Here is a 57,671-nt window from a genome sequence, read left to right on the forward strand (position 1 = left end):
AATCAATGGAAAATTCAGTAAAAAAACGCTGAATCCTGCGAAGATTTGTACACGTTTCTCGGTTGTTAAGGGTTACCGCATTTTTACTGTAACTAATGTTTCTGTTACGAATTAGAGAAACAATAAATAAATTAAGAAACTTTAAACGGGCTTTATGCCACGGTAAATAGTTTTGTAATTGTAAATCAATGGTTGTATTTTTATCCTCCATGAGCCAGTGCAATCTGTTTTATGTGTCTTGGTAAACCCATATTACAAATTGCTTGGCTCTTTTCAAAGTTTTGACATATACTCAGTAGATTAATTACAGATAATTGATGTAAGAAATCTAATTTTAAAACAAAAACATGAAACAACACAGAGCAATTTTCCAACAAAATAATTGGAGAGAATTTCAGCGTAAAAGAAACGTAAGACCGTTATCAACTCGAAAAGAAAAAGAAAGTATCAATCCAGAATTTGACCGAGCGTCTTTCGATTGGATAAACTAAAAAAGCCATCTCAAGCATATTGAAGATGGCTTTTTTGATTTTATCAGAACTATGTAAATATCAATTTGGCAGAAGCAATGACTAAACCAATTGCCAATAAATAACGAAGCGTTGGTAAATTGAATTTTTGGCTACCAAAATATGAACCCAATAAACCACCAATGATTGTTGCAAAAATCGCCCATTGTAGATTTTCGGGAATTTGAAAACCGCCTTTCATTATTTGCCCATATAACCCAGATAGAGAATTTACAAAGATAAAAAGTGCCGAAACCGCAGCCGTTTCTTTGAGTTTTGCCCACTTCATCAAAAGCATCAGCGGACTTAAAATAATACCTCCACCAATACCAATCATACCTGATAATAAGCCAATTACGCCACCAGCTGTCAGCCCAGCCCACACAGGAACGTCTTTATTACGGCTTTCTTCTTGTTTGAATTGATAAAGCAAACGAGCAATGGAGATAAGAATACAAACCGCCAATATTTTTTTATAGATAGAATCAGAAAGCGTCATCGTTCCACCGATGTATGCCAGTGGAATACTTGCAGCCGCAAATGGCCAGAAAAGTTTCCATTTAAAGAATCCTGCTCGATAAAATCCCAAAAAAGAAAATAATGAAACTGCAAGATTCATAATTAATGCAGAGGATTTCATGAGAGGAGGAGCGATGCCCACAATTGCCATAACCGCTAAATATCCACTTGCTCCGCCATGTCCAACCGACGAATACAAAAATGCAACAATTGCTAAAATTGGGAGTAACAGAAAAAGATTTGAGTCCATTAAATTCGTTGTGTTTTTGCAAATATAACGAATAGTAAAACAGGTTTGTAACCTGTTTGTCAAATTTGTAATCTATTTTTTGTGTATTGACAGATTTGAAACCTGTCCTACTTGAAACATTGATTTTCTTGTAAAAGAAATGCTTTGAAGCGAGCTTGGAGGGCTTTATAATCTGTAATGGCTTGAAGACCTTCTTCTGTTACAATTGTTCCGCCGCCACTTTTTCCTCCTGTTTGGGTGATAACGAAAGGTTTTTGTGCTTGTGAGTTCATGGAGTTGACTAAGTCCCAAGCTCTTTTATACGACATTTCCATGGCTTTGGCGGCTTTGGAAATAGAACCATGTTCGATGATGAGTTCTAATAATTGAATTCTGCCTTTTCCCAAAAAGCGTTCTGAGCCATCTTGGCGTTCAATCCAGATAGCACCTGTAATAACTACGTCAGAAGATGATGGGAGTAGGTTTTTCATGAAATGATAAAATTGTGTAACACAGACTTCAGTCTGTAAATAATGATTACTTACAGACTGAAGTCTGTGCTATTTAATAAACAAATTCTCCAAATTCAGATTTGATGGTCACTTGCTTACTTTCCGAACCTTCAACACGACCAATAATTTGAGCATTGATACCAAATGACTGAGCAATATCAATAACCGTTTGAGCATATTGAGGATTAAGATAAACCTCCAAACGATGTCCCATGTTGAAAACTTTATACATTTCTTTATAATCTGTACCGCTTTCCGCTTGAATCATTTTGAAAAGAGGAGGCAATGCAAACATATTATCTTTAATGATATGAACATTATCGACAAAATGTAAAACCTTCGTTTGAGCTCCACCTGAGCAGTGAACCATTCCGTGAATAACTGGGCGAAGTTCATTTAAAAGTGCTTTTACCACAGGAGCATACGTGCGAGTAGGAGAGAGGATTAATTGTCCTACGTTTAAAGGAGTTCCTTCAACGCTATCCGTTAAACTTTTTGAACCGCTATAAACCAAACTTTCAGGAACAGCAGGGTCAAAACTTTCGGAATATTTGGTAGCTAAATAATGTCCTAAAACATCATGACGAGCCGAAGTTAGTCCATTTGAACCCATTCCACCGTTATATTTAGTTTCGTAATTTGCTTGTCCGTCAGACGCTAAACCAACAATTACATCACCTGCTTGAATGGTATGATTTGAGATAACATCAGCACGTTTCATTCTCGCAATGACCGTTGAATCCACGATGATAGTACGAACTAAATCTCCAACATCAGCAGTTTCTCCACCTGTACTCCAAATACCAATTCCATTATCACGGAGCATTTCTAAAACCTCTTCCGTTCCGTTGATAATTTCAGCGATAACTTCTCCGGGAATGAGGTTTTTATTACGCCCAATCGTGCTTGAAAGGAGCATATTATCAGTTGCACCTACACAAATTAAATCGTCGGTATTCATCACAACGGCATCTTGAGCGATTCCACGCCAAACTGAAATATCGCCTGTTTCCTTCCAATAAAGGTAAGCTAATGATGATTTTGTACCTGCACCATCGGCGTGCATAATATTGCAGAAAGCATCATCACCGCCCAACATATCGGGAGAGATTTTACAAAATGCTTTCGGGAAAAGCCCTTTGTCAAGTTTTTCGATGGCTTTGTGGACATCTTCTTTGGAGGCAGAAACGCCTCTTTGCATATAACGGTCGGTCATTTTTGGTAGTTGCTGGTTATTAGTTACTGGAGATTAGTTTTCGACCATAATTTCTAATAACAGGGTTTTTAAAAGTAAAGTCCTCTTATTTGGAGGACTTTGTATTACAAATTTTCTATATTTTCTTTAACAAAAGCTAAAAAATCTTCTGTCCAACTAATCATTGTGTTTACTTCTTCTTCCGAGAAACTACTTTCTAAATCATAATCTGCATCTTGTCTATAATCCATTAATTGAGCTAAGTGTTTACCATATATTTCAGGAATAATATCTGTTTTGATATATAATTCACTAAACTTACTTTTTACTCCATTATGAGTCTTTACGAATATATCTTTCTTAAAAAGTAATGTTTTGGCTAACCAGAAATAAGCATAATAACAACGATTTACAGCTGCTAAAATATGATTGGATTTTAAGTCGTCTTTACCCGTTTCTAAAAAGTCTTCTGACTTTAATATTGCCAATTCTATATTCCTATCCATAAATTAGTTTCCCGTCTTTTCTGATGAATTTGAATAAATATTCCTCTGAATGCTCGTATCGAGCATTCGTTGTTGGAATTACGGATAAATCTATTAGATATTTTAGAAAAAGTCTCCATAACATCTCACGAATAGAGTCTCTTTCTTGGCGAGTTTTTACCTCTTCATCATTCAAAACTACTAATAAATCCACATCCGATTCGTCATGAGCTTCACCACGTGCATACGAACCAAAGAGAATTATCTTTGCTAAACGGTCGCCATAATGTGCTTTGGCTTGTTCCGTAAATTCTGCTATGATGGGCTGAATGTCTTTCACAACAATTTTTCTATATTTTCTTTAACAAAAGCTAAAAAATCTTCTGTCCAACTAATCATTTCTTTTACTTCTTCTTTGGTGAAATCATTAATGGCTTCATAATCAGCCAATGTTCTTTTATCTTCTAATCTACCAAGATACTTTCCGTATTTTTCTGGAATAATACCTGTTTTGATATATGTTTCAGCAAATTTCGTTTGTGTGCCTGTATGAGATTTGACAAAAATATCTTTCTGTGATAATAACCCTCTCACAGCCCAAAAATAAGCATAATAAATTCTGTTGACAGCACCAGACTCAAAGCCTGTTTCTAAAAGAATTTTTGCAGATTCTAATGTATCATAAGCTTTTAAAAATCCTTCTTCTAAATCATTCATATAAATAAATGCCTTCTTTTTTTACAAAACGATAAAGTGCTTTATTCGTTGAAATAAACTTTTTAAATGAAATTGGTAGGGCTGAAATAATGATACTATATTTCATGAATAAAGACCAAGTTATATCAAAAATCTGGGTTTTTTCATTGTTTGCGGAAACTTCATCATCATTTAAGAGTAACATTAAATCTACATCCGATTCGTCATGAGCTTCGCCACGTGCATACGAACCAAAGAGAATTATCTTTGCTAAACGGTCGCCATAATGTGCTTTGGCTTGTTCCGTAAATTCTGCTATGATGGGCTGAATGTCTTTCATGAATTGTGTTACGATTTTGGAAAATCGTGGTACATTTTCTACAAAATTAAAAACCTTCTTTGACTTCCTCCTTCTTTTTCTCTTCTTTTTTCACCTCTTCCTTTTTTGTAACTTTTTTACCTTTTTCGGTTTTGGTTCTGAATGAATCATTGAAACGGTCTGTGAAAGCAAATTTCTCTTCTGCTCCAACACCCAAGAATGTGTAAGCATTTTTACCACTTCCTTTTTTCACACCTTTTGATTTGGCAGTTACGGCATTGTTAAATTCACCATCTGATGAAATTACACCCATTTCGTTTTTCAAATATCCCATAAAATACCAAACATCTGTTGAAGGTTCTAAATACAAGTAAAACTCGTCACCTTCGGTAGTTTTCTTGATTTCTACCATGCCTTCAATTTCTGAATTAATATCTGTTCCTCCGATACTGGCTATACTCAATTTCCCAACTGAATAAAAAGATGAGGTTTGGTCTGAATATCTCAAATTAGCTTTTGAAATCACCATCGTCGTATTCAGTTTTGAATTGATACTATGCAAAGGTACGTGTTCATTTTTCAAACGTCTTTCAAATGATTCCACTGTTTTTCCTCCTAATAAATTGGCTAATTTAGACAATAAACGTTCTTTATCTTCTGGTTCATCAGCACTTGCATTGTCTCGACTATCTAAATTGGTTTTTACAATTTTATCTGCCATTGCTTTCAAAACTTCCGCAGGCATCGGAAAATTTAAAACTAACATTTGGTCAAATTTATATTTTCCACTATCCACTCGCATTTCAGCAAAACCTGAGGATTGAACATAATTTGAAGGATTAAAGAAATTAAAATTCCCTTCTAAATTGAGCGTTTTCTTTGCATCATCATAAATATAACGACTTGCTTCGTAAGATTTATTCTTGTCGTCTGGACCAATTTCAAAGCGAGCTGTTTTGGGAATATCTTTTAATTGACCATTAACCCCAAAAATATCTTCATCTTTTACATCTTCTTTACTGGTTAAGAAAGTCGTATATAAACCCGTAGAGGCAGTTCTGGCGTGCAAACCTGCATAAATTGGAGCATTCAAATCTCCTTTCATATTGGGTTGAATTTGGATATTTACGTCGTCGGTACTATTTCCTTTATAAGCTACCCAATTTATGACATCAGCTCTGTTTTTATATTCTGGACGAACGAAACCATTGAGTGTCAGGTTTTTATCCGTAGCGACCATCGTTATATCTCCACGATAAAGAATTTTAGGTGAAAGATGAAATTTATCGGTTTGTTCAACCGTTGCTTTTGCCGTAGTGGTGTATCCTTTAGTTTTTTTACGATTATCAACAATGGATTCTTTAAACTCAAAATTTCCCATTTTAATGTTCATCGTATCTCCTGCAAGGTTCGGGAATCTGTACGTTGCATCGCCTTCAAATTTCACTCTTGAAATAATTCTGATATTTCCGTTTACCAAATTATGGTATCCATTAACGGTGTCAATTTGCAATTTGGCATTATAAAAACCACGCATTTCAGCATCTCTACGGATTGAAACTGCTCCTTTGTCTGGAATAATTTTCGCATCAGCCGACTTAATAAATGGCACGCCGTTGATATTAAGAGATTGCTTGTCGATTTCGTATAATGCTTCAGAACCGTTAAATGACAGTCCTTCTTGTGAGGGTTCAAGCGAAGTAAAAGTTGTGTTTCTTACATCACCTTTCATGGAAATAATTTTCTTGTTAATGTCCCATTCTGCATTATTGATAGACGTTTTGTAAGCCGTGTAAGGGAAATACAAACTGGTAGAATCTTCAATTTTTAGATTAGTTGGCGTTTTGATGCTCACTAAACCTGTTGCCAAATTGAAACTTACATTCATTTTATTACCCAAAAGAGCAGGTTTTGAAACCTTCAAGTTATTTCCAACCGAAAGATTTGCCATGTCAGCCGTGAAAGCCTCTTTTCCAAATTTGATATTATCCGAAACCGTCTCAGAATCTTGTCTTTTTACTTTACCAAAACCAAATAGACCTGTTTGACGAACCAACAGTTTCCCTTCTAATTTTGAACTGGCAGCATAAAAATCAAAAGAATTTCCTTTGGTTTCAATCAACATACTGTCGGCTTTGGGTTGCCATTTCAAAGAGTAGTTTTTAATGTCAACCTTCGTAAAATACGCTTGTCCGACCGTTCCTTCATTAATTATCCCCGTTGTTCCGTAAGCCGTTACCGAATCGGCGGTGAAAAGAGCATCTTTCGCTTGAATTTGTGCCGTTAAGTGATTGATTTCACTTTCAGCATGAAGCCCTTGTCTGTCCATCAATAAAGGTTTGGTAAACTTCACAAAGGTTTTACTGTTGTAAACATTGTATTTTCCTTCAATAACTTTGTGGCTAAAACCTAAAGTATTATCAGGCATTGAAATCAAGGTTTCTTTGAACGGAGGGAAGATTCCATCTGAATTAAATGTTCCGACAAAGTCAATGTCTTTAATATTTAAACTATCAAAATCAATACTTGGCACTTTGAAAAATATCTTTTTACTATACGCTCCATTGGCACGATAAGGGTGGTCGAAATACGCCGTTACGCCCGTAGGAACAACCAAACGGGGGTATTCCACCAAACGCTGACGACCTGATTTGTTATCAGGTTTATTGATGTAAATTACCCCTGCTTCGTATTTTAAATCACCTCCAATTTCTGTTCGTCCTTTTTTGGCTAATTCTTTTTGTGGAATGAAAGTAATCGAATCAATTTTGTTCAATTTTACGCTAAATTCACCGTAATTAAAGGATAAATCTTTTCCTCTAAAACGAAAATTACCCGTTTTCAACTCACCACTAATTCCAAAGTTTCGGTCTTTATTTACTCTGATGACATTATCGTAAGGAGCCATATATACATTCAGTGAATCTGAAAGGTAAAATTGCTTTACCCCTCTGACAATCAATTGATTATCCTTTAAGTTTAAAGAAGCATTCGACGTTGTATCTTTTGTGCTTGAAGAATAAAACGAAGGAATCAAGAAGTTGTCATAATCTTTTTTTGCACCAAAAACCGCTAAATTGTGCATTCCTTTTCTGGATAACTTTAAAACTTCAACATCGGGGTCATAATCAAAATACCCTTTTTGCATCATCTCTAAAAATACTGGTCTTAGTGTATTAGCATCTTTTTGGAAAGCCCTTGCCAATTCTGAAAGAGTGGTAAAAGGAAGATTATTTTTCTTGATATAATTTGAAACAACCAAAAGCGGATTAAAACTATAATTAGCAGAAATTTGGGCAAATCGTTCTGGATTATAGTAATCAAAAGATTCAAAAAGAGCAGGAACAACATTTTTAGCGGTAAGAATAGAAAAATCCATTCTTTGGTCATTGAGTCCCCAACGCATAGCATCGGCAGTAATATCTAATTTATGGTAACTGTCGGAATAAGCCGTTTCTCTAAATCCACCATTATCAACCTTATTTAAACGTAAAGTGAAGTTTTTACGATTATAATTTAGTTTTACCGAAGGGTGATACAAAGAATCTTGTCCAGCAAAATACCCTGTAAAAATGGCAGAAGGAGAAGTAATTAATGAATCGCCCACTTCAAAACGTTTACTAATTACTCTAAACGCCACCTTTCCATCTTTTTTCACGACAATAGTTGCCAATTTTGACTGTAAAGAAGAACTTGAAATTCTATTGCCAACCATCGTAAAACCGCCTTTGTATTCGATGTCATTACTGTTTTTCAGAACAACATTGTTTTCCATAGACATAAATCTCGGATAAGTTGTTAGGGCATTTTTTGCTCTTTTCTTGCTCTGAAATTCAAAAATCCCTTTGATTGGGCTATTCAGTCGTTGATTATGGGTAATAACCGCCAATTCCGAAACAATTTTTGGGTTTCTAATTTCCATGCTGTAATTATTCAGCGTTACGAAAACGTCAGGTAAACCTACATTTTCCCAAGAAAAAGTTCCGCCTGTACCCAAAATAATACCATCTTTCAAACTCAAAATAGAAGACGTATTTTTTAGCATTACAGAATCATTGGCAGTAGTAATGGTTAAATCAATACCCTTAAATTCCATAATTGGGCCGGGATTTAAAACCTGTGGAATTGGCTCTTCTACTGGAGCTGGCGTTGCAGTATTGTTTGTATTTGCCGTTGGGAGAGGAGCGTCCCAATCTTCCCAAGCATTAGTTTTAGCAGCAGGTTCGGGAGCAGTATTTGTGGGCTGATTACTCACAGGAGGCTTTTCAGCTTTGTTGATTTCTATTTTTTGCTCATTAAACTTAAATGAAACTGAGCCATTTAAAGCATACAAACGGTTGAAATTTGTAAAATATATCGCCCGATTATTGAAGAACAAACGGCTTACATCAATATATCGTAAAGTCGTTTTGGTATCTCCTGTTTCTACGGATTTTCTGAGTGTCTCTAAATAATTATCAACAGAAGTTTGAGGCATCAAAGCACTATTTACTCCTAAAATTACGGCATCAAAAAAACCAACAAAGTGAGGCGGTTTATAGCCTTTTTTAAACATGAAGTTAGAAACGTTTGCCAATTTTGATTTCTGAGCTTCGGTGAGTTTTCCTGAATTCCAGAGTTTATCAAAATTAGTAGCAATCGTTTCTGCTTGTGGATTGCCAGAGAGAGCCAAAAAGTTTTTAGCATCTGCCAAAAACTCTTCGGGTTTATCAGATAGTTTTAAACCTTGTGCGTTTGAAAACGAGTAAACCAGTACGAGTGTTAGACTAATTAAAAATGATTTGATGTTCATAGATTTCACGTATTATCTTATGTAAAATTAACGAATGTTTTGGTTTGGTATTTTGTTAAGTTGAATAGTTATGCTTAGAATATTGATTAAAAGAAAAAAGCCCTAAATAGGGCTTCATTCATAAATATCTTTTCTATGTCCTAATGTGATTACATCAATGACTAATTCTGAATCATACACATCGTAAATTACCCGATAATTTCCGATACGAATTCTGTACCCATCTCTACCTTGAAGTTTTTTGCAACCACTTGGTCGAGGCTCGAACTCAAGCAGTGCGATGGCTTCAAAAATAGGCTCAGCAATATTATCTGGAAGTTTATCTAATTGTTTCTGTGCCTTTTTAGATAATAAAATGGAGTATTTAGGCATTTTTAGCTTTCCGATTTTTTAAGTAATCACTAAAAAGTACTCTTTCTCCATTATCCTCTTTTTTAGCTTTATCATACATTTTGATGTCTTCTAACTCTTCTAGTTCTTCAATCATTGCATCAAATTCTTGTATTGAAAGAACCACGAGTTTTTGACCAACGGTATCAGTAATGTATTGAGGATGTATAGCTGTCATAACATGACTATTTTGATTTACTGTAACCAAATTACAAAAAAATATTGATTTACACTCGCTCAAAAACCACCGCAGCCCAATTATTTTTATTTTCTGTTTGAATTTTCTTTAAACCGACCTCTTTGGCTACGTTTTCAATATCCTCAATGTCATGTTGATAAAAACCACTTACTACCAATTGAGCAGGAGCTGGTTTCATAAATTCTACATACTTTGGAATATCTCGCATTAAAATATTTCGGTTAATGTTAGCCAAAATGATGTCATATTGTTCGGCAGGCTCATCTTCAATCGTTCCTTGACGAATAACGATATTGTCACAATTATTCAATTGACAGTTTTCACGTGAATTTTCAGCCGCCCATTCTTCAATATCAAACCCTGCTACGTAAGATGCTCCTAATTTTGAAGCAAAAATGGCTAAGATTCCCGTTCCACAACCCACATCAAGCACTTTTTTGTCTTCGTGATTAACGTTCATTTGCAAACTCAAAACCATAGAAGTCGTTTCGTGATGACCTGTTCCAAACGACATTTTTGGATTTATCAGTAAATCATAAGGAATATTTGAGTCAGCTTCGTGGAAACTCGCACGTACACGTACACGACCATTTGCTGCTAAAATGGGTTCATAATTTTTTTCCCATTCTTCGTTCCAATTCTTTTTTTCAAGCGTTTTGTATGAATAACTGATTGGAGTCATGCCCAAATAACGCTCCATGATTTCATCCACTGCATTTTCAGAAAACAAATCTTCGGTAATGTAAGCGTTTAATCCGTCGTTTTCTTCTGTGAATGTTTCGTATCCAATTTCACCTAATTCAGCCATGAAAATATCGGAAAATTCAGGATTGATGGTCAGTTTTAATTCTATATAATTCATGGTTGAATCTGTATGTTAATTTTTGAATCCTCAAAGATAGGAAGTTTTATATGATTCAGAATCAAATAAAAAAAGGAATGGATACATTTTGGCACAGCTTTTTCGTTAAAGTAATTCAAGTATGATTAAATTTGAACTTATGAAAAAGCTAATTCTTTTAACAGCAATAATTGCTTCTTTTCAAGTAGAAACAGAAGCATTCAATACTATCTCTTCAACAAAAACGATTCTTACCGCTACTTCTTCAGAAGCAAAAGTGGTCGTGAAACGTCGTCGTAAAAAAGGTTTTCTCTGGGGAATCTTCAAGAAGAAAGATTGTGGTTGTCCAAAACATTAAATAAAGCACAGGTTTTTCCCTGTGCTTTATTTATTTATAGAGGTTATAAACCTGTGCTACATGATGAAGGAAATTCAAAAATTGAGTAATTCAACAAATTTCATAAGCATTTTATAGTTTTTTGCTAAAAATTGTGCATTTTTACCATAACTACTTTGTTTTCAATCAATTTGATGAATTTTTCCGCAAATGAAAGCCTCCCCCGAACAATTAGATAACGCTAAGGACGGTTCTTTTTTATTCCGCCAATTTACGCTCCCTTATTTTGATGCTCCTTATCATTTTCATCCTGAATTTGAGCTAACCCTTATACTGAAAAGTGAAGGAAAGCGTTTTGTTGGAAATCAGGTTGCTGATTTTCAGGAAGGAGATTTGGTTTTATTAGGACCCAATGTTCCCCATTGTTGGAAAAATGACGGGATAGGAGTGGAGAACTCTGCTCGTTCAATCGTTGTTCAATTTAAGGATGATTTTTTAGGAGAAGCATTTTTTAAAAATCCAGAGACTCAGCCTGTAAAAATGCTGTTGGAAAAAGCAAAAGCAGGAATCCATATAACTGGCAAAACCCGTGATAGAGTAGCCAGAGAAATGATTTTCTTATTAACTGTTCCGCCTTTTCAGAAACTTTTGGGTTTGTTGGATTTGCTGAACACAGTGGCAATATCAAAAGATTATGAAATTATAGATAGTCATTCGGAGAAATATGATTTATCGCCCATTGATTTAGACCGTATCAATAAGGTTTATGCCTACGTGATTGAACATTATACACAGGAAGTTCATTTGGAAACGGCAGCTCATTTAGCCAATATGACTGAAACGGCTTTTTGTAGATATTTTAAGAAAATTACACAAAAGACGTTTTTAGATTTGGTTACTGAATTTAGAATTAAACACGCCTGTAATTTGTTAACCAGTACCGACAAACAAGTGGCAGAAGTTTGTTTTGAAAGTGGGTTTGGAAATATCTCACATTTTAACAAGCAATTTAAAGTTGTAACAGGGTACAGTCCTTTACATTATAGAAAGATGTTTTTAGCCACGATTTGAGGATGTTTTAATATTTTGTAGTTTTGTATAAATCAAAGAAATATAGCCATGATAGAAATTACAGTTTCACCCAATGATAGACCAAGTAGCAAAAGGGCTATTGCTTTTGCGAAAGAATTGATGGCGATTAAGCTGCAAACGCAAAAAGAAATGAGAGATTCTTTCAGAACAGATGATAGGATAAAAAAAATAGTTAAAGACCTTTTAGATAAAAATGATAAATAATTTAATGAGTTCTACACAAACGTATGAGTTTACTTTTGCAGGAGGAGAACATAATTCTTTTTTCTTTGCAACTGATGCTCGGATAGTCTATCATGTAAAGTTTAGAAATACATCTTATATTTTTGATGGACATTTAGATTTTGAGGTTTCAGCTTTTGAGTTAATTATTCAAGTTGAATATAATCCCACAGGGAAAAATCCACCACTTGATGCTAAAATACCTTTTACAATTGCTTCCATTTTTATGGACTTTTTCCAGAGAATCCCAGAACAAGTAATTATTTATATTTGTGATTCTGCTGATACCAGACAATCTGCTCGTAAAAGGAAATTTGACCAATGGGTTGAGTTTTTTAAAGGAAATGAATTTGTAAAAGTAAATACAACTATTATTGATATAGACGGGACTCGTTACCACAATGCCTTGATTATAAGAAAAGATAATCCCAATCGTTTAGCCATTACCGAAGCATTCATTAATCTTGCTGAAGAGCAGGATAAATGATTTTAACAAAAATAATAAAGCATATCAACCCATGAAATCATTAAGTATTACGATTCTTCTTGCCCTTTTTATCTCAATTACTTTATCTTCTTTTAAATCTCTCAATAATAATTTTGATGATGAAGATTACGATACACTCAATTATCATTCTATGAATATTTCAGGGGTGAAGTTGGGTACTAATTACGGTATTATTTTGGAAAAATTTGGTTCGCCAGATTCTGTACGTAAAGAAGAAACACCTGATGCCCAAAATGCAAATCATTTTGAAATGTATCGTTATGGAAAAGATGCTTTTTATGTAATGGACGATAATGTAAGTGGATTTGAGTTGGAAACCGCCCGTTTTAGCCTTGAAAACTTAGGAGGTTTAAAGGTGGGGGACCCTATGTCAAAAGTAAAAAAACGCTTCCCGAAATCTTATAAACTTCGTGATGTAGATAATACAGAAGAAGATTGGGTGACAATTATAAGTGTGCAGTTTGGTACAAGTGATTCTTTTTTAGAAATTACCGTTCAGAATGATAAAATTGTAGGTTTAGCAACCGTAACAGATGACGGAACTGACGAACAGTAAGATAAGGTTGTAGGAGTTAGGTAACTTTTTCTATTACCTGACTCTCAATACCTAAAACCTATTTTTAAAATCAAAAGCAAATTCACTTGCCCCGCTTTGCTGAAAAAACTCCAATCGTTCACGAGCCTCTTGTGTAGTTGGAATATGACCTTCGTCAATATACCAAAGCACCATTGATGGTTTCCCAAATTTTTCAAACCACTTCCCACGGTCTTTCATAACCAGTGCATGAGCAGATTTGTAAGCGTACTCCATCAAATCTTCGATTGATTCCCAAACCGACATATTTACGATAACTCGTTCATCATCAAAAGGGTGTATGTTGGTAGCATTTCCTTCATCGTCTTTCAGTCTCCAAACAAAGCCCTTACTACTTTCAGCTAAAGCATTGATGGTATCAATTTGTGAAACAAAGTCAGCCATTAATGGGTCATCGATGGAATTTGATTGCATTCTTGCAATGTTTAATTGAGCTAAAAGTTTTTTCATAATGCTAATTTTACGTACTTCGTACAAGATAGTAAATGTTTTGAGATAAATTTATAATCACGATATGATGGATATTCTTTTGTTAATTGCTTCAATTTTTTGCTTGTTTGTCGGCTTGGCAGGTGCTGTACTTCCTTTACCCGGTCCACCCATAAGTTTGATTGGACTTTTCTTTTTAAATGCTTCAAAATATGCAGATTACGACCGCAAAACATTGACAATTTTCACCCTGCTGACTATCATAATGAGTGTATTTGACTATTATGCTCCAATTTGGGGAACAAAGAAATTTGGTGGTACAAAATATGGTTCTTGGGGTTCAACAATTGGGCTTTTGGCAGGACTTTTCTTTACGCCAATCGGAATGTTTTTGGGTGCTTTCCTTGGTGCATTTTTAGGGGAAATAGTCGGAAAAACCGAACCCGATAAAGCATTAAAAGCAGCAATTGGTTCAATGATTGGACTGATTACGGGAATTATCGGAAAAGTGATTTTATGCTTAATAATGATGATTTACGCAGGAATGGCAATAGGAGAGTATTTTATGATGATGAGTTAGATTTTAGAGAATAGATGATAAGTTAGATTATAGAGAATAGATGATAGAGTAGCTTACATTTAGGGAAAAATTCTCTATTCTCTATTCTCTATTCTCTATTCTCTATTTCTCTATTCTCTATTTCTTCTTGCCTGCCAATTGTCCACAAGCAGCATCAATATCCTTTCCACGTGAACGACGCACATTTACTACCATATTTTTGCCTTCTAAATAGGTCGCAAATTTAGATAAAGTCTGTGGGTCTGTATTGGTATAATTTGCTTCAGCGATAGGGTTGTATTCAATGATATTGATTTTGCATGGAAACTGTTTGGCAAATTCCCAAAGTTCTTTTGCATCGTCTAAAGTATCATTAAACTTGTAAAATAAAATATATTCTAAGGTAATTCTGCTACCTGTTTTTTTGTAAAAATGTAATAAGGCTTCTTTCAATGCCTCCAAAGTATTCGACTCATTGATTGGCATAATTTGATTACGCTTTTCATCATTGGCAGCGTGCAACGAAAGTGCTAAATTGAACTTTACTTCATCATCACCCAATTTTGTAATCATCTTAGCAATACCCGCCGTAGAAACCGTAATACGCTTTGGCGACATTCCCAAGCCTTCGGGAGATGTAATATAATTGACCGACTCAATAACATTAGCATAATTCAACAAAGGCTCGCCCATGCCCATATACACAATGTTGGTAAGTGGCGTTTGGTAATGTGATTCAGCTTGGTCACGAATACGAACTACTTGGTCGTAGATTTCGGCAGGGTCGAGGTTACGCTTTCTGTCCATATAACCCGTTGCACAAAATTTACAAGTCAAAGAGCAACCCACTTGCGAAGAAACACAAGCCGTCATACGGTCGTCGGCAGGAATCAGAACACCTTCTACCAAATTTTTATCGTATAATTCAAAGGAAGACTTAATGGTGCGGTCGGAGCTAACTTGTTTTTCAGCCACTTTTACTGCACGAATTTCAAAATGTTCGGCTAATAATTCACGAGTTTTTAAAGAAAGGTTCGTCATTTCCTCAAAACTTTGAACGGACTTTTTCCAAAGCCATTCATACACTTGTTTTGCTCTGAATGCTTGTTCTTTATGTTCAGCCAAAAAATCTTTAATTTGAGCAATTGACTGTTTGCGTATATCTTTTTTAACGATGGTTTCCATGATGACAAAAAAAGAGCAAAGATTTTCGTCTTTACTCTTTTGGTTTATTTTTACAAAATTACGAAGAAATGTCTGTGGAATCAATAAATGTTGTATTTTATTGATAATCAATTATTTATGTTTTGTAAAGCCTTTGATTTCTACATGACCTATCTTTTCTATGTAGTTCAACGCTTATTACATAGCTTCCAACAACAATTCCGCCAAGTCATAAACCTTCACAGAATCTTCTTTTTCTTTATTTTTTACACCGTCCGACATCATTACCATACAAAACGGACAAGCCACAGCAATGGTTGACGCTCCCGTTTCAAGAGCATCTTCGATACGTTCAACGTTAATATCTTTATTGCCTTTTTCAGGTTCTTTAAACATTTGAGCTCCACCTGCTCCACAACAAAGCCCTTTGGTTTTGCAACGCTTCATTTCTACCAAATCAGCGTCTAAGGCTTCTAAAACTGCTCGTGGAGCTTCATAAACATCATTGGCACGCCCCAAATAGCAAGAGTCATGGTAAGTGATTTTTTTGCCCTTGAATTCTCCGCCACCTGCTAATTTTACTTTTCCAGCATCAATTAATTCCTGCAAAAAAGTAGAATGGTGAATCACGTCATAATTTCCGCCTAAAGCTGGATATTCATTTTTTAAGGTATTGAAGCAGTGTGGACAAGCCGTCACGATTTTTTTTACGCCATAGCCATCTAATACTTGAATATTCATAGTTGCCTGCATTTGGAACAAAAACTCGTTTCCTGCTCTACGTGCAGGGTCGCCAGTACATGATTCTTCTGTACCTAAAACGGCAAATTTTATTCCTACTTTATTTAATATTTTACAGAAAGCAATGGTTACTTTTTTATAACGGTCGTCGAATGAACCAGCACAACCTACCCAAAAAAGTATTTCGGGCGTTTCGCCAGAAGCCATCATTTCAGCCATAGTTGGCACTTTATATTCTATTTCTTGTGTCATGTTATTGTTGATTTAAATCTCCTTTTTCATTTCAGTTGCCGTCTTCCTTGAGCCATCGTGACTCCAACCGGGTCTTCCAAAAATATAGCCTAAAGCATATTTAGGGTTGGCTAAAACGTCTTTTCCAATGGCAATCCATTCGCCAAAAGCAATTTTTACGGGATTAGAAGTATTGACATTTTCAACTAATCCATATTTAGGGCGATGCGTTTCCTCGACAAATGTGCCAAACATTCTATCCCAAATAATCAAAATTCCTGCGTAGTTACAATCCAAATATTCAACGTCCGAGCCATGATGAACCCTGTGGTGCGAAGGCGTATTAAAAATATATTCAAACGGTCGCCACATTTTGCCAATCGTTTCGGTATGAATCCAATATTGATACAATAAACTAATTTGTTGCATCACAATAATTACTACTGGGTGAAAGCCTACAATGGGCATCCAAAGATGAAAAACGTAGGAAAAAGTAATATTGCCCGTCCAAGTTTGACGCAAAGCCGAAGCTAAATTATACTTTTCAGATGAATGATGCACTTTATGAGATGCCCAAAAATAACGAATCAAATGTGCTTCACGATGAAACCAATAATAACTTAAATCATCTGCAAAAAATGCCAAAACCCACATCCACCAAGCCGAGCCATCAAGCGTAAAAATGTGAAAGTTATCGTACAAATACCAAAATATCCCTGCCGAAATAGTTTTGGTAAGCAAGCCCGAAGCTAAATTGCCAAAACCCAGAGCAATCGAAGTAAAAGAATCTTTAAGTTCAATTCTATCACGTTGCTCACGATACAAAAAATAGCCCTCTATCAATACAGAAATGACAAAGAATGGCACTGCGTAAAGGATTAAATTTGGTGGCATGGGAATACAGTTTAAGTAGGGGTTGGGATTTAGGTATTAGGATTTAGTGAAATAATCCATTGCTAATCAAATGCTTACTCAAAAAGAAGTGTGGATTTAATTGAACAGATTACTTAACAATTCACTCAATTAATACCTTATCCAAAAACTTCTCTGTCTCTTTTTGAATATTTTCAACATCTTTTGATAAAATTGGTGAAGCTAACACGTGGTTTCCTGCATTGGGAAATGCCATTTTTTGCTTATTCGTTGAACCTAATTCATCAAACATTTTCAACATCGCAGGCACAGAAACCACTTTGTCTTGCTCTTCTTCGTTTTTATAATAGTAGCCCATAAAAACGGGGCATTTTACTTTCGCAAAAGTTTCAGGTTTCATGGCGTGCGTTAAGAAATTCTGTAAAGCAATTACCCCATTTAAGTGATAATGACGACACCAATATTTGGCGTGTTCTGGATTGGCAGGCGGAAAATCTCTAATTTCAGTGCCTGTGACTGCTTTTCCTAAAGCTAAGCCCCAGTGATTATCTAACAACTCAGCATTATCGTCATAAATCTTGATACATGGCGAATAAATAACGATTGCCTTAATTTCGGGATGTTGTGATGCTAAATAAGTAGTCAAAGCACCGCCAAAAGACGTTGCAACGACAACTACTTCGTCGCCCAAAGTTTTAGCAATTGCCAAAGCCTTTTCAGCCGAAAGTACAAAATCGTCAGCCGTAACTTTCGCCATTGTTGAATCTCCCAAATCAACGCCATGCCCAGCCAAACGAGCTAAATACAGATTTGCTCCGTACTTCTTTGCTAAATTTCTATGAACAGGATTTCCTTCCTCTTGGGTAGCCGAAAAACCGTGAATGTAAAGAATTGCTAATTTTGTTTTCTCTTTTTTGGTAGAGTCAGCCCAAACAATACGTGCTTGACAGTTTGGACGAAGTCCTTTTTCAGCGGTTTCGCCTTCATTAATTTGTTGTTCCAACGTTGGTAAATCTCCCGTGAGTTTAAACATAGGAACTTCTAATTTCGGAGCTTCTGGTTTTGGACCTGATAAATAACCTACTGTTCCTACTCCAATTATTGCGAGGAGGATTTTTAAGAATGTTTTCATTTTGTTCTATTTTTGTAACACAGACTTTAGTCTGTAATTTTTAAAACGAACAGACTGAAGTCTGTGCTACTTTACCCCCTCAACCCAATTAAATCTATCGCCCTGCGAGAATTTCCAAGGAGCTTGGTTATTTTCTAAATTCGAGAACATTGCATTCCAAGAAGCAGGAGCGTCAGATTCTTCCATAATTTGGTAGCGACGTAACTGTAAAATAATATCCAAAGGAGAAATATTGATTGGGCATTCCTGTACGCAGGCGTTGCACGTAGTACAAGCACGAAGTTCCTCAGCAGAAATATGGTCGCCGTAAAGTGATTTACCATCGTCCACAAAATTTCCGCCATTAGCAGCCATATTAGCCCCTACAATTTCCAAACGGTCACGAGTATCCATCATGATTTTTCTTGGCGAAAGCTGTTTTCCTGTCAGATTTGCAGGGCAAGACGAAGTACAACGTCCACATTCAGTACAAGAATAAGCATCCATGAGATTTTTCCAAGTCAAATCCTTTACGTCTTTCGCTCCAAAACGAGCAATTTCAGCAGGTGCATTAGCATCAGGTTGAGCCATTCCCAACATAATTTGAACTTCCTTCGTTACATCAGGCATATTTGGAATTTCTCCTTTGGGTTTCAGATTAGAAAAATAGGTATTCGGAAATGCTAAGAAAATGTGCAAGTGTTTTGAATAAGTAACATACAACGCAAAAGCGAAAATACCCAAAATGTGTAACCACCAAGTAATGCGTTCATAAGCAATTAACGAGCCTTCGCTCCACGAAGCAAATAAAGGTTTGAGAAATCCTGAAAAAGCAAATGTTCCAACTTTATGATAATGTTCGCTTCCCAAGTCTTGCAAAACACTGTCAGCGGCATTCATGGTTAGTAAAGCCGTCATTAAAATAATTTCTGCAAAAAGAATCGTATTAGCATCAATTACAGGAAAACCATTTAGCTCACGATGACGAGTAGGTTGCAGACGTTCAACTTTAACAATATTTCTACGAATCAAGAAAATCACACAAACTACCAACACACCAACAGCTAAAAACTCAAAGAAATTAATGAGTACACCATAAAAATCACCCAAAATAGGAGCGAACAAACGGTGCGTACCTAAAATGCCATCTAATACAATTTCGAGAACTTCAATATTAATCAGAAGAAATCCTGCGTAAACCACAAAGTGTAAAATTCCCACAACGGGACGGTCAAACATCTTTTTTTGTCCGAAAGCAATTCTAATCATAGTTGCCAATCTTTCAGACGGATTATCAGAACGGTCTTCTGTTCGACCTAACTGTATTGTTTTTTTGATAATACCAATACGTTTACTAATTAGAAAACCAGCTCCACCAAGTGCCAGTACAAAAAGGATTTGTTGAAGAATGTGCATGATAAGTAATTGATAATTAATAATTGACAATGGATAATTTTACAAAGGGTTAATGAAGCACCTATTCATTTGATATTCGTTTTCGACATTAAGAATGTTGCTTTGATATTCGTTATCTTAAAATGAGCATCAAATACCAAAAACTATACATTGAAACTTTCACAATTTACAGATAAAACTAAACGATACAAAGATTGTTAATTCTAAAATGTTATGCAAGCATACTAATTTATATTTTTTTAATTTTTTTTTAAATTTTTTTCGTTTTCGTTTTGGATTAGAAAAAAAGATTCCTACCTTTGCAGTCCCAAATGACACATCGGGAAGTACCAAAAGTAATGGTGAAATAGCTCAGTTGGTAGAGCATCGGACTGAAAATCCGTGTGTCGGCGGTTCGAGTCCGCCTTTTACCACAAAAAACCCCTCATACGAAATGTATGAGGGGTTTTTTATTGTGTGGGATATGTAAAGGTATCGCCAATCCTTACAGTTTGGCTCAACTGAATCAAAAAAGGATAATAATGCCTTTTGGAGTAAAACATTATCCGAATATTGATAATATTCGTTGGCATCGGGATAATATTTTTAAGGGGTGAGCTTAGTTAGATGAAAGCTAAATATAGTTGTTCTATTCCCCCAATCCCTCCAAAATCTCTTCCCATTTAGCCTGTAACAGTTTTTTGTCAGGTAGTTTAGTTTGATAATCTGCTACTAAAGTCGGTGATAATGTCAATATCTTACGAAAACTCGCCACAGTGTAGCGAGTTTAATTGTTATTCCCCCTTAAAGTTATCCAACTCAAAAATAACTCTGTCTTGTTCTATCAATTGTCTTAATTCTTCTTCTTTGGGTAGGTACAAACGGTATTTACTGGCGAAAAGTTGTTCATTTTCTGCTAATACGCTGTATTTTACGATGGTATCATCTTTTTCAGTACATAAAATTATCCCGATGGTAGGATTGTCGTCAGCACTCTTCTTTAAATCATCGTACATTCTTACATACATATCAATCTGTCCAATGTCTGCGTGCGACAGTTTGTCGGTTTTTAGGTCAATTAACACGAAACATTTGAGATAATAATTGTAAAAAACCAAATCAATGTAAAAATCCGAAGTATCTGTAACGATGTGTTGTTGGCGAGCCACAAAGGCAAAACCTTTGCCTAATTCCATTAAAAACTGCTGTATATGATTGATTAAAGCATTTTCTAACTTCTTTTCAGTGAGTATAATATCATTAGGTAATCCGTAAAACTCAAGAATGTAGGGGTCTTTGATAATATTTTTCGGGTGCGTCACCAATGTTGTTGCTGATGATAAGATTCTACCGACATATTGCGTTTTTATATTTCTTTGGAGGGTGCGAGTGTCCCAATTTCCTTCAATTGATAAGTCAATGTATTGTAGTCGTTGAGTTTCATTTTTGATTCTACTAATCATTCTGTAATGCGTCCAACTCAATTCGGTACGCACTGCGTTCCAAATTGGAAAAGCAGTGTAAAAAGCCCTCATATTGTTTAGATTACGTTCATCAAATCCTGTTCCAAATTCTAAGGTTAAAGATTTTGATAGATTTTTCAAGGTTGCGTTTCCGTAAATAGCCTTTGATTTTCCGTTTTGTTCATCTTCTACAATCAATTGCCCAACCTCCCAATACATATTCAACATGATGGCATTACTTGAACGGTATGCAAGTTTTTTAGCTTTTAGTACAACCTCTTTGACGGTCTGAAATAGGGTATTTGTATTTTCTAATTGGTTCATCATAAACAAATTTATAAAATTATAGGGTCTAAAAAACTATTGCACGTAATTTATCAACCACCTCTTTTACAGCTTTCACCACCACAGGTATTTCTTCCGCTTTATTGAATCGTCCAAAATTAAATCAGCCCTGCTTATACTTCTAATTTGTGACGCATTGCGTCACAAATTATTAAGAAAAAAAACTTAAAACTTACTTTTCAAATAAGTAATAGCTAAATTATAAGCATCTTCTGAGGCTACTTTGTCAAATTTTGGGTTTGATGGATTAGCGAAAGCGTGTTCTGCGTCATAATTTTTTACTTTTATTTTCTTTCCTGCTGAAGCCATGTCTTTTTCAAATTGTGAAACGATTGCTGGAGAAATCCATTGTTCTTTGGCTGCAAAAAGTCCTAATACGTCACAATTAAGTGTTTTTAGCTTTTCAACGTCTTTTTCTGGCATTCCGTAATACATTACGCAACCAACGGCTTGTTTTCCTTCAAGAAGTGCTGATTTCAACGATAAACCACCGCCAAAACACCAACCTACTGAAGCAATTTTTGCTTTTGGACCTACATAGGCTACCGCTCCTTGAATGATTGATTGTAAACGCTTAGGGTCTGCTCCCGACATATACTTTCCTGCATCTTCTGCCGTAGTTGCTATTTTGCCATCATACATATCAATGGCAATTACGTTTACGTCTTTCTGCTTTAAATCATTGTAGAAAACCTCTGCTTGCTTTTTGATATGGTCGTTAAGTCCCCACCATTCTTGATATACAAATAGATATTTATTAGATTTTTTCACTGCATTAATCAAATACGCATTTGCAGTTTGTCCGTCTGGTGTTTTGAATTGTATCATTTCTCCGCCTACCATACTTACGTGTGTGTAAGGAAGTGGTTCGGCGTGGGCTTTTTGGAATTCTTTTGTGGAAGCCATCAACTGCATATCATCTTTTTTGAGACTGCTTGTTGGGGAACAGCAAGTTTGTGAAAAAACAAAATGGCTTACGGTTGATACGAGAAGGGTTAAAAGTAATTTTTTCATGATATTTATTAAATGTTTATACATTGATGATAACCAAATGGATTACTTAAAAGTTTTTGGCAGTAAAACAAAAAAGAGGCATGAAGCCTCTTTTTTGAAGTGATAATAAATCTATGAATGTTATTTATTCAACAATTCATCAAAAACAATTGAAACGTAATATGACGAACCAACAGAAGCACTTCCGTATGCTTGAATGTAAGGATTGCCAAATAAGTTTGTTCCACCTACCTTGATAATTGATTTTATGCTTGGCACTTTATAGCTAAACTGAGCATCAAAGTTGTTGATAGCAGGTACTTCTGTATTGCTAAACAAAGCTACCCCTGAGGTTGTAGGCACTGGAAAACTCGACTCCCAAGTGAAGGCATCTTGATGGCGAAATGATACGTTATATCCCCAATTGCTACCAGAAATTATACGTTTTCCAAAACTGAATTTATAAGTGTATTTTGGAGAGTTGAAACCAGCATAAGGTACTTCTGAGCTTACTTTAAAGTCACTCAAAGTATTGTTTGTGATGTTTGCTCCTACGTTATACCCTTTTGCTAAAGCATACGTTAAACCTAAGCCCCATCCTGAAATAGTAATATTTTCAGTAGAATTGGCAGGTCTTTGATAGCCTTCACGAGTAGTTGCACTTGCCAAGCCTGATTCTATTGGTAAACCAGGAGCTAAAGCCGCCGTAGGTACAACGATTGATGTACCGCCAAGGAAGTTTTTATAAATACTCATATAATATGAAGCATCAACAAATAAGCGTTTAGCTATTAATGTTTTGTATCCTATCTCATACGATTGTATTTTCTCTGGCTGTAATGCTTTGGCTTGGTACTTTGGTAATGTTGCTAAAGCATAGGCAGGAGCTACTTGTGTTGTTGTTTCTGTGATTTTTTGAGTAAGCGTAGCGGTTACATTGCTACTAATAGTTGCTTGGATTGCTGGAGAAGCCATTGTTGTTGCTACGCCTTGACTAATAGCTGCTGCGGCATTGGCAGCAGGAATTTGTCCAGCCGCAACTGCTGCATTAACTTGTGCCGTAACGCCTGCTGTAACTTGTGCCGTAACTGCTGCCAAAACTCCCGCTTGAATAGCAGGTAATTGAGCTGTAACTGCCGCTGTTGCGTATGCTTTGGCTTTTGCAAGTACATCGGCCGTTACATATTTAGCAGGGTTTTTTGAGAAATCTTCTAATACATCACGAGTTACACCTGTTGCCAAATTATATCTTGCATCGAATTCAGGAAGTCCACCAATAAGTGTTCCTGAAGGAGTTCTTAGGTCGATGTATTGGTTTTGGGTTGTTGGAATACGGAAACCTGTTTGATAAGACAATCTAATATTGTGTTCTCCAAAAGTAGTAACTGCTGAAATACGTGGCGTAAACTGTCCTTCAAAATTTTGGTTTTTGTCATATCTCAATGAACCTGATAGTTTTACATGATTATCAAATAAAGATTTTGAGACTTGGGCAAATGCTCCATATTCTTCAATACCGATAGTTCCTGTACGAGCGTATTTAGGGTCAGTTGTTGCGGTTTTACTATTTGGTGTATCAGCAAATAGCGTTCCGTTTGAACGTAACTGATAATTACGATAGTTGGCACCTACAATAAAATCTACAAATTTAATTTGGTTTTTAAAGTTGTAAATACCTTCTAAATGATACATATTACTGGCATCACCAAAAAGTCCACCGCCATTTGTAATCGTTGTTGACCTATATTTTTCGAGTAAGCTGTTAAATGCTGTCGAACCCGGTGCTGGCATATTAGCATCAGCTACTTTACGAGCTGCCAAATCTGCTTGTTCCTGTGTTGAACCTGTTGCTAAGGCTGCTCCAAAAGTTCCTGCATATTCAGTAAACCATTGTTTGTTAGACTTTATTTCTTGAAGCATTCCTACGGCAGTTAAGCCCGCTACGTATGAATCTCCTGAACGTTCTTGTGTTGTATATCCACGAATCGTAAAATTATCTCCACGTAGTTCCAGTTTTGCCTGAGTAATAGAGAAGTTTCTCAAAGAATATTTACCTGTACCAGTATATACCGTAGTTCCTTCGCCATAATTCAATTGTGCAATCGCTTCTACTTTTTCAGACAAACGATAGTGCAATGCCGCATTAAATTTTAAACTTTTAGTATTATAATCAACTAAATCTTTTTCTAAATAACCTGTACGGCTAACATTAACTTTTGGTAATGCTGCATTCAATGAATTTAAGTTTGCTTGGATTTCATCACCGTAAGAGTTCATCCCGTCGTAGTCAGTATTTGTACCAAGTCCACGAGTAGGGTCAGCTTTTCCTCCAAGGTTTAAGTTGGTATAATTGGTAGATTGCCAATCGGTTGCTTTTACATAAGAGAAGTTCAGTTTAAATGCCAATTTGTTATTGAAAGCTTTGGCGTATCTGATGGCAAAATCTCCCAAAGGGGTTGTTGCTTCTGTACGATTACTCGCTGACATAACGCCTGCTTTTACAGAAGCACTTAACCCTTGATATAAAAATGGACTTTTTGAGTTCATCAAAACCAAACCATTAATAGCATTAGGACCATAAAGGGCAGAAGCTGCCCCTGGAAGAACCTCTACGTTTTCAACGTCCAATTCTGGCATACCAATAATATTATCAACTGCAAAGTTCAAACCCGGTGCTTGATTGTCCATTCCATCAATCATTTGTACAATACGTGGATTACCCGTTGAGCCAAAACCACGCATATTGATAGATTTGAATAATAAGCCTTGAGTAGTCATGTCAATTCCTTTTAAATTAGCTAAGCCATCGTAAAAAGAAGCTGATGGCGTGCTTTGAATGGCACGAATATCCATTTTCTCAACAGAAACAGGAGATTTCATTACACTTTCTTCAATACGAGATGCAGACACGACAACTTCTTGACCTAAAATTGTTTGTTCCGCCAATTTAATGTCAAAATCAGTTTTACTTTCCGTAATCGTTAATTCTTGACTTTGGTAGCCTACACTCGAAACCAAAATAACAAATGGAGGAGGCGTTGTGGTAGAAAGAGAGAAATTACCTTTGGAGTCTGTGATTGTCCCGATAACCTTTCCTTTAACCGCAATACTCACGCCAATGAGGGTTTCTTTCGTTCCTCCGTCGCTGACTTTACCCGCAATTTTTGTTTGGGCAAACGTAGATGCCGCAAGTAACATGATTGAAGCAATGAAGCCTAATCGTAGTTTTGTGAAAAAATTCTTCATACAATGCCTTTTTAGTGAATTAAGGTTAAAATATAGTAATTTTGTAATACAAAATTGCAAATTATTATGCAAAAATTGGGATTAATTTTGAATTTATTATGCAAGCAGAGTAAATATTTTACAATTTTTTAATAAAATTATCCAAATAGTAGTGTTGTGCTTCTTAAAAAAGGTATATTTTTTGTTCTAATTGTCTCATTTTCAAGTTATAATAAGATATCGTTCAAATTGGGTCGTCATTTTCCTGAAAACTTAATTCCTGTTAAGTTAGATTACTCAAAACCAGAATATTAGTCTGCTTTACTAAATAAAATATATAAAGCTGATGACGTTCTATAAAGTCAAATTTAAAAGATGGGCAAACTGAGGTAGTGGTAGATGTATTTTTCTTGCATCCAGCTATCTTTACAGACAAATCAGAAAATAAACAAAGATTTGGCACTGTGCCAAGATTAATTTTTTCTATACAAATATTTATCAAAAAGTAAGTGAGTGTAACAATTATTTTTATTCTCAAAGCCTTACAAACAAGACAAATATGAAAAATAACAATTATGTAGTGATTATGGCGGGAGGCGTTGGAACTCGTTTCTGGCCTTTTAGTAGAACCAATAATCCAAAACAATTTCACGATGTTCTTGGAACGGGAAGAACACTTCTACAACAAACAGCCGACCGTTTTGAGGATATTTGTCCAAAAGAAAATATCTATATCGTAACCAGTAGCGATTATATTGGTTTGATAAAAGAGCAATTGCCTTTTCTTTCGGATAGCCAGATTTTAGCAGAACCTTCACGTAGAAATACCGCACCTTGTGTAGCGTATGCTTGCTATAAAATTGCTACGCAAAATCCAGAAGCGAATGTTGTAGTAGCTCCTGCCGACCATATCATTCTCAAGGAAAAAGAATTTGAGAAAAGAATCAACCTTGCTTTGGAAGCATCTGCCAAAGACGATATTTTAGTTACTTTAGGAATTACGCCAACACGTCCTGATACTGGTTATGGATATATTCAGTACGAAAAGTCAAATGATGATGTTAAAAAAGTAAAAACCTTCCGTGAAAAACCAAATTTAGAGTTAGCCAAATTGTTTGTAACAAGCGGTGAATATGTTTGGAATGCAGGTATTTTTATTTGGAATGCACAAGCCATCAAAAAAGCATTTGCCACAAATAGTCCTAAACTACATGATATTTTCTGTGCTGGAGAAAGTGCCTATTTTACCGAAAAAGAAGGTGATTTTATCAATGAAGTTTACCAAACTTGTGAAAGTATTTCCATTGATTATGCCGTGATGGAAAAAGCCGACAATGTTCATATCGTTCTTGGAGATATTGGTTGGTCAGATTTAGGAACTTGGAAATCTTTGTATGAAGTTTCGGAAAAAGATGAAAATGAAAACGTGATTGATGGCTCAACGATGCTTTATGGAGTGACCAATAGTATCATCAAAACGCCAAAAGATAGATTGGTTGTAGTACAAGGACTTGACGGCTATATCATTGCAGAATATGATAACGTGTTAATGATTTGTGAAAAAGAACAAGAACAATTTGTGAAAAACTTCGTAGCTGATGCGGGGAAAAAAGATAACAAATTTGTGTAAATTTTTAGAGCCGAAGCATTGCCTCGGCTCTAAAATATTATGCTGATGCAATTTCCATCAGATGCTTAATTTGCGTTATTATTTCTACATTATCAGGACAATCAATGTCTTGCCCCACTATTTGATAACCCGTCAGTAAAATTCTCGAATCTGGAAACTCTTTTCCCAGTTTATAAACATACTTTTGAATTTCATTTTGACTTGGCACTGAAGTTATCACTGTGAAAATAACATCAGGTTTATGAACACCATAAGCAAAGGCAAGTTCATTGAAAGGTAAACTTTGTCCCAAATAAATAACTTTATTCTGTCTCGAACGAATAATATAATTAGCGAAAAGCAGACTGATTTCGTGCATTTCTCCTTCTGGTAAGTACAAAAGATATTTCTTTGCCCCTTGTCTCAATGATGGCAACTGCCCATCAATAGCCACAATCAATTTCTGACGAATTAAGTTCGAAATAAAATGCTCTTGGGCAGGTCCAATAGAACCTGTAATCCATAAAGTGCCAATTCTGCTCAAAAAAGGATAAATGATGTTTGTCATCATGTTTTCAAAGCCAAATTGTAATGTATTGGTACTGACGATTTTTTCAAAACGCTCTTCGTCCAAATCAAGCATGGCGATTGTCAAAGCATGAATTTGGTCGGGATAATTCAGTTGCTTATCAGAAATTATCATGACCTCTTTTGACATTTCGTCAGAGGACATTTTGGAAATTTCTGAAATTTTATACCCGTGGTCTTTTAGCAAGGAAATATTTAAAACCAATTTTAAATCCTTGTCATCATACGTGCGAATATTTGTATCAGTACGGTCTGGCTTCAGGATATCGTATCGCTGTTCCCAAATTCGAAGCGTATGAGCCTTAATGCCCGAAAGCTGTTCAAGGTCTTTTATTGAATAATTGCTCATGGTTTGTTTCTATCGTCAGATTTCTCCACAGGTCTTTTTTTAATCAAGCTTCTCAATAAAACTTAAAATCGTTATCGTCTGAATAAACTTCTAACACAATATAGTGTTAACTAATAACTTAACAAAAAAATGTTCAAATTTATGCTCTTTAAGTTGACAACATTATGTTCAATAAAAAGTTTTAAAAATTAAACAAATTTTATGTTGTTCCCAAAGTTGAGTAATATAAATAAAGAAAAATAAAAAAAAGCAGTTGTAGCGTAAAAAGTAAGGGGGCTAACAAGTTGTTTTTCAGAAAATTAGCTTTTAAAAAAATAAATGTTAACAAAAAAGCAATCAAAAACCATGCTTGGAAGTTTTGAAGAGGTATTTGTTCATTTTGCCAATGCCAAAAATCTAAACGAATGGCTACGGGTTCAATGAGAAAATCTAAAGAAACCATTAAACTCGCCGCTAAAAAAGCCTTGAAAAATGTAAATGAGAATAGGGGATTAGTTGGGAATATTTTTTTTAAACGCACACATATATTTTGTGTAACGCTACTTGAACAATAAACCAATAATAACCAATTGGCTCCAATTACTAATGGAACGTTGAATAACTGAGTGCCTAATGTTTTACCGTACCGATATTCTCCAAAAATTATTCCTGTATGAACTCCAATGACTTCTACTAAAAATCCTGCTAAAAAAATAACGACTGCAATGAAAATAAACTTTATACTAAAATCTTGATGGAAGAGGAGGAGTAAAATTAAAGAAATCCAAAGATTGAGTGGGGATAAAAGCTTAAAGTATGGTTGTGTGAGAGGATAAATTAAACCAATTGTTCCTGCAAGATACATAAGTACAATAATCGTGAAGGTAATTGTACGATAACGTTCTGAAACAGATGATTTGATTTGAGCAAGAGTCATATATTTAAAACGGAATAAAAACTATTAGGTTTGAAAATACATAAAAAAAGCCTTGTCTATTCGACAAGGCTTTGGCAGGAAGATGGGGCTCGAACCCACGACCCTCGGCACCACAAACCGATGCTCTAACCAACTGAGCTACATCCTGCATGATGTGTGTTTTGGGACTGCAAAAGTAGTGAATAATTGATAATTAACAATAGATAGTGTAGTTTTTTTTTGAAAAATCTGCATTACGCTATCAATTGTTAATTATCAACGGTCAATTACTTACTTTGCAGCAGCATAACGAGCTTCTGCTCCGTTCCAATCAACTACGTTCCAGAATGCGTCGATGAAGTCTGGGCGTTTATTTTGATATTTCAAATAGTATGCGTGTTCCCAAACGTCCAAAGCAAGAATTGGTGTTCCTTTTGCTTCTGCTACATCCATCAAAGGGTTATCTTGATTTGGAGTTGAAGTTACCGCCAAAGAACCATCTTCTTTTACGATTAACCATGCCCAACCCGAACCAAAACGTCCAATACCTGCTTTTTTGAATTCAGCTTTCAAGTTGTCGAAAGAACCGAAAGTAGCATCAATTGCCGCAGCCAAAGTCCCTACTGGAGCTCCACCTGCATTTGGTGCAAGGATATTCCAGAAGAAAGTATGATTCCAATGTCCACCACCATTATTACGAACTGGAGCAGGAAGTTTACTGATTCCAGCCAATAATTCTTCAATAGTTTTTCCCTCTAAATCTGTACCAGCCACTGCTGCGTTAAGATTTGTTACATAAGCATTATGATGACGGTCATGGTGGATTTCCATTGTTAGTGCATCAAAATGTGGTTCTAACGCATCATTTGCGTATGGTAATGGGTCTAATACGAATGCCATTTTTCTAAAGTTTTAAATTGCTATGAGCTATAAGCATTAGGCTTAAAGCTTTTTTAAGTTAAATATGATAACGTTTATCAGTTAAGATACTGAATCTGACAGAAATTGAATGAGTCTATTGCTGAGAGCAAAAAGCCTATCGCAAAAAAAACTACAAAAACGGTAATTAAGTTCTAAGTCGAGCGAAAAAACGTTTTAAAATTTCTTCACAATCTTCTTGTAAGATGCCAAATGAAATTTGAGTTTTAGGATGTAAGATTTTACTTTGAATTTTCTGAAATCCCCGTTTTTCATCTGACGCTCCCCAAACAATTCTCCCAATCTGTGACCAAAAAATCGCACCAGCACACATGACACAAGGTTCAAGAGTAACATATAAGGTACAATCTTTCAAATATTTTGCTCCTAATTTCTGACTTGCAGCCGTAAGAGCCAACATTTCGGCATGAGCCGTTACATCTTTGAGCTTCTCTGTTTGGTTGTATCCTTTGGCAATAATTTGATTCTGACAAACTACAATTGCCCCAACTGGAATTTCTTCCTCATCAAAAGCATTTTCAGCTTGTTGAAGAGCGAGTTGCATAAAGTATTCGTCAGAAAACATGGTTATAAATTTATATTAGGGCTCAAAGTCACAAAGTTTTATTATTGGAATCTTTACTGTACTGTAAAAATACAATTAGACCGTTCGTGTCTTTGTGGCAAAATCAATTTACTTTGAATAAGCCTTATTTCTCAAATAAAAATCCACTAAAACCAAAGCTGCCATTGCTTCTACGATAGGTACAGCTCTTGGCACAACACATGGGTCGTGGCGGCCTTTCCCCGAAACGATGACCGAATTTCCCTCTGCATCAACACTTTCTTGGTCTTGCATAATGGTTGCCACAGGTTTGAAGGCTACTCTGAAATAAATATCTTCACCATTTGAAATACCTCCTTGAATTCCACCCGAATAATTGGTTTTTGTTCTAACCTTTCCGTTTTCATCAACATACATTTCGTCATTATGTTCCGAACCGTACATTTCCACACCGTCAAAACCACTACCGTACTCAAAACCTTTCACGGCATTGATGCTCAACATGGCTTTGCCTAATTCAGCATGAAGTTTGTCAAAAACAGGTTCTCCTAAGCCTACGGGCGTTCCTGTGATAACACAATTTACGACACCACCGATTGAATCCCCTTTTTTACGAGTTTCATCAATTAAATCGAACATTTGTTGAGCCATTGCTTGGTCTGGACAACGAACGGCATTTTCTTCTGCTTCAGCAATGTTTAACTGTTGGTAAGGTGTTGTTAATTTCAACTTTCCAACTTGCGAAACGTAGGATTGAATTTCAACACCAAATTGTTTCAACACCAACTTTGCAATTGCTCCAGCCGCAACACGAGCGATAGTTTCACGAGCGGAACTACGCCCACCACCACGATAATCACGATTTCCGTATTTTGCGGTGTAAGTATAGTCAGCGTGTGAAGGACGAAATTGTTGAGCAATATGTGAATAATCTTTTGAGCGTTGGTCGCCATTTCTTACAATTAATGAAATAGGCGTTCCTGTTGTTTTTCCTTCAAAAATTCCAGAAAGTACCTCAAACTCGTCAGCTTCTCGGCGTTGTGTTGTGATACGAGATTGCCCAGGTTTGCGACGGTCTAATTCTGATTGAATAAAAGACGAATCAAAGTCGATTCCTGACGGACAACCATCTATAATTACACCCACGCCAACTCCGTGAGATTCCCCAAATGTGCTGATTTTGAATAATTTACCGTATGTACTGCTCATGCTGTTTTTGAGTGGCGAGTTTTGAATTATATCAACCCAACCCCAACGTTCACTTTATTTGAATGAATAAAAATTATATTTAACCTTCAATGGAAGGCTTTTCTGAAATCGACTTTATTGTGCTAAGTCGGCGTTAGGATTTAGCATCATCATAAACCATTGATAATCAAACTCACGGCAATACTAAATCCTAATGCCTAAACCCAACACCTATTTAATTACTTTTTATTATTGAGATTAGGTATGAAAATGTAAATAAGTCCAATCAACATAATGACAATCAGGATGTTCGCTTCATCCTTTAAGATTTTTTTGAAATCACTTGCTTCTTCAGAAGAATCAGTGTTTTCAAGTCCATCATAAACGGATGTTTGCGTTAGGGGAGAGTCTGCCGTTTGAATAGCTTGCCCCGAAACCTCTAATTTTAAAACTGATTTTAATGTATCATATTTTTCAGTTTTGGTATTAAAATATACCCACTGAAAATATTTATCCAGTACAAAGTTACCAGCCCGCTTTGGAATAATCTGAAAAGTGAATGATTTTGTACTAATAATTTTATTGTTTTGAGGCGTATTGATGGCATCTACTTCGGGAGGGAAGAAATCAAAAATGCTGTCATTCTTGATTTGAGGTAATTTTACATTATATCCATCTCCCATAATTTGAAGACTGTATTCTACTGATTTTCCTGTAATGACCTTGTGTTTGTTCAGGGTTTCTCGCCATGTAAATTCCCCTACCGAAACTTCATTTTTTAACGGATGTGGAGGCAATTCTTTAGCTTTTACAGTAAATGAACCCGTTTGAAAAGTAACATAAGTTGATTTTTTACCACCGTTTTTTTCTGGTAAAAATTTTAACAAGCGTAAACTAACAGACGGGAAAATAATCTTTTTATCATTCAAAGGATAAAATGTTGATTGGTAAAGTTTGTATTGGGTATATTGTTTCCCATTGATACTCACCTGTGCTTCTTGCACCTCAGTTATTCCGAATGACTCCTCCCAACAGTTTTCTGGCTTGATTTTTTTGGTAATGATGGGAATTTGTGTGCTATTTTGGTCAAACTCGATTTCAGCAGTATTACTTTTTGCTACATAAAATGCCAAAGTAACAGTGAAACCCTGACCAACATAAGGGGTAGATTTTGAAGAACTCAATGATAAAAACGCATCTTCTTTTGTGTTTAAATTGGCTAATTCTGGGCTATTTCCTTCAATAAAGTCAGTAAAATCTTCTTGATTATCGGTTGGCTTGGCAGAATTTGATTCAGTATTGTTTGCGTCTTTTTTTCCAGAAGTGACTGTTTTGCTGACTTTTATCGATAAAGCTTCTTGTTTTAAGTCTGTCCCGTTAACATTTACTTTAAAAGCAGGAATTTTAAAAACACCTTCTTTTTTTGCGGCATAATTTTGGGTAATAGTACAAGTAGCAACGGGCTGACCACTTACATACGAACGTGCAATTGATTTAGAAACACCTCTTTTTGTAAAATTGGGAAGCTCTGGAAATTTGTATTCGGGATTGGGAGATTCACCCACAAACTTTAAAACCACTGTAACAACAAAGGGGTCTTCAAGCAAAATGTTTTTCTCTCCAATAATCAAAGAGACATCGCTGTTTTGTTGTGCTTTCGTCGATAAACACGCCAAAAGACAAAAAAATATTAAAATATTTATGTAATAATTTCTAAATTTCACCGTTGTTTCTGATGTTCATTCAAATAGAGTAAATACGTTTGTTTAATTTATCGGAAATGGATTTATGAAAAATTAACACTGAATTATCTATTAGTGCTTGATAATCAGAATTTTATCTTTTATTTTTAAACCGTTAAACAAAATTAATCCTTCCCCTCTTAAAAACACATTTAAAGCTATGACAACTTTAAATTACGTCAAAGTTATATTGGAAAAAGTTAGCTTCGATGCAAAATTATTCGAGAAAGAGTTAAGAAAAGCAATTAAGACCTTAGTAGTTGAAGAAATTAAAGAATTAAGGGCTTGGTGTTCGGAACAATTTGGCAAAATGTACAATCAAGTGATTGATAAATGTTTTAGTCGAATTCGTAGAAAAAAGGTTGACGTCGCAATTGCCAGTTAGAGATTTTCTTTCTCCACAAAATTTATTTTAATCATTAAGAATACCTTGAAAGACCTTCATTTGTGTGAAGGTCTTTTTTTATGGACTTTTAAATATAAAATGACCTTGTTGCTATTTTATAAGTGATTCTATAAACTTCTGATTAACAAAATATTAAGGAAAACAAAAATGTTTAATCTTGCGTTATTCTTAAAAGATTTATCAGTAATTTAGTTAGACAATAAAAAGGAATATTTTGAAACGATTTGAGAAAAAGGAATAATGATTTAGTGTAACGTTAAACTGTGCATTGGCACTTAAATTACTACATTATGAGTCGGAAAGTTTTAGTTTTAAATCAAGATTATAGTGCCTTAACGGTTTGTTCTATTCCCAAAGCATTTTTATTAGTCTTTCTGAAAAAAGCTGATTTAGTTGCCGAATCTGCTACGGAGCAATTGCGTAGCGTTTCCCAATCCTTTCCGATGCCTTCTGTCATTCGTCTTCATCGTTATGTTTATTTGCCGTACAAAGGGGTGATGTTGTCTCGACAAAATATTTTTAGACGAGACGGAGGACAATGTCAATATTGTGGAAAAACCGAAGATTTAACGCTCGACCATGTTTTGCCGAAATCAAGAGGAGGGAGGACTTCTTGGGATAACCTCACAACGGCTTGTAAACGCTGTAATTCTCGTAAAGGCGACCTTACTCCAGAAGAAGCAAATATGCCTTTAAATGTGAAACCTTATAAACCTTCTTTCGTGATGTTTTTGAGAGATTTTGGAGGAAGTATAGAAAATAGTTGGGTGCCGTTTTTGGGCAAAAAGAAGGAGAAAACTTTGGTAGAATAATGGTTTAGTAGTGGCGAATAGCATTCGCCAGATTTATACCAAAGGCGAATGCTATTCGTCACTACTTTGCCATCACAAATTATCAAATCTAAATTTTCTTTTTATATAAAGGAACAGTGCTGCATGGCTCGCCAAACATTAATGATTGCACGACGGGCTGTAAAAGTCTTGTGATTTCAACATAAGCTGCCGTTGGAACGGGTACTTTTGAACATCCTTTCACTACAACTCTTGCTCCACGATAATCTTCTATGTTTACTTTTTGAAGAGCGTCAAAAAACAATTTGTTTTCTAATTCTTCTAACGACCCAAAAACTACGGAATTTGCCACAGGTTGAAGTTTCGTAGTCAAAAGCATATATGCCCATGTGGGAACAATGGCATCTTCTGAACAGGTAATGGCAATGTTTTTCCCTGCGTATTGCGACCAGTCATGAGTTTTGAGGAAATCTCTAAAGTCTTTTTCTTTCAAAATCATTCCCATGAACAAATTATCTTTTAGGTCATAAACAATTCGTTCTCCTTTGTCGTAAAGGTCTTCTAAATCAAAAGTGATAAGTCCGCTATTAGCGACTTTATTGATGATTAATTCTTCTTCCATTTTTTAAGCCTCAATAGCTTCTAATAATTCTTCGAGTTCTCCATTTTCAAGGCTTTCTCTATCCGATTTGTCATAAACAGTAAGTAGATAAACATCTTCTTGACTGATATGAACATAAGTAATTACCCTTGCACCTCCTGATTTGCCTTTTTTCTTGGACTCGATTTTAAGTCGAATTTTATAGCATGATTTTCCTAAATTATCGCCTTGCATTGGATTTTCCTCCAAATCTTCAATTAACTTTATTAAATCCGTTTTGAATGAAGCATATCTTTTGGAGAGCCGTTTTGCATCTTTTTGGAATCTATCCGATAATGAAATATTATAACTCATTGATAAATTCTCGTGCAGATTTAAGCTTTATTTTTCTTTTTTTAGCTAAGTTTACTTCTTCAATTGCCTCTTTTAGACCTTTTAAAATTTGTTCTTTTGAAGGTTCATCATCCATTAAAATTGAGGCAAGTTCAGCCCGTTCTTTTTTAGGGAGTTGTCTCGCTAATTCTACCAATTGATAGAATGATAGTGATAAATTGACATTTAATGATGTTTGCATGGCAATAATTTTTTATTCAATATTACAAAAAATAAAACGAAATAATTACCTTAATTCTACGCTTTTTTAGGCTGTGTTCCCACAAAATCTTTCAAATAAAAAGGCTCGAAAGTCACAACGTTTTCAAATAACGATTTTTCAAACGAATTGGTTGCCAAAACACCCACCGTTTTTGCCGAAGGCGTAATGTCCGTTTTTAAGAAAATAGCATTTTTATGGGTTATTTTCTCTTGACATTTAGCTGCTCCATCACCAAAGAAAACAATTTTCTTTTGTTCAAAAATGTCACTAAAAGAATCTTCATCAATAATTTTCGCCTCCGTTTCTGAAATGGTATTCATTTGGTTATCAATAATTTGACAATAAACTTCCATTCTCCGTGCGTCAATCATTGGACAAAGTAAATGCGATTCATCATAAAAATTTTTTACTTGCAATGCCATCGCCTCCAAAGTGTTTACAGAAATTAGTGGTTTGTCGAGAGCAAAGCAAAAACCTTTTGCAGTGGATACGCCAATGCGTAAACCTGTGTAAGAACCAGGACCTTTAGCAACGGCAATGGCATCTAATTGATTAAGTGAAAAACCTCCATGATTTACGACATTTTCGCATAAAGTCGTGAGCATTCCAGAATGTGATTTTTCTGCAAATAATTCGCTAATAGCCAGTAAGTTACCATCTTGATGAAGAGCTACTGAACAAACTTTTGTGGAGGTATCTATACTAAGAATTAAAGACATATTTTAATTTCGTATTGTTGGTAAGATTTTCGTCTGAATTTGGATTCGTAGTATTAGAGGATTTTAGGATTGAATTTGAAAAGACATAATCCTAAAAATCCCTTAATCTCATTAATCCAAGTTCAGACAAAAATATTTCACAAAATTACACCCAAAGCCATCAAATAAAAATAGCGACCGATTTCTCAGTCGCTATTTTTATTTGATATTCATCTTTTACTTATTTCCTTTCAAAATAGCATTGTAGCGATTCATATCTCCAAACAATTTTAATGCTGCTTGAATTTCTGGGTCTTTTGCAAAAGATTGCTCACGAGTGCCTTTTTGTAAGTAATAATGAACGATAATTTCTTGCTCCAAAGCAGTCTTGATTTCATCCTTAAATTTCATCATATCCGCTTCTTTATTATGTGATAATTTTGAACGGAGTGCCTTCAATTGCTCCGAAACATTATCGTAATATCGTTCCTTCTTAGCAGATGCTTCTAAAAGATTTAAGTCTTTTTCTGCTTGCGTTGTATAGTCAAATTCTTGAGAAGATGCCCATTTTACAAACTCATTATACTCAGCATCTGAAATTTCAAAATCCTTTGCTGCCTTAATAGTTGGATGGTCAAAGTGATATTTGATAGCATAGTCAAATAATACATATTTGTTTGACAATGAAAGTGTTACTGCTGCTGGGGCAGGTTTGTCAACCTCAATGTCTGGTAAAACGCCACCGCCATCATAAACCGTTCTTCCGCTCTTTTTAGTTTTAAAAGGACGCTTCAATGAATCTGGTAATTTACCAACGCTACCGTCTGGATTACGATGTGCATAATCAATCGCTTGAATACATCGTCCGCTTGGAATATAGTATTTTGCGGTGGTAACTTTTAGCTTAGTATTATACGTTAGGTCACGAGTAACTTGTACCAAACCTTTACCATAAGTACGTTGTCCAATCAAAACGCCACGGTCATAATCTTGAATTACACCCGAGACAATTTCCGCCGCCGAAGCACTACGAGAGTTAGTTAAAACAGTAATTGGCATTTCGGTATCCATTGCAGGATTTAGTCCTGTGTAAGTCTTATTCCATTCTTGAACCTTTCCCTTTGTCGAAACAATTTCTGACTCTTTTGGTAAGAAAACATTACAAATATCAACCGCCATGTTCAATAATCCACCTGGATTTTCACGAAGGTCAAGCACCAATTTCTTCATGCCTTTTGCTTTTAAATCAGTAAAAGCCTGACGCACTTCTTTGGATGCCGTTCCCGTAAAATCCTTCAAATCAATGTAGCCAACTTCGTCGTTAATCATGCCATAGTAAGGAACATTTTTCATTTTTACGACATCACGAGTAACTGAAATATCTTCTAATTTATCCGTTCCGTAACGTTTTACGGTCAATTTTACGGAAGTTCCTGTTTGCCCTTTAATCAATTTTCCGGGGTCGATACCTTTTTTAGATTTCAAATCAACGCCATCAACTTTCACGATTTCATCGCCAATTTTCAAACCTGATTTTTCGGCAGGTGTTCCTTCGTCAATTAGCATCACCACGATACGTCCGTTACGGTTGCCTGTTACGATACCGATACCGTTGTATTTGCCCGTTGTCATGGTCATATAATCCTCAATATCGTCTTCGGCATAATAGACGGTATAAGGGTCAAACGACTTCAACATCGCATCAATAGACGTTTTGATGGTCTTATTCGGGTTAATTTCATCTACATAATAACGATTCAATTCCTTGAAAAGCGTAGCGTAAATATCCAAATTTTTAGCAATATCAAAGAAACGTTCCCCTGGGTCAGAGAAGGATGCCAACGATAGTCCCACAACCGTTATTCCAGTGACTATTAGGGTTTTAGTGTATTTTTTTATATTCATTTTATTACGCTTTAAGCATTGATACCATTTTGTTCATGTCAACTTTTTTAAGAAATTCTTTGGCAACATTGTGTTTTGCATCAAAGGCTTCTTCGACCGTTTTATAAGTCTTAATATCTTTGTCTTTTTTATTAATTGCTGTTGTTTTCATCATTTTCATTAACCTCAAAACCCCGAATTTCAAATTTCAGTTTCCTGACAATCAACCAGATTTCTCACAAACTCTTCAAAATTCTTAGCTAAAAAAATGGTTTCATTTACCTCTGGATCAAAATATACAACTTCTGGCTCTCCATTATTATCACATTTTGAATAATCAAACATAACTACTTCAAATCCTCCTGATGTTTCACAAAAATAAATACCTGTATTTGGAAGATGCCATTCACTAATTCTGTATTTTGCTCCCATTGGACCACAAATAGAACAATTTTTCTCTCTGCCAATTGCAGCAAAATCAGAAACAAGTATGTGACTACTTACCCACGTCGTTGATTTTTCAATTGGGTAACAACATTTTTGAAGGCTACCTCCATTTTGAACTCTCATAAATTCAATGTAAGATTCAGGAAGTTTATAGCCAAGTTCTTGTTCGATTGATTCAATTAGTTCATTTGTTGGGTATTCTTCTGTATATGTTTCAATCAAAAAAATATCACTCCAAAAATTTTCAAAATCAAAATCTTTAAAAATTTGTAACCCGTTGTTGGACATAGAGTTTTGATACATTTCTTCTTTGTTAATGTTATCCATCCCGCCGTCGTTTGGTATTTTCACCAACCACACTATTGCCGTTGATTTCTATGACAAAATCAAGGAGAAGTTATCGGAATTTTCATATTTTTCTATTTCCTCGGCTGGTAGCTCCCCGTCCTTTGGTCGTGTGTCGTCCTATTTACTCGGCTGGTAGGTAGCTCTCCGTCCCGTGGTCGTATGTCCTCACCAACTACTCTTGCGTAAGCAACTCGCTAATTAGGTTTTGTTGTAATTTATTGGTATTCAAGTGTTTATGTTTGTTGCGTGTCTAAAAAACATTTTACTCCAAATCATCTCTAACTTCTTTTACCAATTTTTTAATATCATTATCTTTAATGGTCGATATTTCCGATTTATCATAAATACTTACAAGATAAACTTCTTTTTGTTCGGTAACAACGTAGGTGATTATCCTTGCACCACCACTTTTACCACTATTTTTACTTTCAATAGCAAGTCTAATTTTGTAGGTGTTGTTACCCAAATCTGTTCCCTGAGAAGGGTTTTCTGATAAAGAACTTTCAAATTCAATTAGTTCGCTAACCAAAGATTTGTATTTCTTTTTGAGTTTTTTAACTTGTCGTAAAAACCTTGGTGTAGGGATAACATCAAACATTAAACGCTTCTTTTAAAGATATTTTCTTTAATTTTCCTTGTTGCATTTTTTTTATTTCACCAAATGATGCTTTTAAGTCTCGTTTTACCTTTAAAAGTTGCTCGTATTTACTGAATTTTTCTTGTAGAGAATTCCAATCTTCTATTGGTATTTGGACTAATTTACGTCCTGTGGTATCTGTAATATATTGAATATGTGATGTAAGCATTTTCTTGTTTTTATAATATTTAACGCAAAATCAAATACGATATTTCAATCAAAAACTAAACCATTTTCTTAAAAATCGCTTTCATTGATTTTTCTATCTTGGCATAATCTTCAATTGTCTTTGCAATATACACAAAAGCAATGTAAGCAGGAATCTGATTGGAGGGTTTTTGCATCAAAAGATGCTTATTGAGGCGGTATGCCTCACGAGTGCGGCGTTTTACCAAGTTTCTATCAACGGCGTGTTTGAATGAACGCTTAGAAACGGAGATTAGGATTTGGGGAGGCGTAGTCGTAAGTGGTAAATTTTCAAGAGTCGTAAGTTCTCCTGATTCAGTCACATTCAAGTCTTCGCTTATGACTTGTGACTTATCACTTAATATTTCGTGAATATAAGTAACACGAAAAGGGTAGAGAAAAACCGATGGGTTTGTTTCTCTACCCTTTTTATCAAAGAGTTGTTCAATAACTTTTTTGGAATTGAGTCTTTCTGACTTTTTAAAAGTAAATTTCACGATATTCAGTTAATAGTTAAAATTTAATAAGTAATAATTGAACTAACTATTCTCTATTAAGAATCAACTATTCTCTAAAATCTATTTACCTCTTTTCTCGTCTGAAACTGTCAATTTATGTCTTCCTCTTGCACGACGAGCCGCTAATACACGACGACCGTTTGGAGTTGACATTCTCTCACGGAAACCGTGCTTATTTTTTCTCTTTCTTACCGATGGTTGAAACGTTCTTTTCATGACTATATCTTAATAAAAATCTTTGAGTTCTAAAAACAGGACTGCAAAGGTACTGAAGTTTTTTTTAATTGCAAATTGTTTTAAAAAAGTTTCTGGTTTTATATGATTGATTATGAGTAAATTGGATGCTCAATAATACCAAATACATAGTTGAGACGCTATGAAAATTGGATTTTTGTAGAATAAAAACATAATCTAAACGTAAGATTTTAAGTTAGTCAATACTATATGATAAAGTATAAAATTTCATCTGAAAACCCACAAAGTCACTACCTAAATATTGAGATGGTGATTGATAATATTAGTGCAGAAACAATTGAGTTGCAGTTGCCTGCTTGGCGACCAGGGCGTTATGAATTACAACATTTCGCTAAAAATATTCAACGATTTGAAGTAGAATCTTCTCAAGAAAATGTACCTTTTTATAAGATAACAAAAGACAGATGGGTTTTGGAAGTTTCTGGATTACAGGAGGTTAATGTTAAATTTACTTATTTTGCAAATCTCCAAAATGCAGGAAGTTCCTTTGTAGATGAGTCGGTGATGTATGTGAATTTTGTCAATTGTTTACCTTATATTGAAGGACGAATGGAAGAGCCTTGTGAGGTGGAAGTCGTGCTGCCCGATGACTATAAAATTGCTTGTGGAATGGCTCATGAGAATTTTGTTTTCTCACCCAAAGACTATCATCAATTGGTGGATTCGCCGATGCTTGCAAGTCCGTATTTGCAATGTCAAAAATATCAAGTTGAGGATGTTGATTTTTATGTTTGGTTTTTAGGAAATTATATTCCGAATTGGGAGAAATTATTATCAGATTTTCAGAAATTTTCCGAAAAACAAGTAAAAGTGATGGGCGATTTTCCCGAAAAAGACTATCATTTTATCAATTGGATTTTGCCAACTTCATTTTATCATGGCGTGGAACATCGTAATTCAACCATGATTGTATTAGGGCCAGACTCGGAGGGCGATGGACTTTATACTGACCTTTTGGGTGTGTCTTCGCACGAGTTGTATCACGCTTGGAATATTTGTAAAATTCGTCCCGTTGAAATGATGCCTTATGATTTTACGAAGGAAAACTATTTTCCAACGGGTTTTGTGGCGGAAGGCGTTACGACTTATTACGGAGATTTATTCTTGGTACAATCGGGTGTTTTTACGCAAGAACAATATTTTAAAGAATTAGAAACCGTCTTGAAACGTCATTTTGAGCAAGATGGGAAGGCGTTTCAGTCGTTGGTAGAATCTTCGTTTGATTTGTGGTTGGATGGTTACGTGCAGGCTATTCCGCACCGCAGAGTTTCGATTTATCAGAAAGGGGCAGTTGTCGCTTTGGTTTTGGATTTGATGATTCGCTTGCGTTTTGGACACCGAAAATCATTAGAAACCGTCATGCAAATTTTGTGGGAACGCTTCGGAAAAACGGCTGTTGGTTACTCATTAGAAGATTATCAGCGAGTTTGTGAAGAAGTGTACGGACGCTCATTATCAACCTATTTTGTGGATTGTATTCATGGAAATATTCCACTTGAAAGTATGGTTAATGAGTTATTAGATGCTTTTGGTTTGCAGATGCAGTGGAATGAGGAAGGAAAGATTCATTTGGAAATAATGGAAGCAGAGAATGAGAATCTGAAATTGTGGTTAAATTTGTAGAGAAATAAGCTAAACATTGGTTTTAAGGTTGAGCATCTTCGATGCTCCCTTTTCAAAATTTTACTTTTTCTACAAAGGTTATACTTCTCCGAAGTAATTACCAACTATGCTACTTCGGAGAAGTAAAACCTTTGTAGAAACTAATAATTTCCTACGGTGAGGGCTTCGGAGAAGCCAAACCTTAAATTTTGATACAGAATTTAGCTCGAAATGAAAAGAAGCTCCAACGAATTTTGATAAGATAGAAACAAGGAATAAAACAGAAATAAGCCTTCAAAATCTGAATATTTCATCACAGAAAAGAGAGAGTATTTTGGGGGCTATGATGGCGTAGATTTGAATCATTTGCTTGCATATTTCAAGTAACCGCAATTGAGAAATAAATATAGTAATGGAGAATACTACTTTTGAATTACGAGAAATTATAGATAGTCATCACGGAATGGTTTGGGAATTACCAATGACACAAGACTTAGGGTTTGCTTATGTACAAACTATTTCAATGTCATCTTTTAGTCAGTTGGGAACATTAGTCAAAATTCTAAATTATCGTTCTAATGAACCATTTAAAGGAAAAAGTATAGATTTTTTCAAGCAATTTGACTTTTTAACCAGTCCAATTTTAGGGATAAATCCACCATCACAGAGAGGAGATAATAAGTGGAAAAAGATAGGATATTTACCTTTGTTAGAAGAAGATTTGATTAGTCCAGAATTTAAATCAGAATTTATAAAGATTGAAGGTAAAAATCCAAATGAATTTACTTGGTATGTTTTTTATGGAATTTCAGCTTCCAATACATTAGAAGAACAATTCACCTACGAACAAGTTAAACATCTAAGTTTTTTTGGCTTTACCAACTTACGATTTATGCGACATAGAATAACTATGGAATGGATGAAATATTTAGATATGAATTATGATAATTATGAAACAATAGATTCTCCATCGTATATAAATATTGAAGACCAAAAGTATTTTGTAAAGTGTGGTGTAAACTATTCTGAGGTAGATAAATCAATAAGAGGTAGAGCAATTCGAGTATGATATTTTCTTCAATTCAATGAATGAAGACATCATAAAAAGAGTACCAATTTTAAAACATAAATGAAAGAAAAAATAAAACAATTAGCCCACGCCCATGCAGGTGAATTTGTGGCTAACCGCAGACATTTACATCAAAATCCTGAGTTGTCGTATCAGGAATATAATACGCAGAAATACGTTGCAGAACGCCTGAAAGAAATTGGTATTACGCCAACGTCAATCGCCAATACTGGTTTGGTGGCTACCATTGAAGGGAGAAATCCATCTTCAAAAGTGGTGGCATTACGTGCAGACATGGACGCTTTGCCAATTGTGGAGGCAAACGATGTTTCGTATAAATCTCTAAATGAGGGAGTTATGCACGCTTGTGGGCATGATGTTCACACGGCTTCGTTGTTGGGTGTTTCTAAGATTTTACATAACTTACGCAACGAATTTGAAGGAACGGTAAAATTGGTTTTCCAACCTGCCGAAGAAAAAGCCCCTGGTGGTGCCTCAGTAATGATTGCGGAAGGTGCTTTGTTGAACCCAACGCCTCATAAAATGTTAGGTCAGCACGTGGCTCCGAATATTCCCGTGGGTAAAATTGGTTTCCGTGAGGGAATGTATATGGCAAGTGCCGACGAATTGTATTTTACCGTAAAAGGTAAGGGCGGACACGGTGCCATGCCCGAATTAGGCATCGACCCTGTGTTAATTACTTCGCACATCATTGTGGCTTTACAGCAAATTATCAGTCGTAATCGTAACCCACGTTATCCGTCGGTATTGACTTTCGGAAAGGTAATTGCAAATGGTGCAACCAACGTAATTCCCAATGAAGTTTATGTAGAAGGGACTTTCCGTGCGATGGACGAAGAATGGCGTGCCGATGCTTTGGGACGCATCAAGAAAATGGCAGAAGGCATTGCCGAATCAATGGGAGGTACTTGTGAAGTTTTTATTCAGAAGGGTTATCCATTCTTGAAAAATGAACCAGAATTGACTCGCAGAATGAAAAATGCAGCCGTTGATTTTATGGGTCAGGAAAATGTGATTGATTTGGATATTTGGCTCGCTGCCGAAGATTTTGCCTATTATACACACCACGTTGATTCATGTTTTTATCGTCTCGGAACACGTAATGAAGAAAGAGGGATTATCTCAGGCGTGCATACCCCAACGTTTGATATTGACGAAAGTGCTTTGGAAATCGGAGCGGGATTGATGTCTTGGTTGGCAGTTAGTGAGTTGAAAATGTAGTACGGACAGCCTTGTCCGTTGTGATAAAATAAATTACCCTCTACGGACAAGGCTGTCCGTGTTACAAAATATGAAAAGAATATTTACCTTCTTGCTTTTGACATTTATGATAAGTTGTAAATCTGTTCCAGAAAATCAACAAATTACCGTTGCTTCGGGCGGTGGTTTTACAGGCGTTTGGCATGAATACACACTTAAACCCGACGGACAAATTCTCCATAAAGCCAGCAATGTGGATTCGGTGGAGGTGGTAAAAACACTTTCAAAATCGAAAACGAAGAAGTTTTTCAAGGAAATAGAAGCCTTGAAATTGGACGAAAAGAAAATGGACGAAGCTGGAAATATGTCGTATTACGTACAGTTTTCAGAACGTAAAAAGTTTAGCCACAAAGTACAATGGGCAGACAAAACCATGCCTGCCGACTCAGTAAAGACCTTTTATAATACTTTTATGGAGTTGTTGAAGTAGGTTTCGTTTGAGCATGAACGCTCAAGGTGATTCAAGTCTTGAGACTTGAACCAGTACAAATGCTGTTAAGATTCGAGAATTACCAACTTTTAAAAAGTTGGTAATTCTTTAACCCTATTTAAAACTTTATGGAAAACTCTACGGAAGAAAATCTTGACCAAAAGAAAAAGGAACTTGAAATAGTTAAGTTAGAGAGGGAAATCACTAAACTTGAATGTGAGGGGACTGAACTAAAATGGCGAAAATATAGTAATTGGGGACCTGCAATAATAGCAATTTTTTCTGTTGCAATTGTTGGGTTCAATGGATACTTAACAGACTCAAAATCAAAATTAGTTGCTGAAGAAACCAAGAATCAGCAAGTTAAGAATGACAAATCAAGAGATATTTTTCGCAGAGACAGCTTAATTCTAATAGCACAAAAGAATAAAATTCAGAGGCAACTTGATAGTTTAGGGCAAAAGTTTATTGATGACAAACAAAAATTTGATAAAGAAAGAGCAAAATATGGTTATGTAATTTCGAAAAAAGAAATTGAAATAGGGGCGTTAAAAAATGAGAAAACGCTACTTTCTTCTGAAATTTCAAAAGTTGAAAACTGTTTTCCAAAAGCAAAAGAGTTTTTGTTAGAATATTGTGTAAAAACTAATGTAAAAGGGTTATCGTATGATTCTCTTATTAATCAAATAACTCCACCCCCATATAAAACAAGATTTAATAGACCATTAGAAGAAATTGCAAAATTAGATATTTCAAAAATGAATTACAGTGAATTTTTGCAAAGAACAGCCAATTTTAAACTTAGAGATGATACTTTTAAAGTAAATGCAGTTTCAGAAGACGGTTCCATTAATATTGTTGTATATGCTATTAGGGGTAATTTAACAGTAAGGCAAGCTCCACAAATGATAGCTAATATTAAATCTAAATTTGAATGTTACAAGGATTTAAGCATAAGCCAGAAATTGAAATTATTAAATGAAGTTATTGTAAGAAAAAATTAACCATCCAATAACCAACTCGCCACGCCCAAAGACAATTTCTCAGCCCAAGCACATTTATACGCAAAATTTCGTTCGAAATACCCAAAAGCATTGTACGAATTTGTGTTAGATAAAGTTGAAAATAAAAATCTTGCTTGGGATTGTGCTACGGGAAATGTAAAGTGTTCAGAAATATATTAAAATCCACGACCGAAATCCTGTTAGCCAGTTTATTATTGACCTAAAAGCTAATAATGAACACCATGAAAAACTAAAAATTTGCTTTCCGATTTTCCTGAAAATGGGACGAGTAAATACCTTGAAAAAATAATCGCAACTAATTGAAAGTGAACTTACAAGTCGCTTTTAGCTTACTATTATGAAAAAACTATTCCTTCTTGCAATTACCGTTATTTGTGGAAACACAGTGATGGCTCAAAACAAGTTCAAAACCATTAAAAGGTCTAACGTTGAGGTTGAAAATTCTTCAAAATCTGCGATAGAAGTCATTGATAATTCTGCTCAGGGAAAAACCATTTCTCGTCAGATGTATTTGTCAAAACCAACCGACAGCCAAACGTATTTGAATTTAATCGCTAAAAAATCTGGCGTAAGAGTTATTACCGATGAAAACGGTATGCCCTCGATGATTGAAGGTGTGCCTACCAATCTGAAAACCAGCACTACTCGAAATAGCAGAATGAGTGCCGTAGCTGCCGCAGCTTACAACTATTTAGATGCAGTAAAGCCACTTTTAAAATTGGCAAGTCCCGACGATGAACTAAATATCCTCAAAAGTGAAGAAGACGAAGTGGATATTACTCACGTGCGTATGCAACAAATGTACAAGGGCGTGCCTGTGTATGGTGGCGAGATGATTTTACACCAAAAATCAGGAGAAGGCGTGTCTTTGCTAAATGGGCATATTTATCCAACACCAACTTTGGAAGACGTAACGCCTGCATTAACGGCTGAAAATGTTGGAACAATCGCTTTGAGCGACGTTGGTAAAGTTTCTATCGTAAAAACAATGACGGCTACCGAGCGAGTAATGTTGAAATACGAAAAACCTAAAACTGACCTTGTTATTTATCACCAAAACGAAAAAGCTGATGCTGAACGTTTGGCGTATCAGGTTGTGGTTCGTCCCAATTTCTTGGAACGTTGGGTGTATGTAATTGACGCAAAATCTGGGGAAATTTTAGATAAATACAATCATACCTGCACACTTGATGGCGTTGCAAAAGCTACTGCAACCGACCTAAATGGACTTAGCAGAAGTATCAATACGTATCAGTCGGGAAATACCTATAATTTGATTGATGCAACAAAATCAATGTTTAAGGGCGGAACGGTAAAAGCAGATGACCCACAAGGAGTGATTTGGACAATTGATGCGACAAATTCTAAAGTAAATGAAGATTTGACGGTTAGACAAATTTCTTCAACTAATAATACATGGAGTAATGCCAATGGGGTTTCGGCACACTTTAATGCGGGAAAGGCGTATGATTATTACACACAATATCATGGAAGACTTTCTTTAAATGGTAAAGGTGGAACAATTGTTTCTATCATTAACATTACTGATGAAAATGGAAAAGGTTTTGACAATGCTTTCTGGAATGGTGAATACATGGGATATGGTAGCGGAGGAACGTACTTTAAACCCTTAGCAGGTGGTTTGGACGTAGCAGGTCACGAAATGACACATGGTGTGGTTGAAAACACGGCTAACTTAGACTATAACGGACAATCAGGAGCGATTAACGAATCAATGGCTGACTGTTTCGGGGCAATGGTGGAACGTAAAACAGGAGCAGATTTATGGCGTTTGGGTGAAGACGTAATGAAAGGAAGTTATTACCCAACAGGAGCGTTGAGAGATTTATCTAATCCAAATAATGGAGGGAAAAATCTAAATGACGATGGTTATCAACCCGCTAATATGAGCCAATATTATACAGGTTCGCAAGATAATTATGGCGTGCATATCAACTCTGGAATTCCTAATAACGCATTTTATCGTTTTGCTACGGCAAGTGGAATGACCAAAGAAAAAGCCGAAATTGTGTATTATCGTGCTTTAACAATTTACTTAACTCGTACTTCTAAATTCCTTGACCTTCGTCGTGCTGTTATTCAATCAGCCACAGATTTGAAATCAAAAGGAATTACAGATTCTGATATTGCTGCCGCAAAAGCCGCTTTTGAAGCCGTAGGAGTTACTGACCCGAATGCTCCAAACCCTTCAACAACGCCAGCGACAACGCCAACCACAACACCCAAAGCCGATGTTCCAGTAAATACAGGTACAGAAGGTTTATTGACTTATGACCCCGTTGCTAAAAAACTTTATCGTTCAAGTGTAAAAGGTGAAGCTGAACAAACGAGCTTTGTTGAATTGGCAACCAATGTGGTGATTGACCATAAACCGTCTGTGCCAGATGATGGTTCTTATGCGTATTTCGTAGCAGGAGATGGCTTTATTAAAAGAGTAAATTTAGCGGGAAGTCCAAAAGTAGAAAATGTTTCATCTTCTGGTGTTTGGAGAAACGTGTCAGTATCGAAAGATGGTAAAAAATTAGCGGCTTTAAGAACGTTAGGAAAAACCGTTGCTGCAACAGACAAACAAATTACGGTGTTTGATTTAGTGGGAAATAAAAGTGTTGCCTTTACGCTTTATAATCCTACTTATACGCAAGGTGTAAACACAGGACAAGTACAAAATGCAGATGCTTTAGAATGGGATTATCAGAGTGAAAACATTGTATATGATGCCTATAACATCATTAAAAGTGCCACAGGAACAGAATCTGATTATTGGGACGTAGGTTTTATCAATGTATGGAGTACCGCAAAAAATACCTTCGGAACTGGAAGTATTAGTAAATTATTTACCAGTTTGGAACAAGGAGAAAACATCGGTAATCCATCATTTTCAAAAACCTCAACAAACATTATTGCCTTCGATTATTTCATCCAAACAGATGATATTTATTACGTAATTGGAGTAAACACAGAGCGTACCGACGGTCTGGACTTTATCTATGAAAATAATACGCTTGGTTATCCAGAATATTCAAGAACGGACGAATTGGTACTTTATAATTGGGAGGATTCTAAAAAAGTGTTGAATACTTACCAAATTACAATGGATAAAAGTCGTATTAAAAGTGTGAAAAATTCAGAGAAATATTTAGTTGGAAATTCCGCTTATGCCGTTTGGTACACCGTCGGAACACGTGCTTTACCGACTAAAACAACTCAAACAATTAGTCTGTCTAAAACGCCTGATAAAAACCTGACTGACCCAGCTTTTGACGTAACTGCAACGGCAAGTTCTGGTCTGGCAGTTGTGGTAAATATTGCCTCTGGTCCAGCAACCGTGTCAGGAAAACGTATTACACTGAAAGGAACTGCAGGACGTGTAAAAGTATTAGCTGACCAAGTGGGAAATTCAACTTATTATGCTATTTCAGCGGTTGATTCTTTCTGTGTAAATCCTGCAAAACCAACGATTTCAGTCGTTAAAAAGACAGATGCTAACGGAGATTATTGGGAATATACCTCAAGTTCGGCAACGGGCAATGTTTGGTATAAAGATGGCGTAATTTTAGAGTCTTTACGTGGAGCTCAAATTGTACAAATTGTATCAGGAGCAAAATTTAATGTGCAGGTTGTTACAACTGACGGTTGTGCAAGTGCTTTATCGAACACTCGTCAAGACCCGTCATTAATATTGGCAACTGAGCCAAGATTAGAGGAATCTATCCATATTTCTCCAAATCCATCGAGTGATGTAGTAACGATTGTAACACCTAAAAATGTAAAAATTGAATCTGCTTCGCTATCGTCAATGTCAGGAAGTCAAGTTGTTGAAAAACAAGGAGATAAGACCAATGTAATGACTATTGATATTCGTAATTTGAACCAAGGGACGTACATTTTGCAGATAAAAACCAATGAAGGTACGGTAGGAAAGAAGGTGATTAAGCTATAAGGTTTAGTGCTGTCATTGCGAGCATAGAGAAGCAATTTGTTTGAATAGATGAAGAAGAGTTTAAATACTGTTTCTTCATAAGCTAATAGATTGCTTCGCTATGCTCGCAATGACATCACTTACATTTCAATACCAATGCCTTTCATTAATAAACTGGCATTGAAACTATGACAAACGCCAGCTCGAAGTTTATAATCAAAAACTAAATCTCCGTTTACAACCTCCGAAGAAAAGCTATAATTCTCTACAAAACCTTGCTTTTCAAATTCATCCCCCAATTCCACATCATGCGTTGAAATAAAACCAGAAGCCCTTGTTTTGTGTAATTGTAACATTAAAGCTTTTGCTCCATCATGGCGGTCTTTGGAGTTTGTCCCCTTCAATATTTCATCTAAAAAGTAAAAAATAGGTAACTGATAACTGTTTACTGCTAACTGTTTACTGTTAATTGCTTGAATTAATGTTTTCAACCGCTTCAATTCTGCATAAAAAGAGGAGGTATCTTCTTCCAAAGAATCTTGGGTTCGCATACTCGTAAAAATCTGCATACACGAACACGTAAATGCCTCTGCACAAACCACCGAACCCGCTAAAGCCAAAACAATATTTACGCCCACAGTACGTTGAAAGGTACTTTTGCCCGACATATTTGAGCCTGTAATGATAACGGTTTTTCCTTCGCCTTCTATCTCAATACTATTCGTAATTCGCTTCATTTTTCGTATCATCGGATGTCCCAAACTCGTTACTTTTAAAGCAATAGAATCATCTGAAATTTCGGGTTTTACAAAGTCTGGATTGGCAAAATGTAAACCTGCAAAACTGTTCAATGTCTCAAATTGAGCAATAATCAAAAGCCATTTTGAAAGATTATCTCGGTGTTGGCGTTTCCAATTTTCCAGTTTAATAAAATATTGAATATCCCATAAAGTAGGAATCCCCACAATAAACATGAAAAATGGATTGGCTCGGTTGCCCAATTTATTCAAAATGTCTTCTAAAGCCTTAATCGCAGGACTTGCTTCTGATAATTCTGATTGTAATTGCAGCAGTTGCGGGTGCGTAAATGGCTCATTTACAACAGTCTCAGAAAGGCTTGCGTATGCTTTTAATGCACCCGTCAATCGAAGCGTTTGCTCGAGAGCATTAGAAACTGTTTCGTAGATTTGTTTGCCAATAAACCCATGAATTACCAACATGACAAGCGGATAACCGATGGGTAGAAAATCAAAAGCCCAAGCTAAAATTAATGGAATAGTAAGGTAAGGAAGATATTTTCCGTACTGAAAAATAGGCTTTTTAATTTCCTCATTTTCAGGCGAATTACTCCATTGAAATAATTTGTGTGTCGGTTCGGCAACTTCTTCAATCAAGAGGGCGGAGGCTTCTAAATTTTGTCTAAAATCAATTTTAGAAGACAATTCTGCAACCATTTCTTGGCGGACTAAAATCTCTGATTTTGTCGCAGGAAATTTCAACCATTCCGCCAACATGGCAGAACCTGTAAAAGTATGCGTGCGGTTAAGAAGTTTGAAAATAGATTGTTTTCCGAAAATATCTAAATCTGAACTATAAAAATGATTGCTTTCGGCAAATTGTTCACCTGTTTCCGCACGAGTAAAAATGTTTTCTAAACGTTTTAATTCGTCTTCATTAAGCCTTGTTAAAGCTCTGTTTTTATCACGTAAATATTTTATTTTCAGATGTTTAGAAACAGAAAATAAAAATACCGAAATGCCAATGATAACAACAGGAATGACATAGTTTCCACCCCAAAACAGATTGGTAGCATAACTAACGGCAATGGTAGCAAGAAATAAAATAGCTCTAAAAATCGCCCATTGATTATACTGTTTTTGGAAATTATCAGCGAGATTTTGGAAGGTGTCTTGTCTATTTTGAAAGGTTTGTTGAGGAGACATTTGATTGGATATTGCCACTATTTTACTATGAATTAATTTGAGATTTTGTGTAACACAGACTTCAGTCTGTAAGTTTTGATAATATTTACAGACTAAAGTCTGTGTTCCTAAATTTTATCAGATTCAACAAAGTGAACACCTAAAAGTCCTTGATTTGCCAGTTTTTGCATGGATTTTGCCACTTTTGAGGCTTCAATTCCACGATATTTTTTGAGTCCACCAAGTAATAAAGGACTAATGATTTTTGCTAAAAAAATGCCAATTTTTTCACCTAAACGAAACTCTTTTCTATCACCTAAGAGGAAAGAAGGACGAAGACTTACAAAGTTTTCAAAGCCTAAATCTTGAATTTTCTGTTCTAAATCACCTTTTGTTTTTAGGTAAAAATTAGAAGAATTAGCATCTGCCCCGATTGATGAAACCAAAATATATTGTTTTACGCCATTGGCTTTGGCAATTTTTCCAATTTCGTAAGGATAAGTACAATCAATTTTATATTGAGCTTCTTTTGAACCAGCCTTTGCCAAAGTTGTTCCGATGGCACAAAACAAATCGTCTCCGACAATCTTTGAAGCGTCAGGTTTATCAAAATTAATAACTTCTTGAATAAGTTTTGGATGATTGATTCCCAGAGGTTTACGCAAAAGTAAAACCACTTTTGAATAATCGGGATTCTCTAAAATTTGCTCAACTAACTCCCCACCAATAAGTCCAGTTGCTCCAATAATAATGGCTGTTTTCATAGATTACAATATATTCCAGCTAATTCCCATTTTTGCCAAGCGATAACGCAAAGAGACTCTCAATACACCCAAGCCGTATTTAGAACTTCTTACGAAATTGATAGAAGATGCTTCATCAAAATATTTGGTTGGGCAAGTAACTTCTGCTATGTCAAAGCCTTTCCAGAAAATCTGAGCAATCATTTCATTATCGAAAACAAAATCGTCATCGCATTTCATAAAAGGTACTTTTTCTAATACTTCTCTTGAAAATGCACGATAGCCTGTATGATATTCTGATAATTTCTGAGAAAGCATAATGTTTTGGAAAAGCGTCAAGAAACGGTTTGCGATATACTTATACATCGGCATTCCGCCTTTCAAAGCACCTTTTCCCAAAATACGTGAGCCAAAAACCACAGGGTAAAGGTCGTTGCCAATAATGGTAATCATGGCAGGCAATAGGAGGGGCGTATATTGGTAGTCGGGGTGAACCATAATAACAATATCAGCACCCAATTCAAGAGCTTTTGTATAACAAGTTTTTTGATTTCCGCCATAACCCTTATTTTTATCGTGGCGAATAACGTGCTTGATTCCTAATGATTTAGCCACATCAGAAGTATTGTCAGGGCTATGGTCATCCACTAAAATGACATCATCAACAAGGTCGAATGGAATTTCACGGTAAGTTTTTTCAAGCGTGAGAGCAGCCTTATAAGCAGGCATTACAACGATAACTTTTTTATTATTATACATTTAAGGAATTGATTTCTATGGTTTTCTAATGCTAAGTAATTATATTACAATGACCTACACAAAATAGATGCCATTTATAATTGATAGACGATTAATATTATTTGTTGGTAAATTAGATTACGCAAATCATTGAAAATAATGAAAATCCTAAATTTTTTCAATAGAGAATCGTCCCTTATGACAATTCTTTGGACTGGTATAGTGCTAAGAGTCTTGATTTTTATTGTGATGAATCCACAAAATCCAGACCCACACCACGAGGTTTTGGAATTTATGGTTAAAAGTAACCGTTTGCCTTTTTCTAATGAACTTTTTTTGGCTTGTCACCCGCCACTTTATTATTTATTGGCACTACCTTTTTATATTCTTGGAGGGTTGAAATGTGTAGAGTTTTTCGGCTTAATAACTTCGTGTATAAACCTTTGGCTGATGTCAAAGTTGTTGAAGTTGACCATTGAAGATGTCTTAATTCGAAACGTCAGTTTTTTGTTAGCTACTTTTTTAGGTACTTACGTCATTTATTCACTATTTGTTTCCAATGATACCCTTTCTGTATTGATGGGAACTTGGTTTTTTTATAACCTTGCCAAATATCTTAAAAATCAAGAACTAAAATACGAAATAATTCTCTCATTGTCAGCAGGTTTGTCGCTTTTGACAAAATTAACTTTTTTGCCTTTTATCCCTGTAACTTTAGTGGTAATGTTCTTGGTGAGAGTTCGAGGGTCGTTTATTAAAATGTTTTATACGATGGCTCTGTGTGGAACAATTATAGTAGTAACTGGCACGTACAAACAATATCAAAACTATCGCTCACAACACCAGTTTTTTATTCATAATCTTGATATTTTTCCACTTCCGAGCAATTCGATATTTTATCAAGGACCTAAAAGTTGGTACGATGTCAATATTTTTACACTGATAAAAGACCCCAATTTATCATCTCGAAATCCCAGCATTCATTCTGCTCCATTATTGATGTATGGTACATTTTGGTACAAACATATTTATTTTGAAAATAACCTAACCTTCGGTAATTACTCGGGTTTTCGGTATATCGGTAGTTTGTTTTTTATCGTCGGAATATTGCCTACACTCTTGATTTTGATAGGTTTAGCATTAATGATTCGGCAAATTTTTGTTTTATTATTTACTTGGTTCAAAAACTTTGGTACGGAAATGTTTTGGCAAAATCTCTTTAAAACAACTTGTATAATTTTGTTATTAGGAAGTGTCGGAACAATGTTTACAGGTATCATCAAGTACAATGACTGGGCGTTTATGCACGTTAGATTGTTGGTTCATGTTTTTTATCCCATTGTTTTGTTGTTAGCCACAGGATTAAGTTTTGTGAAAGCCCATTTACCAAAATTGTTACAATATGCAGTGCTAAATCTTACCATTTTCGCAGGATTAACAATTGTGTATTTTTCAGTAGAAAGTGGTGTTTTGCTGTGGAATTACCTAAATTATGGCAATAAAGACGAAATTCAGTGGTATGTGAACAGGAGCTTAGGATTATAAACAATACCCAAATTGGCAGAAAATACATTACAAACTATTCTAAAATCGTATCAAAAAAGACTAACCAATCTGACTTCGAGAAATAAGTCATTATTATTACTTAGTCTTTCTTCGGAACAGTTTTTAGACATCAACGAACTTGATTTTTTACAAAATAAATCTTCATTCAACGTCATTGAGCAACTAATTGCTCAAAAAAATACCATTTCTCTTTGCGACACTCACGACCCCCGTTACGAGCGTGTCAATGAGGTAAGTAAACGCCTACGGAAGATTTCGAGAACCGAAAAATTTATAGAGGAAGAAAGAGGTTCGGAGGATTTATACGTAGGTTTTCCTATCGTGAAAGGCAAGTTTTCAGACGGAACGGTGGTTCGTTGTCCGCTGATGTTTTTTCCTGTTCATCTCACGCAAAAAAATGAAACGTGGCAACTCAAAACTCGTGAGGAAGCCGTTACGCTCAATCGGAGTTTTTTGTTGGCGTATTCTCATTTCAATCAAGTACAGATTTCGGATGAATTTTTGGAGCAGAGTTTTGAAGATTATTCCAAAGATTCGCTTGAATTTAGAACCCAACTTTACGAATATTTACGAGATTCCCCTTTAAAAATTGATTTCAACAAAGACTTGTTTGTCAGTCAATTAAGCTATTTTGAGAAACTCGTAAAAGCTGATTTGGAATTAACGGAACGCAACGGCGAATTAAAATTATTCCCTCAGGCAGTTTTAGGAATTTTCCCACAAGCAGGCTCATTTTTAGTACCAGATTATGAGGAGTTAGTGATTAGGAGTTTGGGGTTAGGGGATAGAGGTTTTGCAGACGTTGAGGGATTAATCACTCCTCCCGAAAATTCTAATAAATATGAAAATAATTTAGAATGCTTATTCCCTAAACCTCTAATCTCCAATTCCCAACCCCTAACCCCTATTAAAGAAGAAAACCTTTTAACGCCCTTTGCCGTTGATGCTACCCAAGAATTAGCTTTGCAACAAGTCAAATTGGGGGCTTCGTTGGTGGTTCAAGGTCCTCCCGGAACGGGTAAATCTCAACTGATTTGTAATTTGGTGGCAGATTTTACCGCAAGGGGTAAAAAAGTGTTGGTCGTTTGTCAGAAACGTGCCGCCCTTGATGTGGTGCAAGAACGCCTTTCGCAAGCGGGTATGCGTGCCTTCGTGGGCAATGTGCATGATTTTAAAAATGACCGAAAAGATTTGTACGAACAAATTTTGTCTCAAATAGAACAAATCGAAGAATATCAAAAACTGAATAATAACCTTGATTCCATTTTTTTAGACCGTAATTATACCCAAGAAAGTCGCCAAATAGACAAGATTTCGGAGGTTTTACAAGAGTTTAAAGACACACTTTTTGATAGTTCAGAATGTGGAATTTCAGTAAAAGAATTATACCTGACAAGTTCGCCCAATCAGGCAAGTTTGAATGTAGAAAATGAATATAAAAGGTTTAAATTAAGCGAGATAGAAGGTTTTGTTAGAATGTTCAGTCAGTATTTGAATTATCAGAAGAGGCTATCTTTTCCAACTGATAATGAAAATGTTGAACCCAATGTTTTTTGGCAAAATAGGCTTTCATTTCAAAATCATAAATACTCAAATGTCGCATCAATAAATCAAATAATTGACGATGTTTTCAGTTTTGTACAAAACCTTGAAAGCTTTTCTTCTAAAAAGCGAGATGACTTTGAAGATTTGAAGGCAATTTCTTCTGAAAAAGAGACTTTACAAGTCATTTTGAATCTCTTGAAAAATGAAAAATCGTATGAACTTTTCAAAAGATTAATTAACGAAAAATCAAAAATAAATGCTTCAAAATTAGGAGAATTAGAAGCACAAGTCGGGGCTTTTTTTGCAGGACAAGGCATTGAAATTACGTTGCCAAGTGCCAAATTATTACCAATTCTATCAAAAATTAACGGAGCGATTGATACAAAATCTAATGCTTTGGGAGGATTATTTTGGGGCTTTTTCTCAAAAGAAAAGGCTGAAATCCAAGATGTTACAACGGCAAATGGTTTGAGCCTTTCGTTAGATGATTTACAAAAACTACGAGAAAGAATCCAAAATAGAGTTGGCTTAGAAAAATGGTGGAGTGAATGGACTGATTTATTCGAGAATAAGCAAAATAACGTTGACGACGAACCTGTTTGGTTGCGAAAAGGCTACCGT

At 35.5% G+C, this 57,671-nt stretch carries 58 protein-coding genes and 2 tRNA genes (1 of these 60 running past the window's edge); 19 read left to right on the plus strand and 41 right to left on the minus strand.

The window, feature by feature from the left end:
• The first annotated feature begins 347 nt into the window (after positions 1-347).
• Positions 348-491, plus strand: coding sequence for a hypothetical protein (locus LV89_RS25235; RefSeq protein ID WP_158279604.1), 144 nt, complete (start codon positions 348-350; stop codon positions 489-491).
• A 49-nt stretch (positions 492-540) separates the two neighbouring features.
• Here LV89_RS25235 and LV89_RS15920 read toward each other — a convergent pair whose 3' ends face one another.
• The 11 genes from LV89_RS15920 to prmA all read right to left on the minus strand — a co-directional run bounded on the left by LV89_RS15920 (position 541) and on the right by prmA (position 10,707).
• Complete coding sequence (locus LV89_RS15920; RefSeq protein WP_109743914.1) at positions 541-1,278, minus strand: sulfite exporter TauE/SafE family protein; 738 nt, start codon at positions 1,276-1,278, stop codon at positions 541-543.
• A gap of 107 nt (positions 1,279-1,385) precedes the next feature.
• Positions 1,386-1,748, minus strand: coding sequence for a winged helix-turn-helix domain-containing protein (locus tag LV89_RS15925; RefSeq protein ID WP_109743915.1), 363 nt, complete (start codon positions 1,746-1,748; stop codon positions 1,386-1,388).
• 73 nt (positions 1,749-1,821) lie between these two features.
• The gene (locus tag LV89_RS15930; RefSeq protein ID WP_109743916.1) at positions 1,822-2,985 is read right to left on the minus strand and encodes an AIR synthase related protein; all 1,164 of its coding nucleotides are present in this window, start codon (positions 2,983-2,985) and stop codon (positions 1,822-1,824) included.
• 104 nt (positions 2,986-3,089) lie between these two features.
• A complete protein-coding gene (locus LV89_RS15935; RefSeq protein WP_109743917.1) occupies positions 3,090-3,470 on the minus strand; it encodes a HEPN domain-containing protein in 381 nt (126 codons plus the stop codon).
• Positions 3,463-3,789, minus strand: a complete 327-nt coding sequence (locus tag LV89_RS15940; RefSeq protein WP_158279605.1) for a nucleotidyltransferase domain-containing protein — start codon at positions 3,787-3,789, stop codon at positions 3,463-3,465. The genes LV89_RS15935 and LV89_RS15940 overlap by 8 nt, the downstream gene beginning before the upstream one ends.
• Positions 3,786-4,166 carry a HEPN domain-containing protein gene (locus LV89_RS15945; protein WP_109743919.1) on the minus strand — a complete coding sequence of 127 codons (381 nt, stop codon included), beginning with the start codon at positions 4,164-4,166 and terminating at the stop codon, positions 3,786-3,788. The genes LV89_RS15940 and LV89_RS15945 overlap by 4 nt, the downstream gene beginning before the upstream one ends.
• Positions 4,159-4,485, minus strand: a complete 327-nt coding sequence (locus tag LV89_RS15950) for a nucleotidyltransferase domain-containing protein (protein ID WP_109743920.1) — start codon at positions 4,483-4,485, stop codon at positions 4,159-4,161. The genes LV89_RS15945 and LV89_RS15950 overlap by 8 nt, the downstream gene beginning before the upstream one ends.
• Before the next feature lie 46 nt (positions 4,486-4,531).
• On the minus strand, positions 4,532-9,256 hold the full coding sequence (locus tag LV89_RS15955) for a hypothetical protein (protein WP_109743921.1): 4,725 nt from the start codon (positions 9,254-9,256) through the stop codon (positions 4,532-4,534).
• Positions 9,257-9,370: 114 nt separating this feature from the next.
• A complete protein-coding gene (locus tag LV89_RS15960) occupies positions 9,371-9,628 on the minus strand; it encodes a type II toxin-antitoxin system RelE family toxin (protein WP_109743922.1) in 258 nt (85 codons plus the stop codon).
• Positions 9,621-9,824 (minus strand): hypothetical protein, encoded by a 204-nt coding sequence (locus LV89_RS15965; protein WP_109743923.1) that lies wholly within the window; start codon positions 9,822-9,824, stop codon positions 9,621-9,623. The genes LV89_RS15960 and LV89_RS15965 overlap by 8 nt, the downstream gene beginning before the upstream one ends.
• 49 nt (positions 9,825-9,873) lie before the next feature.
• On the minus strand, positions 9,874-10,707 hold the full coding sequence (gene prmA / locus LV89_RS15970) for a 50S ribosomal protein L11 methyltransferase (RefSeq protein ID WP_109743924.1): 834 nt from the start codon (positions 10,705-10,707) through the stop codon (positions 9,874-9,876).
• 139 nt (positions 10,708-10,846) lie between these two features.
• On the opposite strand from prmA, the gene LV89_RS15975 reads away from it, so the two are divergent.
• The 5 genes from LV89_RS15975 (at position 10,847) to LV89_RS15990 (ending at position 13,401) form a co-directional block, all read left to right on the plus strand.
• Positions 10,847-11,044 (plus strand): hypothetical protein, encoded by a 198-nt coding sequence (locus tag LV89_RS15975; RefSeq protein ID WP_146199180.1) that lies wholly within the window; start codon positions 10,847-10,849, stop codon positions 11,042-11,044.
• Positions 11,045-11,233: 189 nt separating this feature from the next.
• Complete coding sequence (locus LV89_RS15980; RefSeq protein WP_109743926.1) at positions 11,234-12,094, plus strand: AraC family transcriptional regulator; 861 nt, start codon at positions 11,234-11,236, stop codon at positions 12,092-12,094.
• A 48-nt stretch (positions 12,095-12,142) separates the two neighbouring features.
• Positions 12,143-12,319, plus strand: a complete 177-nt coding sequence (locus tag LV89_RS25240; protein ID WP_158279606.1) for a hypothetical protein — start codon at positions 12,143-12,145, stop codon at positions 12,317-12,319.
• Positions 12,320-12,323: 4 nt separating this feature from the next.
• Positions 12,324-12,824, plus strand: coding sequence for a DUF6169 family protein (locus LV89_RS15985; protein ID WP_146199181.1), 501 nt, complete (start codon positions 12,324-12,326; stop codon positions 12,822-12,824).
• A 31-nt stretch (positions 12,825-12,855) separates the two neighbouring features.
• Complete coding sequence (locus tag LV89_RS15990; RefSeq protein ID WP_109743928.1) at positions 12,856-13,401, plus strand: hypothetical protein; 546 nt, start codon at positions 12,856-12,858, stop codon at positions 13,399-13,401.
• Between the two features lie 51 nt (positions 13,402-13,452).
• Here the strand turns inward: LV89_RS15990 and LV89_RS15995 are convergent, their stop codons facing one another.
• Positions 13,453-13,890: a DUF3291 domain-containing protein gene (locus tag LV89_RS15995; protein ID WP_109743929.1), complete on the minus strand. Its 438-nt coding sequence runs from the start codon at positions 13,888-13,890 to the stop codon at positions 13,453-13,455.
• Between the two features lie 64 nt (positions 13,891-13,954).
• On the opposite strand from LV89_RS15995, the gene LV89_RS16000 reads away from it, so the two are divergent.
• Positions 13,955-14,449, plus strand: a complete 495-nt coding sequence (locus LV89_RS16000) for a DUF456 domain-containing protein (protein WP_229201533.1) — start codon at positions 13,955-13,957, stop codon at positions 14,447-14,449.
• Between the two features lie 117 nt (positions 14,450-14,566).
• Here LV89_RS16000 and rlmN read toward each other — a convergent pair whose 3' ends face one another.
• The 5 genes from rlmN to LV89_RS16025 all read right to left on the minus strand — a co-directional run bounded on the left by rlmN (position 14,567) and on the right by LV89_RS16025 (position 19,964).
• Positions 14,567-15,613 (minus strand): dual-specificity RNA methyltransferase RlmN, encoded by a 1,047-nt coding sequence (rlmN, locus tag LV89_RS16005; RefSeq protein WP_109743931.1) that lies wholly within the window; start codon positions 15,611-15,613, stop codon positions 14,567-14,569.
• A 177-nt stretch (positions 15,614-15,790) separates the two neighbouring features.
• Complete coding sequence (locus LV89_RS16010; RefSeq protein ID WP_109743932.1) at positions 15,791-16,585, minus strand: (Fe-S)-binding protein; 795 nt, start codon at positions 16,583-16,585, stop codon at positions 15,791-15,793.
• A gap of 12 nt (positions 16,586-16,597) precedes the next feature.
• Positions 16,598-17,458 (minus strand): sterol desaturase family protein, encoded by an 861-nt coding sequence (locus LV89_RS16015; protein WP_109743933.1) that lies wholly within the window; start codon positions 17,456-17,458, stop codon positions 16,598-16,600.
• 121 nt (positions 17,459-17,579) lie between these two features.
• Complete coding sequence (locus LV89_RS16020; RefSeq protein ID WP_109743934.1) at positions 17,580-18,569, minus strand: alpha/beta hydrolase; 990 nt, start codon at positions 18,567-18,569, stop codon at positions 17,580-17,582.
• A 66-nt stretch (positions 18,570-18,635) separates the two neighbouring features.
• A complete protein-coding gene (locus LV89_RS16025) occupies positions 18,636-19,964 on the minus strand; it encodes a 4Fe-4S dicluster domain-containing protein (RefSeq protein ID WP_109743935.1) in 1,329 nt (442 codons plus the stop codon).
• Positions 19,965-20,304: 340 nt separating this feature from the next.
• Here LV89_RS16025 and LV89_RS16030 point away from each other — a divergent pair.
• Positions 20,305-20,377: transfer RNA gene (locus LV89_RS16030), tRNA-Phe, on the plus strand.
• A 360-nt stretch (positions 20,378-20,737) separates the two neighbouring features.
• On the opposite strand, the gene LV89_RS16035 is transcribed toward LV89_RS16030, so the two are convergent.
• From LV89_RS16035 to LV89_RS16045, 3 genes are all read right to left on the minus strand, one after another.
• Positions 20,738-21,730, minus strand: a complete 993-nt coding sequence (locus LV89_RS16035) for a PDDEXK nuclease domain-containing protein (protein ID WP_109744007.1) — start codon at positions 21,728-21,730, stop codon at positions 20,738-20,740.
• A gap of 186 nt (positions 21,731-21,916) precedes the next feature.
• Positions 21,917-22,765: a dienelactone hydrolase family protein gene (locus LV89_RS16040; protein ID WP_109744008.1), complete on the minus strand. Its 849-nt coding sequence runs from the start codon at positions 22,763-22,765 to the stop codon at positions 21,917-21,919.
• 120 nt (positions 22,766-22,885) lie between these two features.
• A complete protein-coding gene (locus tag LV89_RS16045) occupies positions 22,886-25,990 on the minus strand; it encodes a carboxypeptidase-like regulatory domain-containing protein (RefSeq protein ID WP_109743936.1) in 3,105 nt (1,034 codons plus the stop codon).
• Between the two features lie 538 nt (positions 25,991-26,528).
• On the opposite strand from LV89_RS16045, the gene LV89_RS16050 reads away from it, so the two are divergent.
• On the plus strand, positions 26,529-27,599 hold the full coding sequence (locus LV89_RS16050; protein ID WP_229201534.1) for a mannose-1-phosphate guanylyltransferase: 1,071 nt from the start codon (positions 26,529-26,531) through the stop codon (positions 27,597-27,599).
• Between the two features lie 37 nt (positions 27,600-27,636).
• Here LV89_RS16050 and LV89_RS16055 read toward each other — a convergent pair whose 3' ends face one another.
• The 7 genes from LV89_RS16055 to LV89_RS16085 form a co-directional block, all read right to left on the minus strand.
• Positions 27,637-28,515, minus strand: coding sequence for a MerR family transcriptional regulator (locus LV89_RS16055; RefSeq protein WP_109743937.1), 879 nt, complete (start codon positions 28,513-28,515; stop codon positions 27,637-27,639).
• Positions 28,516-28,714: 199 nt separating this feature from the next.
• Positions 28,715-29,431: a carotenoid biosynthesis protein gene (locus LV89_RS16060; RefSeq protein ID WP_229201535.1), complete on the minus strand. Its 717-nt coding sequence runs from the start codon at positions 29,429-29,431 to the stop codon at positions 28,715-28,717.
• Between the two features lie 73 nt (positions 29,432-29,504).
• Positions 29,505-29,580, minus strand: a tRNA-His gene (locus LV89_RS16065).
• Between the two features lie 121 nt (positions 29,581-29,701).
• Entirely contained in the window at positions 29,702-30,310 is a 609-nt protein-coding gene (locus tag LV89_RS16070) for a superoxide dismutase (RefSeq protein ID WP_109743938.1), read from the minus strand.
• Positions 30,311-30,476: 166 nt separating this feature from the next.
• Positions 30,477-30,914 (minus strand): nucleoside deaminase, encoded by a 438-nt coding sequence (locus LV89_RS16075; protein WP_109743939.1) that lies wholly within the window; start codon positions 30,912-30,914, stop codon positions 30,477-30,479.
• A 108-nt stretch (positions 30,915-31,022) separates the two neighbouring features.
• The gene (gene aroC, locus LV89_RS16080) at positions 31,023-32,102 is read right to left on the minus strand and encodes a chorismate synthase (protein WP_109743940.1); all 1,080 of its coding nucleotides are present in this window, start codon (positions 32,100-32,102) and stop codon (positions 31,023-31,025) included.
• Between the two features lie 218 nt (positions 32,103-32,320).
• Positions 32,321-33,805, minus strand: coding sequence for a BatD family protein (locus LV89_RS16085; protein ID WP_109743941.1), 1,485 nt, complete (start codon positions 33,803-33,805; stop codon positions 32,321-32,323).
• A 178-nt stretch (positions 33,806-33,983) separates the two neighbouring features.
• On the opposite strand from LV89_RS16085, the gene LV89_RS16090 reads away from it, so the two are divergent.
• Positions 33,984-34,208, plus strand: coding sequence for a hypothetical protein (locus tag LV89_RS16090; protein WP_109743942.1), 225 nt, complete (start codon positions 33,984-33,986; stop codon positions 34,206-34,208).
• Positions 34,209-34,519: 311 nt separating this feature from the next.
• Entirely contained in the window at positions 34,520-35,041 is a 522-nt protein-coding gene (locus LV89_RS16095; protein ID WP_109743943.1) for an HNH endonuclease, read from the plus strand.
• 88 nt (positions 35,042-35,129) lie between these two features.
• Here LV89_RS16095 and LV89_RS16100 read toward each other — a convergent pair whose 3' ends face one another.
• The 11 genes from LV89_RS16100 to rpmH all read right to left on the minus strand — a co-directional run bounded on the left by LV89_RS16100 (position 35,130) and on the right by rpmH (position 41,150).
• On the minus strand, positions 35,130-35,642 hold the full coding sequence (locus tag LV89_RS16100; RefSeq protein WP_109743944.1) for a DUF2480 family protein: 513 nt from the start codon (positions 35,640-35,642) through the stop codon (positions 35,130-35,132).
• 3 nt (positions 35,643-35,645) lie between these two features.
• On the minus strand, positions 35,646-35,975 hold the full coding sequence (locus LV89_RS16105) for a type II toxin-antitoxin system RelE family toxin (RefSeq protein ID WP_109743945.1): 330 nt from the start codon (positions 35,973-35,975) through the stop codon (positions 35,646-35,648).
• Complete coding sequence (locus LV89_RS16110) at positions 35,965-36,195, minus strand: hypothetical protein (RefSeq protein WP_109743946.1); 231 nt, start codon at positions 36,193-36,195, stop codon at positions 35,965-35,967. Before LV89_RS16110 ends, LV89_RS16105 begins: the two co-directional genes overlap by 11 nt.
• Positions 36,196-36,251: 56 nt before the next feature.
• Positions 36,252-36,935, minus strand: a complete 684-nt coding sequence (gene tsaB / locus LV89_RS16115; RefSeq protein ID WP_109743947.1) for a tRNA (adenosine(37)-N6)-threonylcarbamoyltransferase complex dimerization subunit type 1 TsaB — start codon at positions 36,933-36,935, stop codon at positions 36,252-36,254.
• A 216-nt stretch (positions 36,936-37,151) separates the two neighbouring features.
• Positions 37,152-38,819 (minus strand): S41 family peptidase, encoded by a 1,668-nt coding sequence (locus LV89_RS16120; protein WP_211321219.1) that lies wholly within the window; start codon positions 38,817-38,819, stop codon positions 37,152-37,154.
• Between the two features lie 4 nt (positions 38,820-38,823).
• The gene (locus LV89_RS25245) at positions 38,824-38,970 is read right to left on the minus strand and encodes a hypothetical protein (RefSeq protein WP_158279607.1); all 147 of its coding nucleotides are present in this window, start codon (positions 38,968-38,970) and stop codon (positions 38,824-38,826) included.
• A 29-nt stretch (positions 38,971-38,999) separates the two neighbouring features.
• Positions 39,000-39,572 (minus strand): SMI1/KNR4 family protein, encoded by a 573-nt coding sequence (locus LV89_RS16125; protein WP_146199182.1) that lies wholly within the window; start codon positions 39,570-39,572, stop codon positions 39,000-39,002.
• A 283-nt stretch (positions 39,573-39,855) separates the two neighbouring features.
• Entirely contained in the window at positions 39,856-40,191 is a 336-nt protein-coding gene (locus tag LV89_RS16130) for a type II toxin-antitoxin system RelE/ParE family toxin (RefSeq protein WP_109743949.1), read from the minus strand.
• On the minus strand, positions 40,184-40,399 hold the full coding sequence (locus LV89_RS16135) for a hypothetical protein (protein ID WP_109743950.1): 216 nt from the start codon (positions 40,397-40,399) through the stop codon (positions 40,184-40,186). The genes LV89_RS16130 and LV89_RS16135 overlap by 8 nt, the downstream gene beginning before the upstream one ends.
• A gap of 55 nt (positions 40,400-40,454) precedes the next feature.
• Entirely contained in the window at positions 40,455-40,913 is a 459-nt protein-coding gene (rnpA, locus tag LV89_RS16140; RefSeq protein WP_109743951.1) for a ribonuclease P protein component, read from the minus strand.
• An 81-nt stretch (positions 40,914-40,994) separates the two neighbouring features.
• On the minus strand, positions 40,995-41,150 hold the full coding sequence (gene rpmH / locus LV89_RS16145; protein WP_109743952.1) for a 50S ribosomal protein L34: 156 nt from the start codon (positions 41,148-41,150) through the stop codon (positions 40,995-40,997).
• Positions 41,151-41,378: 228 nt separating this feature from the next.
• Between rpmH and LV89_RS16150 the strand changes: the two genes are divergently transcribed.
• The 6 genes from LV89_RS16150 to LV89_RS16175 all read left to right on the plus strand — a co-directional run bounded on the left by LV89_RS16150 (position 41,379) and on the right by LV89_RS16175 (position 50,557).
• Positions 41,379-42,812: a M61 family metallopeptidase gene (locus LV89_RS16150; RefSeq protein WP_229201536.1), complete on the plus strand. Its 1,434-nt coding sequence runs from the start codon at positions 41,379-41,381 to the stop codon at positions 42,810-42,812.
• A gap of 391 nt (positions 42,813-43,203) precedes the next feature.
• Complete coding sequence (locus LV89_RS16155) at positions 43,204-43,860, plus strand: Imm26 family immunity protein (RefSeq protein WP_109743953.1); 657 nt, start codon at positions 43,204-43,206, stop codon at positions 43,858-43,860.
• Between the two features lie 60 nt (positions 43,861-43,920).
• A complete protein-coding gene (locus tag LV89_RS16160; RefSeq protein WP_109743954.1) occupies positions 43,921-45,102 on the plus strand; it encodes a M20 metallopeptidase family protein in 1,182 nt (393 codons plus the stop codon).
• Positions 45,103-45,172: 70 nt separating this feature from the next.
• Complete coding sequence (locus LV89_RS16165; RefSeq protein ID WP_146199183.1) at positions 45,173-45,571, plus strand: hypothetical protein; 399 nt, start codon at positions 45,173-45,175, stop codon at positions 45,569-45,571.
• 128 nt (positions 45,572-45,699) lie between these two features.
• Positions 45,700-46,575 carry a hypothetical protein gene (locus LV89_RS16170; RefSeq protein ID WP_109743956.1) on the plus strand — a complete coding sequence of 292 codons (876 nt, stop codon included), beginning with the start codon at positions 45,700-45,702 and terminating at the stop codon, positions 46,573-46,575.
• A gap of 358 nt (positions 46,576-46,933) precedes the next feature.
• Positions 46,934-50,557 (plus strand): M4 family metallopeptidase, encoded by a 3,624-nt coding sequence (locus tag LV89_RS16175; RefSeq protein WP_109743957.1) that lies wholly within the window; start codon positions 46,934-46,936, stop codon positions 50,555-50,557.
• 119 nt (positions 50,558-50,676) lie between these two features.
• Here the strand turns inward: LV89_RS16175 and LV89_RS16180 are convergent, their stop codons facing one another.
• The 3 genes from LV89_RS16180 to LV89_RS16190 form a co-directional block, all read right to left on the minus strand.
• Positions 50,677-52,479: a MutS-related protein gene (locus LV89_RS16180; protein WP_109743958.1), complete on the minus strand. Its 1,803-nt coding sequence runs from the start codon at positions 52,477-52,479 to the stop codon at positions 50,677-50,679.
• Between the two features lie 107 nt (positions 52,480-52,586).
• Positions 52,587-53,222: an NAD(P)H-binding protein gene (locus LV89_RS16185; protein ID WP_109743959.1), complete on the minus strand. Its 636-nt coding sequence runs from the start codon at positions 53,220-53,222 to the stop codon at positions 52,587-52,589.
• 3 nt (positions 53,223-53,225) lie between these two features.
• The gene (locus LV89_RS16190; protein WP_109743960.1) at positions 53,226-53,960 is read right to left on the minus strand and encodes a glycosyltransferase family 2 protein; all 735 of its coding nucleotides are present in this window, start codon (positions 53,958-53,960) and stop codon (positions 53,226-53,228) included.
• A 138-nt stretch (positions 53,961-54,098) separates the two neighbouring features.
• On the opposite strand from LV89_RS16190, the gene LV89_RS16195 reads away from it, so the two are divergent.
• Together LV89_RS16195 and LV89_RS16200 are read left to right on the plus strand one after the other, a co-directional pair.
• Positions 54,099-55,484, plus strand: coding sequence for a glycosyltransferase family 39 protein (locus tag LV89_RS16195; protein ID WP_109743961.1), 1,386 nt, complete (start codon positions 54,099-54,101; stop codon positions 55,482-55,484).
• A 12-nt stretch (positions 55,485-55,496) separates the two neighbouring features.
• Positions 55,497-57,671, plus strand: the 5' portion of a protein-coding gene (locus LV89_RS16200) for an AAA domain-containing protein (RefSeq protein WP_109743962.1). 1,875 nt of this gene lie beyond the right edge of the window; only the first 2,175 of its 4,050 coding nucleotides appear in the window; the start codon lies at positions 55,497-55,499; its stop codon lies off the right edge, out of view.

The sequence above is a fragment of the Arcicella aurantiaca genome (genome assembly GCF_003148625.1).
GTDB lineage: Bacteria > Bacteroidota > Bacteroidia > Cytophagales > Spirosomataceae > Arcicella > Arcicella aurantiaca.

Coding starts and splice junctions, on each gene's coding strand:
- LV89_RS25235 (WP_158279604.1), top strand. CDS start 348: ATGAAACAACACAGAGCAATTTTCCAACAAAATAATTGGAGAGAATTT.
- LV89_RS15920 (WP_109743914.1), bottom strand. CDS start 1,278: ATGGACTCAAATCTTTTTCTGTTACTCCCAATTTTAGCAATTGTTGCA.
- LV89_RS15925 (WP_109743915.1), bottom strand. CDS start 1,748: ATGAAAAACCTACTCCCATCATCTTCTGACGTAGTTATTACAGGTGCT.
- LV89_RS15930 (WP_109743916.1), bottom strand. CDS start 2,985: ATGACCGACCGTTATATGCAAAGAGGCGTTTCTGCCTCCAAAGAAGAT.
- LV89_RS15935 (WP_109743917.1), bottom strand. CDS start 3,470: ATGGATAGGAATATAGAATTGGCAATATTAAAGTCAGAAGACTTTTTA.
- LV89_RS15945 (WP_109743919.1), bottom strand. CDS start 4,166: ATGAATGATTTAGAAGAAGGATTTTTAAAAGCTTATGATACATTAGAA.
- LV89_RS15950 (WP_109743920.1), bottom strand. CDS start 4,485: ATGAAAGACATTCAGCCCATCATAGCAGAATTTACGGAACAAGCCAAA.
- LV89_RS15955 (WP_109743921.1), bottom strand. CDS start 9,256: ATGAACATCAAATCATTTTTAATTAGTCTAACACTCGTACTGGTTTAC.
- LV89_RS15960 (WP_109743922.1), bottom strand. CDS start 9,628: ATGCCTAAATACTCCATTTTATTATCTAAAAAGGCACAGAAACAATTA.
- LV89_RS15965 (WP_109743923.1), bottom strand. CDS start 9,824: ATGACAGCTATACATCCTCAATACATTACTGATACCGTTGGTCAAAAA.
- prmA (WP_109743924.1), bottom strand. CDS start 10,707: ATGAATTATATAGAATTAAAACTGACCATCAATCCTGAATTTTCCGAT.
- LV89_RS15975 (WP_146199180.1), top strand. CDS start 10,847: ATGAAAAAGCTAATTCTTTTAACAGCAATAATTGCTTCTTTTCAAGTA.
- LV89_RS15980 (WP_109743926.1), top strand. CDS start 11,234: ATGAAAGCCTCCCCCGAACAATTAGATAACGCTAAGGACGGTTCTTTT.
- LV89_RS25240 (WP_158279606.1), top strand. CDS start 12,143: ATGATAGAAATTACAGTTTCACCCAATGATAGACCAAGTAGCAAAAGG.
- LV89_RS15985 (WP_146199181.1), top strand. CDS start 12,324: ATGAGTTCTACACAAACGTATGAGTTTACTTTTGCAGGAGGAGAACAT.
- LV89_RS15990 (WP_109743928.1), top strand. CDS start 12,856: ATGAAATCATTAAGTATTACGATTCTTCTTGCCCTTTTTATCTCAATT.
- LV89_RS15995 (WP_109743929.1), bottom strand. CDS start 13,890: ATGAAAAAACTTTTAGCTCAATTAAACATTGCAAGAATGCAATCAAAT.
- LV89_RS16000 (WP_229201533.1), top strand. CDS start 13,955: ATGATGGATATTCTTTTGTTAATTGCTTCAATTTTTTGCTTGTTTGTC.
- rlmN (WP_109743931.1), bottom strand. CDS start 15,613: ATGGAAACCATCGTTAAAAAAGATATACGCAAACAGTCAATTGCTCAA.
- LV89_RS16010 (WP_109743932.1), bottom strand. CDS start 16,585: ATGACACAAGAAATAGAATATAAAGTGCCAACTATGGCTGAAATGATG.
- LV89_RS16015 (WP_109743933.1), bottom strand. CDS start 17,458: ATGCCACCAAATTTAATCCTTTACGCAGTGCCATTCTTTGTCATTTCT.
- LV89_RS16020 (WP_109743934.1), bottom strand. CDS start 18,569: ATGAAAACATTCTTAAAAATCCTCCTCGCAATAATTGGAGTAGGAACA.
- LV89_RS16025 (WP_109743935.1), bottom strand. CDS start 19,964: ATGCACATTCTTCAACAAATCCTTTTTGTACTGGCACTTGGTGGAGCT.
- LV89_RS16035 (WP_109744007.1), bottom strand. CDS start 21,730: ATGAACCAATTAGAAAATACAAATACCCTATTTCAGACCGTCAAAGAG.
- LV89_RS16040 (WP_109744008.1), bottom strand. CDS start 22,765: ATGAAAAAATTACTTTTAACCCTTCTCGTATCAACCGTAAGCCATTTT.
- LV89_RS16045 (WP_109743936.1), bottom strand. CDS start 25,990: ATGAAGAATTTTTTCACAAAACTACGATTAGGCTTCATTGCTTCAATC.
- LV89_RS16050 (WP_229201534.1), top strand. CDS start 26,529: ATGAAAAATAACAATTATGTAGTGATTATGGCGGGAGGCGTTGGAACT.
- LV89_RS16055 (WP_109743937.1), bottom strand. CDS start 28,515: ATGAGCAATTATTCAATAAAAGACCTTGAACAGCTTTCGGGCATTAAG.
- LV89_RS16060 (WP_229201535.1), bottom strand. CDS start 29,431: ATGACTCTTGCTCAAATCAAATCATCTGTTTCAGAACGTTATCGTACA.
- LV89_RS16070 (WP_109743938.1), bottom strand. CDS start 30,310: ATGGCATTCGTATTAGACCCATTACCATACGCAAATGATGCGTTAGAA.
- LV89_RS16075 (WP_109743939.1), bottom strand. CDS start 30,914: ATGTTTTCTGACGAATACTTTATGCAACTCGCTCTTCAACAAGCTGAA.
- aroC (WP_109743940.1), bottom strand. CDS start 32,102: ATGAGCAGTACATACGGTAAATTATTCAAAATCAGCACATTTGGGGAA.
- LV89_RS16090 (WP_109743942.1), top strand. CDS start 33,984: ATGACAACTTTAAATTACGTCAAAGTTATATTGGAAAAAGTTAGCTTC.
- LV89_RS16095 (WP_109743943.1), top strand. CDS start 34,520: ATGAGTCGGAAAGTTTTAGTTTTAAATCAAGATTATAGTGCCTTAACG.
- LV89_RS16100 (WP_109743944.1), bottom strand. CDS start 35,642: ATGGAAGAAGAATTAATCATCAATAAAGTCGCTAATAGCGGACTTATC.
- LV89_RS16105 (WP_109743945.1), bottom strand. CDS start 35,975: ATGAGTTATAATATTTCATTATCGGATAGATTCCAAAAAGATGCAAAA.
- LV89_RS16110 (WP_109743946.1), bottom strand. CDS start 36,195: ATGCAAACATCATTAAATGTCAATTTATCACTATCATTCTATCAATTG.
- tsaB (WP_109743947.1), bottom strand. CDS start 36,935: ATGTCTTTAATTCTTAGTATAGATACCTCCACAAAAGTTTGTTCAGTA.
- LV89_RS16120 (WP_211321219.1), bottom strand. CDS start 38,819: ATGAATATAAAAAAATACACTAAAACCCTAATAGTCACTGGAATAACG.
- LV89_RS25245 (WP_158279607.1), bottom strand. CDS start 38,970: ATGAAAACAACAGCAATTAATAAAAAAGACAAAGATATTAAGACTTAT.
- LV89_RS16125 (WP_146199182.1), bottom strand. CDS start 39,572: ATGGATAACATTAACAAAGAAGAAATGTATCAAAACTCTATGTCCAAC.
- LV89_RS16130 (WP_109743949.1), bottom strand. CDS start 40,191: ATGTTTGATGTTATCCCTACACCAAGGTTTTTACGACAAGTTAAAAAA.
- LV89_RS16135 (WP_109743950.1), bottom strand. CDS start 40,399: ATGCTTACATCACATATTCAATATATTACAGATACCACAGGACGTAAA.
- rpmH (WP_109743952.1), bottom strand. CDS start 41,150: ATGAAAAGAACGTTTCAACCATCGGTAAGAAAGAGAAAAAATAAGCAC.
- LV89_RS16150 (WP_229201536.1), top strand. CDS start 41,379: ATGATAAAGTATAAAATTTCATCTGAAAACCCACAAAGTCACTACCTA.
- LV89_RS16155 (WP_109743953.1), top strand. CDS start 43,204: ATGGAGAATACTACTTTTGAATTACGAGAAATTATAGATAGTCATCAC.
- LV89_RS16160 (WP_109743954.1), top strand. CDS start 43,921: ATGAAAGAAAAAATAAAACAATTAGCCCACGCCCATGCAGGTGAATTT.
- LV89_RS16165 (WP_146199183.1), top strand. CDS start 45,173: ATGAAAAGAATATTTACCTTCTTGCTTTTGACATTTATGATAAGTTGT.
- LV89_RS16170 (WP_109743956.1), top strand. CDS start 45,700: ATGGAAAACTCTACGGAAGAAAATCTTGACCAAAAGAAAAAGGAACTT.
- LV89_RS16175 (WP_109743957.1), top strand. CDS start 46,934: ATGAAAAAACTATTCCTTCTTGCAATTACCGTTATTTGTGGAAACACA.
- LV89_RS16180 (WP_109743958.1), bottom strand. CDS start 52,479: ATGTCTCCTCAACAAACCTTTCAAAATAGACAAGACACCTTCCAAAAT.
- LV89_RS16185 (WP_109743959.1), bottom strand. CDS start 53,222: ATGAAAACAGCCATTATTATTGGAGCAACTGGACTTATTGGTGGGGAG.
- LV89_RS16190 (WP_109743960.1), bottom strand. CDS start 53,960: ATGTATAATAATAAAAAAGTTATCGTTGTAATGCCTGCTTATAAGGCT.
- LV89_RS16195 (WP_109743961.1), top strand. CDS start 54,099: ATGAAAATCCTAAATTTTTTCAATAGAGAATCGTCCCTTATGACAATT.